Annotated in this window: 56 protein-coding genes and 2 tRNA genes (2 of these 58 only partly in view); 32 read left to right on the plus strand and 26 right to left on the minus strand. The window is 63.9% G+C overall.

The genetic code is table 11. The features are described 5' to 3' along the window. From pstA to phoR, 4 genes are all read right to left on the minus strand, one after another. On the minus strand, positions 1-338 hold the beginning of the coding sequence (pstA, locus tag AAIH46_RS11785; RefSeq protein WP_430306049.1) for a phosphate ABC transporter permease PstA. It extends 979 nt beyond the left edge of the window; only the first 338 of its 1,317 coding nucleotides appear in the window; the start codon lies at positions 336-338; the stop codon falls past the left edge of the window. Continuing rightward, a complete protein-coding gene (gene pstC, locus AAIH46_RS11790) occupies positions 335-1,819 on the minus strand; it encodes a phosphate ABC transporter permease subunit PstC (RefSeq protein WP_430306050.1) in 1,485 nt (494 codons plus the stop codon). The genes pstA and pstC overlap by 4 nt, the downstream gene beginning before the upstream one ends. Before the next feature lie 179 nt (positions 1,820-1,998). Further along, positions 1,999-3,033 (minus strand): substrate-binding domain-containing protein, encoded by a 1,035-nt coding sequence (locus AAIH46_RS11795; protein WP_430306052.1) that lies wholly within the window; start codon positions 3,031-3,033, stop codon positions 1,999-2,001. Positions 3,034-3,226: 193 nt separating this feature from the next. Further along, positions 3,227-4,465, minus strand: coding sequence for a phosphate regulon sensor histidine kinase PhoR (gene phoR, locus AAIH46_RS11800; protein ID WP_430306550.1), 1,239 nt, complete (start codon positions 4,463-4,465; stop codon positions 3,227-3,229). 231 nt (positions 4,466-4,696) lie between these two features. On the opposite strand from phoR, the gene ppk2 reads away from it, so the two are divergent. Beyond that, positions 4,697-5,578, plus strand: a complete 882-nt coding sequence (gene ppk2, locus AAIH46_RS11805; RefSeq protein WP_430306053.1) for a polyphosphate kinase 2 — start codon at positions 4,697-4,699, stop codon at positions 5,576-5,578. Positions 5,579-5,602: 24 nt separating this feature from the next. On the opposite strand, the gene AAIH46_RS11810 is transcribed toward ppk2, so the two are convergent. After that, a complete protein-coding gene (locus tag AAIH46_RS11810; protein ID WP_430306054.1) occupies positions 5,603-6,949 on the minus strand; it encodes a hypothetical protein in 1,347 nt (448 codons plus the stop codon). A 254-nt stretch (positions 6,950-7,203) separates the two neighbouring features. Here AAIH46_RS11810 and AAIH46_RS11815 point away from each other — a divergent pair. Both AAIH46_RS11815 and AAIH46_RS11820 read left to right on the plus strand, forming a co-directional pair. Next, positions 7,204-7,279 (plus strand) — tRNA-Thr (locus AAIH46_RS11815). 244 nt (positions 7,280-7,523) lie between these two features. Further along, positions 7,524-7,709: a hypothetical protein gene (locus tag AAIH46_RS11820; RefSeq protein ID WP_430306055.1), complete on the plus strand. Its 186-nt coding sequence runs from the start codon at positions 7,524-7,526 to the stop codon at positions 7,707-7,709. Between the two features lie 30 nt (positions 7,710-7,739). Here the strand turns inward: AAIH46_RS11820 and AAIH46_RS11825 are convergent, their stop codons facing one another. After that, entirely contained in the window at positions 7,740-8,738 is a 999-nt protein-coding gene (locus AAIH46_RS11825) for an SDR family oxidoreductase (protein ID WP_430306056.1), read from the minus strand. A 184-nt stretch (positions 8,739-8,922) separates the two neighbouring features. Here AAIH46_RS11825 and AAIH46_RS11830 point away from each other — a divergent pair, with 184 nt between their 5' ends. From AAIH46_RS11830 to nadE, 5 genes are all read left to right on the plus strand, one after another. After that, entirely contained in the window at positions 8,923-9,105 is a 183-nt protein-coding gene (locus AAIH46_RS11830; RefSeq protein WP_430306057.1) for a hypothetical protein, read from the plus strand. A gap of 122 nt (positions 9,106-9,227) precedes the next feature. Next, the gene (locus tag AAIH46_RS11835) at positions 9,228-11,450 is read left to right on the plus strand and encodes a heavy metal translocating P-type ATPase (RefSeq protein WP_430306058.1); all 2,223 of its coding nucleotides are present in this window, start codon (positions 9,228-9,230) and stop codon (positions 11,448-11,450) included. 190 nt (positions 11,451-11,640) lie between these two features. Next, positions 11,641-11,895 carry an acyl carrier protein gene (locus tag AAIH46_RS11840; RefSeq protein ID WP_430306059.1) on the plus strand — a complete coding sequence of 85 codons (255 nt, stop codon included), beginning with the start codon at positions 11,641-11,643 and terminating at the stop codon, positions 11,893-11,895. A gap of 20 nt (positions 11,896-11,915) precedes the next feature. Continuing rightward, positions 11,916-13,466, plus strand: coding sequence for a class I adenylate-forming enzyme family protein (locus AAIH46_RS11845; RefSeq protein ID WP_430306060.1), 1,551 nt, complete (start codon positions 11,916-11,918; stop codon positions 13,464-13,466). Continuing rightward, the gene (gene nadE, locus AAIH46_RS11850) at positions 13,466-14,458 is read left to right on the plus strand and encodes an NAD(+) synthase (RefSeq protein ID WP_430306551.1); all 993 of its coding nucleotides are present in this window, start codon (positions 13,466-13,468) and stop codon (positions 14,456-14,458) included. Before AAIH46_RS11845 ends, nadE begins: the two co-directional genes overlap by 1 nt. Before the next feature lie 29 nt (positions 14,459-14,487). Here nadE and AAIH46_RS11855 read toward each other — a convergent pair whose 3' ends face one another. Continuing rightward, a complete protein-coding gene (locus AAIH46_RS11855) occupies positions 14,488-15,624 on the minus strand; it encodes a hypothetical protein (RefSeq protein ID WP_430306061.1) in 1,137 nt (378 codons plus the stop codon). 122 nt (positions 15,625-15,746) lie between these two features. After that, positions 15,747-16,139, minus strand: a complete 393-nt coding sequence (locus AAIH46_RS11860; protein WP_430306062.1) for a PRC-barrel domain-containing protein — start codon at positions 16,137-16,139, stop codon at positions 15,747-15,749. 211 nt (positions 16,140-16,350) lie between these two features. On the opposite strand from AAIH46_RS11860, the gene AAIH46_RS11865 reads away from it, so the two are divergent. The 4 genes from AAIH46_RS11865 (at position 16,351) to AAIH46_RS11880 (ending at position 21,544) form a co-directional block, all read left to right on the plus strand. Further along, positions 16,351-18,054 carry a long-chain fatty acid--CoA ligase gene (locus tag AAIH46_RS11865; RefSeq protein WP_430306063.1) on the plus strand — a complete coding sequence of 568 codons (1,704 nt, stop codon included), beginning with the start codon at positions 16,351-16,353 and terminating at the stop codon, positions 18,052-18,054. 168 nt (positions 18,055-18,222) lie between these two features. Next, positions 18,223-19,419 (plus strand): alpha/beta hydrolase, encoded by a 1,197-nt coding sequence (locus AAIH46_RS11870; RefSeq protein ID WP_430306552.1) that lies wholly within the window; start codon positions 18,223-18,225, stop codon positions 19,417-19,419. A gap of 111 nt (positions 19,420-19,530) precedes the next feature. Then, positions 19,531-21,147 (plus strand): glucose-6-phosphate isomerase, encoded by a 1,617-nt coding sequence (pgi, locus tag AAIH46_RS11875; RefSeq protein WP_430306064.1) that lies wholly within the window; start codon positions 19,531-19,533, stop codon positions 21,145-21,147. Positions 21,148-21,379: 232 nt separating this feature from the next. Beyond that, the gene (locus tag AAIH46_RS11880) at positions 21,380-21,544 is read left to right on the plus strand and encodes a DUF3096 domain-containing protein (protein WP_430306065.1); all 165 of its coding nucleotides are present in this window, start codon (positions 21,380-21,382) and stop codon (positions 21,542-21,544) included. Positions 21,545-21,604: 60 nt separating this feature from the next. On the opposite strand, the gene AAIH46_RS11885 is transcribed toward AAIH46_RS11880, so the two are convergent. The 4 genes from AAIH46_RS11885 to pyrC all read right to left on the minus strand — a co-directional run bounded on the left by AAIH46_RS11885 (position 21,605) and on the right by pyrC (position 25,766). Beyond that, positions 21,605-22,531 carry a carbohydrate kinase family protein gene (locus tag AAIH46_RS11885; RefSeq protein WP_430306066.1) on the minus strand — a complete coding sequence of 309 codons (927 nt, stop codon included), beginning with the start codon at positions 22,529-22,531 and terminating at the stop codon, positions 21,605-21,607. A gap of 68 nt (positions 22,532-22,599) precedes the next feature. Beyond that, positions 22,600-23,298 (minus strand): orotate phosphoribosyltransferase, encoded by a 699-nt coding sequence (locus AAIH46_RS11890; RefSeq protein WP_430306067.1) that lies wholly within the window; start codon positions 23,296-23,298, stop codon positions 22,600-22,602. A gap of 148 nt (positions 23,299-23,446) precedes the next feature. Beyond that, positions 23,447-24,622 carry a diguanylate cyclase gene (locus AAIH46_RS11895; protein ID WP_430306068.1) on the minus strand — a complete coding sequence of 392 codons (1,176 nt, stop codon included), beginning with the start codon at positions 24,620-24,622 and terminating at the stop codon, positions 23,447-23,449. Between the two features lie 106 nt (positions 24,623-24,728). Further along, positions 24,729-25,766, minus strand: a complete 1,038-nt coding sequence (gene pyrC / locus AAIH46_RS11900; RefSeq protein WP_430306069.1) for a dihydroorotase — start codon at positions 25,764-25,766, stop codon at positions 24,729-24,731. Positions 25,767-25,979: 213 nt separating this feature from the next. Here pyrC and AAIH46_RS11905 point away from each other — a divergent pair, with 213 nt between their 5' ends. Beyond that, entirely contained in the window at positions 25,980-26,906 is a 927-nt protein-coding gene (locus AAIH46_RS11905; RefSeq protein ID WP_430306070.1) for a tetratricopeptide repeat protein, read from the plus strand. Between the two features lie 46 nt (positions 26,907-26,952). Here AAIH46_RS11905 and AAIH46_RS11910 read toward each other — a convergent pair whose 3' ends face one another. Next, the gene (locus AAIH46_RS11910) at positions 26,953-27,993 is read right to left on the minus strand and encodes a proline racemase family protein (protein ID WP_430306071.1); all 1,041 of its coding nucleotides are present in this window, start codon (positions 27,991-27,993) and stop codon (positions 26,953-26,955) included. Between the two features lie 169 nt (positions 27,994-28,162). On the opposite strand from AAIH46_RS11910, the gene cysQ reads away from it, so the two are divergent. Beyond that, entirely contained in the window at positions 28,163-28,939 is a 777-nt protein-coding gene (gene cysQ, locus AAIH46_RS11915; protein ID WP_430306072.1) for a 3'(2'),5'-bisphosphate nucleotidase CysQ, read from the plus strand. Between the two features lie 27 nt (positions 28,940-28,966). Here the strand turns inward: cysQ and hemN are convergent, their stop codons facing one another. Then, entirely contained in the window at positions 28,967-30,313 is a 1,347-nt protein-coding gene (gene hemN, locus AAIH46_RS11920; protein WP_430306073.1) for an oxygen-independent coproporphyrinogen III oxidase, read from the minus strand. 274 nt (positions 30,314-30,587) lie between these two features. Between hemN and rutA the strand changes: the two genes are divergently transcribed. The 5 genes from rutA to AAIH46_RS11945 all read left to right on the plus strand — a co-directional run bounded on the left by rutA (position 30,588) and on the right by AAIH46_RS11945 (position 34,397). Then, positions 30,588-31,679: a pyrimidine utilization protein A gene (gene rutA, locus AAIH46_RS11925; protein WP_430306553.1), complete on the plus strand. Its 1,092-nt coding sequence runs from the start codon at positions 30,588-30,590 to the stop codon at positions 31,677-31,679. After that, positions 31,676-32,434 carry a pyrimidine utilization protein B gene (rutB, locus tag AAIH46_RS11930; protein ID WP_430306074.1) on the plus strand — a complete coding sequence of 253 codons (759 nt, stop codon included), beginning with the start codon at positions 31,676-31,678 and terminating at the stop codon, positions 32,432-32,434. Before rutA ends, rutB begins: the two co-directional genes overlap by 4 nt. A 25-nt stretch (positions 32,435-32,459) precedes the next feature. Beyond that, on the plus strand, positions 32,460-32,849 hold the full coding sequence (rutC, locus tag AAIH46_RS11935; protein WP_430306075.1) for a pyrimidine utilization protein C: 390 nt from the start codon (positions 32,460-32,462) through the stop codon (positions 32,847-32,849). Between the two features lie 172 nt (positions 32,850-33,021). After that, complete coding sequence (rutD, locus tag AAIH46_RS11940; RefSeq protein WP_430306076.1) at positions 33,022-33,804, plus strand: pyrimidine utilization protein D; 783 nt, start codon at positions 33,022-33,024, stop codon at positions 33,802-33,804. A gap of 86 nt (positions 33,805-33,890) precedes the next feature. Then, positions 33,891-34,397: a flavin reductase gene (locus tag AAIH46_RS11945; protein ID WP_430306077.1), complete on the plus strand. Its 507-nt coding sequence runs from the start codon at positions 33,891-33,893 to the stop codon at positions 34,395-34,397. A gap of 213 nt (positions 34,398-34,610) precedes the next feature. Here the strand turns inward: AAIH46_RS11945 and AAIH46_RS11950 are convergent. Then, positions 34,611-34,687, minus strand: a tRNA-Arg gene (locus tag AAIH46_RS11950). A gap of 132 nt (positions 34,688-34,819) precedes the next feature. Next, positions 34,820-36,247, minus strand: a complete 1,428-nt coding sequence (locus AAIH46_RS11955) for an ATP-binding protein (RefSeq protein ID WP_430306554.1) — start codon at positions 36,245-36,247, stop codon at positions 34,820-34,822. Positions 36,248-36,741: 494 nt separating this feature from the next. On the opposite strand from AAIH46_RS11955, the gene rpmH reads away from it, so the two are divergent. The 4 genes from rpmH (at position 36,742) to yihA (ending at position 39,909) form a co-directional block, all read left to right on the plus strand. Next, a complete protein-coding gene (rpmH, locus tag AAIH46_RS11960; protein WP_109458303.1) occupies positions 36,742-36,876 on the plus strand; it encodes a 50S ribosomal protein L34 in 135 nt (44 codons plus the stop codon). 30 nt (positions 36,877-36,906) lie between these two features. Continuing rightward, the gene (rnpA, locus tag AAIH46_RS11965) at positions 36,907-37,299 is read left to right on the plus strand and encodes a ribonuclease P protein component (protein WP_430306078.1); all 393 of its coding nucleotides are present in this window, start codon (positions 36,907-36,909) and stop codon (positions 37,297-37,299) included. Then, a complete protein-coding gene (gene yidC, locus AAIH46_RS11970) occupies positions 37,299-39,095 on the plus strand; it encodes a membrane protein insertase YidC (RefSeq protein WP_430306079.1) in 1,797 nt (598 codons plus the stop codon). Before rnpA ends, yidC begins: the two co-directional genes overlap by 1 nt. A 154-nt stretch (positions 39,096-39,249) precedes the next feature. After that, entirely contained in the window at positions 39,250-39,909 is a 660-nt protein-coding gene (gene yihA, locus AAIH46_RS11975) for a ribosome biogenesis GTP-binding protein YihA/YsxC (protein ID WP_430306080.1), read from the plus strand. 105 nt (positions 39,910-40,014) lie between these two features. Here the strand turns inward: yihA and AAIH46_RS11980 are convergent, their stop codons facing one another. From AAIH46_RS11980 to AAIH46_RS11990, 3 genes are all read right to left on the minus strand, one after another. Then, positions 40,015-40,572: a fasciclin domain-containing protein gene (locus AAIH46_RS11980; RefSeq protein WP_430306081.1), complete on the minus strand. Its 558-nt coding sequence runs from the start codon at positions 40,570-40,572 to the stop codon at positions 40,015-40,017. 148 nt (positions 40,573-40,720) lie between these two features. After that, positions 40,721-41,461: an anti-sigma factor gene (locus tag AAIH46_RS11985; RefSeq protein ID WP_430306082.1), complete on the minus strand. Its 741-nt coding sequence runs from the start codon at positions 41,459-41,461 to the stop codon at positions 40,721-40,723. Beyond that, entirely contained in the window at positions 41,458-42,006 is a 549-nt protein-coding gene (locus tag AAIH46_RS11990) for a sigma-70 family RNA polymerase sigma factor (RefSeq protein WP_430306083.1), read from the minus strand. Before AAIH46_RS11990 ends, AAIH46_RS11985 begins: the two co-directional genes overlap by 4 nt. 129 nt (positions 42,007-42,135) lie before the next feature. On the opposite strand from AAIH46_RS11990, the gene argB reads away from it, so the two are divergent. Continuing rightward, positions 42,136-43,023 carry an acetylglutamate kinase gene (gene argB / locus AAIH46_RS11995; RefSeq protein WP_430306084.1) on the plus strand — a complete coding sequence of 296 codons (888 nt, stop codon included), beginning with the start codon at positions 42,136-42,138 and terminating at the stop codon, positions 43,021-43,023. Here the strand turns inward: argB and AAIH46_RS12000 are convergent, their stop codons facing one another. Beyond that, positions 43,024-43,929 (minus strand): EamA family transporter, encoded by a 906-nt coding sequence (locus AAIH46_RS12000; RefSeq protein WP_430306085.1) that lies wholly within the window; start codon positions 43,927-43,929, stop codon positions 43,024-43,026. It lies immediately after the preceding gene. A gap of 115 nt (positions 43,930-44,044) precedes the next feature. Between AAIH46_RS12000 and AAIH46_RS12005 the strand changes: the two genes are divergently transcribed. Together AAIH46_RS12005 and AAIH46_RS12010 are read left to right on the plus strand one after the other, a co-directional pair. After that, entirely contained in the window at positions 44,045-44,755 is a 711-nt protein-coding gene (locus AAIH46_RS12005; RefSeq protein WP_430306086.1) for a pyrimidine 5'-nucleotidase, read from the plus strand. Positions 44,756-44,858: 103 nt separating this feature from the next. Further along, positions 44,859-45,545 (plus strand): hypothetical protein, encoded by a 687-nt coding sequence (locus tag AAIH46_RS12010; protein WP_430306087.1) that lies wholly within the window; start codon positions 44,859-44,861, stop codon positions 45,543-45,545. 39 nt (positions 45,546-45,584) lie between these two features. On the opposite strand, the gene AAIH46_RS12015 is transcribed toward AAIH46_RS12010, so the two are convergent. After that, a complete protein-coding gene (locus tag AAIH46_RS12015) occupies positions 45,585-46,460 on the minus strand; it encodes an LOG family protein (RefSeq protein ID WP_430306088.1) in 876 nt (291 codons plus the stop codon). 144 nt (positions 46,461-46,604) lie between these two features. Here AAIH46_RS12015 and dapD point away from each other — a divergent pair, with 144 nt between their 5' ends. From dapD to AAIH46_RS12035, 4 genes are read left to right on the plus strand one after another with little or no spacing between them, the layout of a single operon-like run. Continuing rightward, positions 46,605-47,474: a 2,3,4,5-tetrahydropyridine-2,6-dicarboxylate N-succinyltransferase gene (dapD, locus tag AAIH46_RS12020; RefSeq protein ID WP_430306089.1), complete on the plus strand. Its 870-nt coding sequence runs from the start codon at positions 46,605-46,607 to the stop codon at positions 47,472-47,474. Positions 47,475-47,500: 26 nt separating this feature from the next. Further along, positions 47,501-48,694, plus strand: a complete 1,194-nt coding sequence (gene dapE, locus AAIH46_RS12025) for a succinyl-diaminopimelate desuccinylase (RefSeq protein WP_430306090.1) — start codon at positions 47,501-47,503, stop codon at positions 48,692-48,694. Continuing rightward, positions 48,681-49,298 carry a hypothetical protein gene (locus AAIH46_RS12030; RefSeq protein WP_430306091.1) on the plus strand — a complete coding sequence of 206 codons (618 nt, stop codon included), beginning with the start codon at positions 48,681-48,683 and terminating at the stop codon, positions 49,296-49,298. Before dapE ends, AAIH46_RS12030 begins: the two co-directional genes overlap by 14 nt. A gap of 29 nt (positions 49,299-49,327) precedes the next feature. Continuing rightward, the gene (locus AAIH46_RS12035; protein ID WP_430306092.1) at positions 49,328-49,924 is read left to right on the plus strand and encodes a hypothetical protein; all 597 of its coding nucleotides are present in this window, start codon (positions 49,328-49,330) and stop codon (positions 49,922-49,924) included. Here the strand turns inward: AAIH46_RS12035 and truA are convergent. The 5 genes from truA to def all read right to left on the minus strand — a co-directional run bounded on the left by truA (position 49,871) and on the right by def (position 52,902). After that, positions 49,871-50,680 (minus strand): tRNA pseudouridine(38-40) synthase TruA, encoded by an 810-nt coding sequence (gene truA, locus AAIH46_RS12040; RefSeq protein ID WP_430306093.1) that lies wholly within the window; start codon positions 50,678-50,680, stop codon positions 49,871-49,873. The genes AAIH46_RS12035 and truA overlap by 54 nt on opposite strands. Next, complete coding sequence (fmt, locus tag AAIH46_RS12045; RefSeq protein WP_430306095.1) at positions 50,680-51,615, minus strand: methionyl-tRNA formyltransferase; 936 nt, start codon at positions 51,613-51,615, stop codon at positions 50,680-50,682. The genes truA and fmt overlap by 1 nt, the downstream gene beginning before the upstream one ends. Before the next feature lie 19 nt (positions 51,616-51,634). Beyond that, positions 51,635-52,054: a type II toxin-antitoxin system VapC family toxin gene (locus tag AAIH46_RS12050; RefSeq protein WP_430306096.1), complete on the minus strand. Its 420-nt coding sequence runs from the start codon at positions 52,052-52,054 to the stop codon at positions 51,635-51,637. After that, the gene (locus tag AAIH46_RS12055) at positions 52,051-52,320 is read right to left on the minus strand and encodes a FitA-like ribbon-helix-helix domain-containing protein (protein ID WP_430306097.1); all 270 of its coding nucleotides are present in this window, start codon (positions 52,318-52,320) and stop codon (positions 52,051-52,053) included. The genes AAIH46_RS12050 and AAIH46_RS12055 overlap by 4 nt, the downstream gene beginning before the upstream one ends. Positions 52,321-52,386: 66 nt before the next feature. Continuing rightward, positions 52,387-52,902, minus strand: coding sequence for a peptide deformylase (def, locus tag AAIH46_RS12060; protein WP_430306098.1), 516 nt, complete (start codon positions 52,900-52,902; stop codon positions 52,387-52,389). Between the two features lie 124 nt (positions 52,903-53,026). Between def and AAIH46_RS12065 the strand changes: the two genes are divergently transcribed. Both AAIH46_RS12065 and AAIH46_RS12070 read left to right on the plus strand, forming a co-directional pair. Continuing rightward, entirely contained in the window at positions 53,027-54,217 is a 1,191-nt protein-coding gene (locus tag AAIH46_RS12065; RefSeq protein WP_430306099.1) for a DNA recombination protein RmuC, read from the plus strand. 47 nt (positions 54,218-54,264) lie between these two features. Further along, on the plus strand, positions 54,265-54,983 hold the 5' portion of the coding sequence (locus AAIH46_RS12070) for a ribokinase (RefSeq protein ID WP_430306100.1). 181 nt of this gene lie beyond the right edge of the window; the window shows 719 of its 900 coding nt (coding positions 1-719); it begins with the start codon at positions 54,265-54,267; its stop codon lies off the right edge, out of view.

Here is a 54,983-nt window from a genome sequence, read left to right on the forward strand (position 1 = left end):
CCCTCGCTGACGCCAAGCGCCTTGGCCACGGCGTTGCGCGCGACGATCGGATAGTTCGCCGTCATCAGCTTCTGCGGATCGGTGGCGCGCTGGTTGTCCTTGTCGATGATCTGCTCGGAGAACTCGACCGGCACGGTGATCATCGTCTGCTGGAAGGCGGTGTAGCCCTTGGAGACGACCGACCACAGAAGCAGCATCAGGAACAGGATGCCGAAAGACAGTGCGGCGATGCCATAGGCGCGGAAGCGGCGTTCGGCGGCGTAGCGGCGCTTGATGCCAATATCGCGGCGAGCAGGCTTGGCTAAGACGCCGGCGGGGGTGGAAACCACGTCGGTCATTCGTACTGCTCCCGGTATTTGCGCACGATGAAGAGCGCGTAGATGTTGAGGCAAAGCGTGATGGCAAACAGCGTGATGCCGAGTGCGAAGGCGACCAGCGTCTGCGGCGAGGTGAATTCAAGGTCGCCCGTCAACTGGCTGACGATCTTGACCGTCACCGTTGTCATCGGCTCGAACGGGTTGAGCTGCATGCGGGCGGCAACGCCGGCTGCCAGCACAACGATCATGGTTTCACCGATGGCGCGCGAGGCGGTCATCAGGAGCGCGCCGACGACGCCCGGCAGTGCTGCGGGCATGACGACCTTCTTGATCGTCTCCGACTTGGTGGCGCCGAGCCCGAGCGAACCGTCGCGAAGGGCGCGTGGCACGGCGGTGATGATGTCGTCCGACAGCGACGAGACGTAGGGGATCAGCATGATGCCCATGACGAAGCCGGCGGTGAGAACGCTCTGTGCCTGAATGAAGTTGGTATAATCGCCGGTCGCCAGACCGTTCAACTGCGAGGAGAGGTCGCGCAGGAACGGACCGACCGAGGTCAGCGCGAAGAAGCCGTAGACGATGGTCGGGATGCCGGCCAGGACTTCGAGCAGCGGCTTGGCGACAGCGCGAACCTTCGGCGACGCATATTCCGACATGTAGATCGCCGAGAACAGGCCGACAGGCACGGCGACGAGCATCGCCACAAGGCCGATGTAGAGCGTGCCGGCAAGCAGCGGGATCAGGCCGAACTGACCTTCCGAGGCAGTGGCGCCGGCGGCTGCGAAGCGCGGATCCCAGACGGTGCCGAAGAAGAATTCCCAAGCAGGGATGCGGCCGAAGAAGTGGCCGGCTTCCGTCAACATCGACATCACGATACCGATCGTCGTGACGATGGCGATCGACGAGGCGAAGATGAGCGCGGACAGAATGACGTTTTCGACGCGGTTGCGGGCCCTGAAGCGTGGCGCAATGCGGGTGTAGGAGAAAGCCGCACCACCCAGCGCCACGAGCAGCACCACCGCCGTCATGACGCGACTGCTGATCTTGCTCATGGCGTTGAGGTCGCCGGCGGACGCGACCATGTAGGGCTCGGGATCGCCGGCGAGTGCGACACCCTTCGTGCCGAGCATCGCCCGCAATTCGACCGGATTGGCGCCGACGCGATCGATTTCCTCTAGCGTCAGTACATCCATGCCGCGGGCGAGCGAACTGACCATGCCGAAGCTCAGGCCCTGCTGCGCCTCGGACTGCGCCTTCACCTCTTCGGGAAAGCCTTCACGGACAGTCGAGTTGATGTAGATGGGGCTGACGATCAGCCAGACGGCCAGGACGACCAGCGCCGGCAGTGCGGCACAGACGGCGACGAAGCTGCCGTAGTAGCCTGGGCGTGAGTGGAGCCTTGAGGACACGCCATCGGCGATCGCCAGGGCGCGCCGTGTGCCGGCGACATAACAGACGACCGCAATGATCGCCAAGACCAATAAAATCAACGATGTGTTCATTACAATCCCCCGGCCTACCGCTCTGGCGGCACGCGTTACCGCACAATTGCCTTCACCGGAACCGAATTATTCGCACGTACGAACCGCGATTTTCGATCCGCTGAGGCCGGTCCCTGTCGGGTCCCCTCAAAGGCCAAAGAAGACGGTCGGCGCCGCACGAGGCGGCGCCGGGTCGTTCGTTACATGGTCTTGCCGGAAGCGAAGTCCTTGCGGACCTGTTCGCGCTGGTCGTCCGGAGCAGCAACCAGGCCGTATTCGGCAAGCGGCGAGTCCGGGCCGACCATTTCGTCGGAGATGAAGAACTCGACGTATTCCTTGAGGCCCGGGATGACGCCCAGGTGCGCCTTCTTGACGTAGAAGAACAGCGGACGGGAAACCGGGTACTTGCCGCTGGCAATGGTTTCGGTCGACGGAACGACTTCCGCGACGGTCGCAACCTTCAGCTTGTCCTTGTTGTTTTCATAGAAGGCCAGGCCGAAAACGCCGAGGCCGGTCTTGTTGGCGGCGATGCGCGCCAGCGTTTCGGTGTAGTCGCCGTCGATGTCGACAGCCACGCCGTCCTTGCGGACTGCAACGCACTTGGCGGCAGCCTGCTTGGCATCGGTGATGGCGGCCTTGATCACGTCCGTGGCTCCGGCTTCCTTGCAGCCTTCAGCCATGATCTTCTCTTCGAAGACTTCGCGGGTGCCGTGCTTGGAACCCGGGATGTAGGCGGCGATCGGGCCCTTCGGCAGGGTTGCGTTGACTTCCGACCAGTTCTTGTACGGGTTGGCGACGAGCTTGCCGTCGACGACAACTTCAGCGGCCAGAGCCTTGTAGAGATCCTTCGGCTCGATCTTCATATCGCCGTTCGACGAGTCCGAGGCAAAGACGATGCCGTCGTAACCGATGCGAACTTCCTGCACGTCGTTGACGCCGGCAGCCTTGCAGGCTTCGGTTTCGCTCTTGTTGATCTTGCGCGAGGCATTGGCAACGTCGATCGTGCCTTCGCCGACGCCCGAGCAGAATGCCTTCAGACCGCCGCCGGTGCCGCCGGATTCAACAACCGGAGCCTTGAAGTTCGGGAAGGTCTCGGCGAAGGTTTCGGCAACGATCTTTGCGTAGGGCAGAACCGTGGACGAGCCGGCAACCTGGATCTGGTCGCGCGCAGCGGCAGCGCCGGCGAATGCGACAGATGCCACCAGGGCAGCTGCGGAAAGTTTCAGGATGTTCATAGTGATCTCCCGTCAGGGCTTGTGTGAATTCGGCCGTCCAGCCAGCTCTCGCTCTCGCCGGCGCTCGGCCTGCTTGTCATAGCGGCCGGAGCCCCACCCTTTTATGTCAGATCCACGAAACATTTGTGACAGTTCAAGCCACTGAAATCATGGCGGAAAACGGCATTCATACATAGAACGCTGTTTCTGCATGTCAGAAGCGGACGGTGAAGTCGGTCCCCTTGCCCAGTTCCGACCTGACGACCAGCCGCGCGCGGTGGCGTGTCAGGATGTGCTTGACGATCGCCAGCCCGAGACCGGTGCCCTTCTTTGAGCGGCTGTCGGCGACGCTGACGCGGTAGAAGCGTTCCGTCAGCCGCGGCACATGCTCGGGTGAAATCCCCGGGCCACGGTCGACGACGCTGAATTCCACCGCCTCGCCCGGCTGCTGGCGCAGGAAGACGTCGACGATCTTTCCCTCCTGGCCGTATTTGCAGGCGTTCTCGATCAGGTTCTCGATCACCTGGATGAGTTCGTCGCGATCGCCCGTCACCTCCACCTTGCCCTCCGGCAGATGCATGCGGATCTCGACACCGAGATCATGGGCGAGCGGCATGAGCGCATCGCGCACATGACTGACCAACGGCACCAGGTCGACGACCTGGTTCGGGGCGATGTGGGATTTGAGCTCGAGACGCGACAGGGACAGCAGGTCATCGACGAGGCGGCTCATGCGGGTTGCCTGGTCTAGCATGATGCCGAGGAACCGCTCCTGCACGCCGAGATCGCCGCGCGCCGGACCCTGCAGCGTCTCGATGAAACCGCGCAATGACGCAAGCGGCGTGCGCAGCTCATGGCTGGCATTGGCGACGAAATCGGAACGCATGCGATCAAGGCTGCGCAGCTCGGAGATATCCTTGAACGACAGCGCGAAATAGCGAGTGGCCTCACCGTCCTTGCCGGACGTCGAGCCGGCCGGCGGCACGATCGGCTCGATCCGCACCAGATACACGCGCTCCGACGGAATGCGCTCGGAAAACTCCATCTGGTTGGGCTTGCCGGTGACGATGGTCTCCCGCACCATGTCGAGGATGCCCGGCGACCGCAGCCGTGCCGAGAGGTGCAGGCCGGGTGCAAGTTCGGCAAAGCTTGCGGCAGCGGCGGGGTTCTGCAGCACCACGTCGGCCTCTTCGCCAAGGACCATGACAGGCAGGTCGAGCGCGGCATAGGCCCTCGCCAGGCCATCGAGAGGATCGATTTCCGCGGGTGCCGGCGCAACGACGGGCCGGATGGCGGGCGGCTCCGCCGTCATCACCGGCCCGAGCAGAAGCGCCAGCATCATCAGCAGCCAGGCCGCAGCGGCAAAGGCCGGATTGAGGCCGCCGGCAGCCGCCAGGATCGCCAGCAGACTTGCGGCGGCGACGACCAGCCAATTGTCCCTCAGGCGCCCGATCCGACTGCTGCCTACGTCCATCCAGCCCATCTCCATCCCCCGCATCATGCCTATCGCGACCACCGGCTTGACCGGCGGTGATAGCGGCTGCGTATGACAGATATACATCGGTGACTTCGCGTCGCAGTGAAATTTCAGCCTGTCCTTGGATTTCGCCATCAAAGACAGGACATTGTCACGGCGCGCCTTACATGATCACTTCCCGACACGGCCGCAGGCGGAGCAGGACATATGACGGAACTGATCGATACCCCGATCGTCGAACTGGATATCGGCGGCAAGACCCGCCGCTTCGACATCGACGACCCGAAACTTCCGGATTGGGTGGAGGACGAGGCGCTGGCATCCGGCGGCTATCCCTACGACAAGAAGCTCAAGCGGGAGCACTACAAGAAGGAACTCGAGGCGCTGCAGATCGAGCTCGTCAAGGCGCAGCTGTCGATCAATGCCAGCGGCAAGCGGGTGATGGCGGTATTCGAGGGCCGTGACGCCGCCGGCAAGGGTGGCACGATCTTCACCATCCGCTCGTTCCTCAACCCGCGCTCGGCGCATGTGGTGGCGCTGACCAAGCCTACCGAGACGGAAGCCGGCCAATGGTATTTTCAGCGTTACGTCTCGCACTTCCCGACCAAGGGCGAGATCGTGCTGTTCGACCGGTCCTGGTACAACCGCGCGGGCGTCGAGCCGATCATGGGGTTTGCCACGCCGGAGCAGCATCAGCATTTCCTGAAAGTCGCGCCGACGTTCGAGGACCTGCTGGTGGAGGACGGCATCCACTTCTTCAAATTCTGGCTGAACATCGGGAGGGAGATGCAGCTGAAGCGTTTCCACGATCGTCGCCATGATCCGCTGAAGATCTGGAAGCTGTCGCCGATGGACGTGGCGGCGCTTACCAAGTGGAAGGACTACAGCGAGAAGCGCGACCTGATGCTGGAAAAGACCCACAGCGAGAAGGCGCCGTGGACCGTGGTGCGCGCCAACGACAAGCGCCGCGCCCGGCTGAACATCATCCGCCACATCCTCACCTCGATCGACTACGAGGGGAAGGACAAGGACGCCATCGGCGAGATCGACGACAAGATCCTCGGCTTTGGCCCCGACGCATTCAAGTAGCCGGCGGGTGCAGGCCTACCGGGCCTACTGGCCCGGCAGGACGCGCACGGAATAAATCAGGATCGGCTGGCTGCTGCCCAGAATGTCGCTGTTGACGAAGATGCGGCCGGGCTGGGTCGGCGCCAGCGTCCGATCGAAGGTGACCCGGAACAGCGTATCTGAACGCTCCTGCGTCGCCATCACCCGATGCCGGCTGCAGTCGCCCAGCGACGCGAAATCGCAGCGGACGGCAAGCTGTACCGCATTATCGCCGACCGCCTGCAGCGTGATGGCGATGGTCGAGGTCTTGCCGGCCATCTGCTGCAGGATCTCGACCGGCACGGGGATCGCCACGTCGCCGCTGGATCCGGTGGCCCGCGAGGTCAGCTGCAGCGCCGAACCGTCGGCGACCGGGACCGTCTCGACGCTGGCTTCGGCACCCGCCACGGCATTGGCGGCACCGCCGGGGCGATAGACGTTCAGCCATTCGGAGGAGAAACCCTGCCGCGGATCGAGCACCGTGCTTGGCGCGCCGGGGAAATCCTCCTCCTGTACCTGGGCAGGCGGATTGGGAACGCTAGTGTCGCGCTCGGCAGGGCTCAGGAACAACCCGCTGGTATAGGCCCACCAGCCGCCCATCGCCAGGAAGGCGAAAAAGGTCAGGTAGATGAACAGCCGCGAGATCAGCCCGCGGCGGCGTCGGCGGCGGTGTTCTCCGGGAATCCCCGGTGCCGTATCGGCGACCACCTGCTTCGGCTGCGGCACGGGCTTGCGACGGCGAAACAGCGAGCGCTTTTCGGGCTTCGCCCGGGCGGCCGGGACAACCGGCGCCAGCCGGTCGGTCGAAGGCTCCGCCCGCATCGCACCAAGCTCGCCCAGTCCATCGCCCGGCTGCGGCACCATTCCAGGCGCACGATCAGCGGGAGTGTCCACAGCCCCGCCGAGATAGCCCGCGGAAGCCGCAGAGACGGATCCGGCACCGGCACTCTCGCGGCTCTGGCCGCCCAGCGCCGGCCCTGATGTTGCAGTTGCCCCGCGCTGCGCGGGGGCGTTGGCCGATGATACAGCGGGAGGCTGCGGCGCGACGGCTTGCGGCGGCTCGATCGGCGCACGGACTGCCTGCGGGTCAGGCGCTGGCGTGACGGGGGGCGTGGCCACAGGCGCCGCCGAAGCGATGGCGGCCTGGCGGCGCTCCTCGAACTCGATCTCGCGGATGTTTTCCTCAAGCCTTCGACGCTGCGCCTCGATCACCTCGGGATCGGTGATCTCCTGCTTGCGCAATCCCGCCTCGAGGGCCTGGCGCGCCGATTGGTAGATACGCGCGCGGACGTTCGCGTCACCGCGGTCGGAGCGCGCAAGCGCGTTCCTGATTGCCGTTTCCAAACCGCTCACGAAGCATCCTTCTTCACTGTCGCTGCGTCCACAGCCATTGCCTTGGGTAACCTCTGTCTCGATCAACTGCAAGCATCGGCCGATGCCGTCTTTCCAGCGAGAAGCGGCGCGATGATGGCGGCTCGATCCAAGCTTTGCCGCCAGAGCGGCAGCACGCATGTGAAAGAGATTGCATCAAGGCGAAAACCGCACTTGAAATCCTGTCTCATACGCTGTATCTGCCGCCTCACATCGCAAGCCACAGTGCTTCGCGGGCCGCTTTAGCTCAGTTGGTAGAGCACGTCATTCGTAATGACGGGGTCAGGTGTTCGAGTCACCTAAGCGGCACCATTTCCCTTCCTCCTCATCACTCTGATCCGAAGAGCGGCCACCGTCGCAGAACACGCGCGCCCCTTGGCGGCAGCCAGTCGATTCCCCATTTTCCGTGCGACAGCCTGGCGGGGGACGATGATGACGGGAGAACACGGCGACTTCGGCGCAGGCTTCGAGCCGTCGCTCGACCGTATCCCGGCCGGCTATAGCGAGGGCGACTTCGACGGCCGCCGGTGGAAAGCCACGGTGAAGCGGTCCGCCGATGGCCGGCGCCTGGCTGTTTGCCGAGGAGATGGCCGGTCGCGACATCGTCAGCTTCAATTTCTACAGGCTCTCGCCGCAGAAGACGGCTCTGAAGCCGTGCGAAATGTCGACGTCGAAGGTCATGGCGTTCGTGCTCGGCTATCAGCCGGACGAGGCGTTCCTGCCAGTACGGGCGGACGACTGAAGCCAACCGCCCGCCAAGAGTGTTGTCGGATCAGGGCTGGCCGCTGCCGCCGGCTGCGCCGTAGACCTGGCCCGTCGCGTAGCTGGCGTCCGATGCTGCCAGCTGAACATAGATAGACGCGAGTTCCGCCGGCTGCCCGGGTCGACCCATCGGCGTGTCGCTGCCGAAGCTCGTCAGCTTCTCCTGCGTCGCGCCGCCGCTCACCTGCAGCGGCGTCCAGATCGGGCCCGGCGCCACGCCGTTGACGCGGATGCCCTTTGGCGCCAGCTGCTTGGCCATCGACTTGGTGAAGCTCATCATGCCGGCCTTGGTCATCGCGTAGTCGACGAGGTTGGCGGACGGGTCATAAGCCTGTTCCGACGTCGTCTGGATGATCGCCGAGCCCGGCTGCAGGTGCGGCAGCGCCGCCTTGGTCAGCCAGAACATGCCGTAGAGATTGGTCTTCATCGTTGCGTCGAAATCCTCCGTCGAGATCTCGTCGAGCGACTGGCGCTGCTGCTGGCGGCTGGCATTGTTGACGAGAATGTCGAGGCCACCCAGCTTTTCCACGGCTTCCGAGACAATGCGCCTGCAGGTTTCCTCGCTGCGAATATCGCCCGGAATGGCGACCGCCTTGCGGCCGGCCTTCTGGATCAGGTCGACGACTTCGCGGGCGTCCGGCTCCTCGTCCGGCAGGTAATTGATGGCCACGTCGGCGCCTTCGCGGGCATAGGCAATGGCGGCTGCGCGGCCCATGCCCGAATCGCCGCCGGTGATCAGCGCCTTGCGGCCCATCAGCCGGCCGGATCCTTCGTAGCTGGTCTCGCCGTGATCGGGCCGCGGGTCCATCTTTGAGGCAAGGCCCGGGAACGGCTGGGTCTGCGACGGGAACGGCGGCTTCGGGTACTTGGTCAGTGGGTTGTCCATCTTGGTCGCGGTCCCTTGCGTCTGTGCGGTTGCGGTGGCCGTCGTCGTGCCGGCAGCGAGGAGAATGCCGGTACCGCCCATCACAGCGCGGCGGGTGATTCCGTTGTCGTTCGGCTTGTCCATTGGATACCTTGCAGGTGGTTCGATTGAACGGGGTGGGTTGAAACCGGCCTAACCGGAGGCGGTGCCGATCGTTCCAGGCGCGCGCCGTACTCCCACCTACGGCAAACCGGAACCGCCTTCGTGAGCAGGCGTTGCAGTCATGCAGGTGCGCATGAGCGACCCGCTGCAGTGAAGGAGATGTCCGATGCACACCAACGACAACAATTCGAAGCCGGAACAGCGCCGGCCGGACGACGTGAATCCTGTCGCCGGCGACAACGGATGGTCCGACGCGGAATCTATGGCGCCACCTCTGGTTCAGCCGGCCGGCGAAAAGGACGAAAGCGAACGGCCGATCGTCGATCCGGTCACCGGCGCGCCTCTCTGATCAGCCTCTTCCGGCGCCCTCAACCCGGGATCGACCGGCGCCACAAATTCTTTCGTCGCGGCCCTTGAACCTCAAGTGGCTAGAGGTCCTAGGATCGTCTGCAGATGATCCGAGGTGAGACGATGAGCGACGAACTGGCCACGAAAACCCGCTACCGCGTCGGCGGCATGGACTGCGCGTCCTGCGCGATGAAGATCGAGACCGCACTGACCCGGCTTCCCGGCGTCAGCCAGGCCGACGTGTCGGTGACTGCCGGAACGCTGTCGGTCCATCATGAACCGTCGCTCAGTCTTCTGTCCGTCGAGCGGCAGGTCAAGGCGCTCGGCTTCACGATCCAGCCGCTAAGCACCACGGGCAAGTCTGCAGAGGTGCCGGAGGAACAGGCCGGAGCAGGCGCGCATCACCATGATCATGATCATGGGCACGATCATGGGCATGACTACGGACACGGGCACGACCATGGCGCGATCATTGACGGCCCCTGGTGGAAGACGACCAAGGCGCAGTTGACCATCGCCTGCGCCGCAGCGCTTGCCCTCGCCTACCTGGTTGGCCGGATGATTCCGGAGGTCGAACGCCTCGCCTATCTTGCGGCCCTTGCCATCGGCCTCGTGCCGGTCGCCCGCCGTGCCATTTCCGCCGCCTTCGCCGGCACCCCGTTCTCGATCGAGATGCTGATGAGCATCGCCGCCGTCGGCGCGGTGTTCATCGGCGCGGTGGAGGAAGCGGCAACCGTAGTGCTGCTCTTCCTCGTCGGCGAGATGCTCGAGGGCGTCGCCGCAGGCCGGGCAAGGCAGAGCATCCGCGGCCTGACCGACCTGGTACCGAAGACGGCGCTGGTGGAGGAGAATGGCACGACCGTCGAGCGGCCGGCGACAACGCTGGCCGTCGGAACGGTGATCGTCGTTCGTCCCGGCGACCGGATCGCCGCCGATGGCACGATCGTCGACGGCGAGAGCGCCATCGACGAGGCACCGGTCACTGGTGAAAGCCTGCCGAAGCGCAAGGTTCCGGGCGACAGCGTGTTCGCCGGCACGATCAACACGGATGCCGTGCTGCGGATCCGCGTGACGGCGGCAGCGCAGGACAACACCATCGCCCGCGTCGTCAAGCTCGTCGAGGAGGCGCAGGAGAGCAAGGCGCCGACCGAACGCTTCATCGACCGCTTTTCGCGCTCGTACACGCCCTTCGTGCTGGTGGTCGGCCTGCTGGTGGCGACACTTCCGCCGCTGCTGTTCAGCGAGCCCTGGCTTGAATGGATCTACAAGGGGCTGGCAGTGCTTCTCATCGGCTGCCCCTGCGCGCTGGTCATATCGACTCCGGCCGCGATCGCCGCCGGCCTGTCGGCCGGAGCCCGCCGCGGGCTGCTGATCAAAGGCGGCGCCATTCTCGAAAGCCTGCGCCGGGTGACGACGGTTGCCGTCGACAAGACGGGCACGCTGACGCTCGGCCGGCCGGTGGTCACCGATATCGTCGCCCTCGCCCGCAACGAGCGTCAGATCCTGTCGCTGGCGGCGGCGCTGGAAAGCGGCTCCTCGCATCCGCTGGCGCTGGCAATCTTAGACCGGGCGAAGGCCGACAAGGCACCCGTTCCGCCGGCCTTCGAGGCAAAGGCACTCGCCGGCAAGGGCGTCTCCGGCAATGTCGGCGGTGAAACAGTATTGCTTCTGTCGCCGCGTGCAGCCGCCGGGGTCGACGGACTGTCACTGGAGATCGAGGCGCGCATCGCGGCGTTGAACGACGAGGGAAAGACTGTCTCGGTGCTGCTGGCCGGCGGGAAGCTTGCCGGGCTGATCGCCATGCGCGACGAGCCGCGTCCGGATTCCGCGATTGCCCTCAAGAGACTTGCCGAGCGCGGCATCGCGACCGTGATGCTGACCGGCGACAACCAGCGCACCGCAGCCGCCATCGCCGGCCGGCTGGGCATTGAGGCGCGCGCCGACCTGCTGCCGCAGGACAAGCAGACGATCGTCCGTGAATTGCAGGCACAGGGTGCCTTGGTCGCCAAGGTCGGCGACGGCATCAACGACGCGCCGGCGCTGGCGGCGGCCGATATCGGCATCGCCATGGGTGGCGGCACGGACGTGGCGCTGGAAACGGCGGATGCGGCAAGCCTGCACGGGCGGATGGCGGACATCCCCGACATGATCGACCTGTCGAAGAGCGTCATGGGCAACATCCGCCAGAACATCACCATCGCGCTCGGCCTGAAGGTGGTGCTGCTGGTGACGACGATCCTCGGCGTGACGGGCTTGTGGCCGGCGATCCTCGCCGATACCGGTGCGACGGTGCTGGTGACGGCGAACGCCATGCGGTTGCTGCGCTGGCAGGCCGGCACCGCCTGAAGCGGGTGCCGGTCGGGGCATGGGCTCAACCGGCAACGCCGACCGCTCCGGGACGCACCATTCCAGAGCGGTTGCCACGGATGCGGCGGACTTCCTTAGCGAAAGATTCAGGGATGTCCGCCACACTCGCGTCGATTGCAGTCGCCAGCCGCAGATCGTGGGGACAGACGGCCGACAGAGGGATCAGACCATGCCGACCACCTATCACGGCGCCATCCGTGAGTTCATCACTGAGAACTTTCTCTACCGCGCCGACATGAGCGTGGAAGACGGCCAGTCGCTGCTCGACAGCGGCGTGATGGATTCGACCGGCGTTCTGGAGCTCATCTCCTTCCTGGAAACGACCTACGGCATCTCGGTCGCGGACAACGAAATCATCCCCGACAATCTCGACAGCATCGACCGGGTCTCGGCCTATCTCGGCTCCAAGCTCAAGGCGGCCTGAAGCCGGAACGGGAGGTGGCGATGCGCATCGAGCCCTATCTCGCAAGGCAGACGGAACGGCACCCGGAGAAGACGGCGCTTGTCGTCGGTGCCGCCCGCATCAGCTATGGGGAACTCGACCGTATTTCCGGCTCCCTTGCCGCCGGCCTCATGCTGCACGGCGTCAAGCCCGGTGACCGCGTGCTCTTGCTGCTCGACAACGGTTGGGAAGCCGCCGCGTCATTCCTCGCGGTCTGGCGCATCGGTGCGGTTGCCTGTCCGCTTCATCCGTCGCTGAAGGCGGAAAAGCTCGGCCACATCATCGGCCATACCGGGGCCGCCGCGATCATCGCGCCTCTGCGCGCCGCTCACCTCATCGAGACGGCGAAGATCGCCGCCGGTTCGTCGCTGCTGTCGATCCTCGTGCATGGCAATACGCCGCCCACGGACGGTGCGCTGTCATTCGAGGCATTGGTCGCCGGCAACTGGCAGGCGCCCCACGCGCATCCTGGAAGCGACGAGGATCTTGCGCTGATCATTCACACCTCGGGGTCGATGGGCAGAGCGAAGGGCGTGATGCTCACCCATGCCAACCTCGATGCCGCCTGCTCGGCCATCGTCGGCTATCTCGGCAATACCGAGGATGACGTTGTCCTGAGCGTGCTGCCGCTGTCTTTCGGCTACGGCATCACCCAGATGGTGACGATGCTGATGGTCGGCGGTACGCTGGTGCTGGAGCGCAGCTTCGCCTTCCCGCGGGCCATCCTCAACCGTCTTGCGGAGGTCGGGGCGACCGGCCTGCCGGTGGTTCCGGCCATGGCGACGATGATCGCCGGCATGCAGGATCTCGCGCCCGGCTTCCTGCCGCGACTGCGCTACCTGACCAATGCTGCGGCGGCCATGCCACCCTCGACGACGGCGGCGCTGCGCCGGCTCCTGCCGGCGACCGACATCCACCTGATGTACGGGCAGACCGAATGCATCCGCACCGCCTGTCTGGCGCCCGCGGAGGTCGACCGCCGACCGCTCTCGGTCGGCCAGGCGATCCCTGGCACACGGGTAGAGATCGTCGGCGATGACGGCCTTGCCGTCGCGCCGGGCGAGGTCGGCGAGCTGATCGTCGAAGGGCCGCACGTGATGGTCGGCTACTGGAACGACCCCGCGGCCACCGCCCTGGCGCTCGACGTACGGGACGGACGGCGCCGGCTGCGCACCGGCGACCTGTTCCGCAGCGATGCCGAGGGGTTCCTCTATTTCGTCGCCCGACGCGACGACATCATCAAGACACGCGGTGAGAAGGTCAGCCCGCAGGAGGTGGAGCATGTACTCTACAGCCTGCCGGGCGTTCTGGAAGCTGCCGTCGAAGGCGTTGCCGATCCCGTGTTCGGACAGGTGGTGAAAGCGCATGTGGTGATGGCGCCGGACGTTCTCCTGACCGAGAGGGACGTGGTGCGCCACTGCGCCCAATACCTTGAAGACTTCATGATACCGAAGCTCGTGGAATTCCACGAAGCGCTGCCGAAGACGACGACCGGCAAGATCCGGCTGTCTCTCACACACCCATCCCTGGATGACAAAGGAAACGTGGCATGATGCAGACGCTGAACGCCGTGCAACAGCCGCGGCCATTTTCCCCTGATGCCCTGAAGCTGGACGCCGAGGCCGAGATCGAGCGGATCTGCGCCTTTATCCGCGAGGCGGTGCTGAAGGACCTGCGCAAGCGCGGTGCGACGCTCGGGCTGTCGGGCGGCATCGATTCGAGCGTCACGGCAGCGCTTTGCGCGCGGGCCCTGGGTGACCGGAAAGTGGTCGGCATCTTCATGCCGGAACACGACTCCGATCCAGAAAGCCTGCGTCTCGGGCAGGCGCTTGCCGCAGCGATCGGCGTCGAGACGGTGCTCGAAGACATTGGTCCGAGCCTTGCCGCCGCCGGCTGCTACACGCGGCGCGACGGGTTCATCCGCCAGGTGGTCCCGGAGTTCGGCGAAGGCTGGGGCTGCAAGGTCGTGCTGGAGGATGCACTTGCCGGTCGCGGCTACAACATCTCGTGGCTAGTGGTTGCCAACCCGGCCGGCGAACAGAGCCGGCACCGCATGCCGCTCGACGTCTATCTCGGCATGATTGCCGCCGCCAACATGAAACAGCGGACCCGCAAGCAGATCGAGTACTACCATGCCGACCGGCTGAACTTTGCTGTCGCCGGCACGCCGAACCGGCTGGAATACGACCAGGGCTTCTTCGTCAAGAACGGTGACGGCGCAGCCGATTTCAAGCCAATCGCGCATCTCTACAAGAGCCAGGTCTATCAGCTTGCCGAGGCGCTGGGCGTGCCGGAGGACATCCGTCGCCGGCCGCCGACCACGGATACCTGGTCGCTGCCGCAGGGGCAGGACGAGTACTACTTCTCGCTGCCCTTCGCGTTGATGGACCTGTGCCTCTACGGTCTGGAAAACGGCATCGCCAGCGAGGCGGTGGCCGAGGCCGCCGGTCTGACGGCAGATCAGGTGGATGCGGTCTGGCGCAACATCGCATCGAAACGCAAGGTGGCAGAGTATCTGCACGCCCAGCCGCTGACGATGATCTGAGACGTCTGCTTGTCGGCGGAGGCTGGATATCAGTCGCGCAGACTGTCGCCGATCAGCGGCATCCAGCTTTCGCCAGCCAGCCCGCTGACGAGCGCGTCGCCGGAGCGGATCGCCGTGAGCAGCGTCTGGTCCCTGGCATGAGCGAGGAAAAATGTTCGCGACAGGAACAACGTCCGGCGGCTCATCAGGGCGTTGGTGAGCCAGGGCTGTGCCGCACCTCGCATGCCGCAGCAACCGACCTTGTAGGCATCGGTCAGCAGGTCGTCGACGAGGTCGCCGGCCTGTGCCGGAGCCGTAAGCGACTGCAGAAGCCAGCCGAAATCGTCGGGCCGGTGGAAGTAGGCGTAGGCTGCGAGCGGCCGGCCATCGCGGCCGAGCGCCACCCGGTAGCGCGGCTCGCCAAAGTTGCGCTTGACGGACGCCAGGCTCGAAAACCAGTCGAGCGACATCGGATCCCAATCAGGACGCATGGAATAAAGCGGTGCCAGCGCCAGCACCGCCGCGTCGAAATCGGGCCTCGACACCGTTGCGAAGGTCGCCCGCCTGGGCGACGGATCGAGAACCGGTCGGAACGGATCGCCGCCGAAGTGCCTGGCTGACGCGTCGCCGAGCCGCGCCAGCGGCATCAGCGCTTTTACGATGGGCAGCCGACGCTTGACCAGTGCCGTGCCACCGCTCACCGGACGCAGCAGGCGCAGCCAGTTGAGACTGTACTGCGTGTCGAACGGTATGCCGAGCTTCTGCCACATGCGCATCGCAGTCGCATTGGCGGTCTCGGTCAGTGAAAGGTCCTGCGGACCAGAGAGGAAGCTGCGGATGAGCCGTGCACCAGCAAGTGGATGCCGGGCCGGGTCCTCGACGGTCAGCGATCCGGCAAAGGCTGCCCGAAGGCGGCGCCCCTCATGCACAAGCGGCGCCATCGTGACGCCGATAAAGCCGCGCACGGCGCCGGTTTCGTCGGCAAAGACCTGCGAACGGATCTCGGGATCATACCAGGGATTGTCGAAATAGATCTGCCGCAGCACAGCTGTCAGGTGCGGGTTGGGTTCGTCGGAAGGTCTTGCACCCTTCCGGAAGGCGCGAAGGAACAGCCGCGCGACGTCCGGGATGTCCGCCGGCTCGAAGGCGCGCACCGTCGCCCCCGCGCCGCGGACCGTTTCCGTCATCGTCGTCTCGCCAAGAGCAGCCATGGTCGGCGAGAGTGCCAGCCGTCCCTGAAGATAGCCTTAATTCAACGCAGAGAGGCCCCCGAAGGGGCCTCGCCGGAAGTCTTAGGGATCGAGCCGGATTACATCCAATAGGGCGGAACGCCGTAATAGTCGTAGATCGTCCGGTCGTTGTTGCGATGCCAGCTGTCGTCTTCCAGATCGGCATAGCGCGGGGCGCCGGTGATCTGGTCCTTGGTCAGGTCGATACGATAGCCGTCAAGCTGTTCGTCGTAGGTCAGCTTCGACCAAGGCAGCGGATAGTAGTCGTCGCCGATGCCAAGGAAACCGCCAAAGCTCAGTACGGCGTAGGCGACCTTGCCGCCACGCTTTTCGAGCATGACGCGGGCGACCGAGCCGATGCGCTTGCCGTCTGCACCATAGACGCTGGTGCCTTCGACCTTGTCGCTGGCGATCAGCGAATAGTTGTCCTTGACGTAAGGATCCTGGCCGGCTCTCGGTTCTTGATGCAACATGACGCACCTCCTTTGGTTGGTACTGGCTGAAAAACGCGGCGGTCCGCGTATTGGTTCCAGAAACCTGCCGGTGGGCAGCCGCGCAGCCCGATTGACGCTTACGTCAAAGTTATTTAGCCTTGCCAAAATTCCGTTGTATGCTGACGGAGATCGACGGCTGTGCCTGGGAGTGGAGGCCTGGACACTGCCGATGAACGGAGGAGCTGCCGCCATGAACCAAGTCCCCCATACGCCTCTCAACCCGACGGCAGGCAAAGTCTGGCTCGCTTCGTATCCGCCGATCGTGCCGGCCGAGCTGCCGCCGCTGGCGCATCGTTCGCTCGGCCACCTGTTCGACGAGAGCTGCCAGCGTTTCGCCAACCGCACGGCGTTCTCCAGCATGGGCAAGGCGATGACCTTCCGGCAGCTTGATGAGGAAAGCCGGCGGATCGGGGCCTGGCTGCAGGCCCAGGGCCTGTCGAAGGGCGACCGGGTCGCGGTGATGATGCCGAACATCCTGCAGAACCCGGTGGTGGTCTACGGCATTCTTCGGGCAGGCTTCGTCGTCGTCAACGTCAACCCGCTCTACACGCCGCGCGAGCTGGAGCACCAGTTGAATGATTCCGGGGCGAAGACGATCTTCGTGCTGGAGAACTTTGCCCATACCGTGGCTCAGGTGCTGCCGCGCACATCGCTGAAGCACGTCGTCGTCACGGCGATGGGAGACATGCTCGGGCTCAAGGGGCATGTGGTGAACCTGGTGGTGCGGCGGGTGAAGAAGCTGGTTCCGGCCTGGTCGATCCCGTCTGCCGTAAGCTTCAAGTCGGTGCTTGCCGCCGGCGCGCGCAGCGAGTTCAAGCCGGCCGACTGCGGCCTCGACGATGTCGCCTTCCTGCAATACACCGGCGGCACGACCGGTATCTCCAAGGGCGCCATGCTGACGCACCGCAATCTGCTGTCCAACAAGGACCAGATGGCCTACTGGCTGGAGAGCGCCTTCCTCAGGCGCGAACGTCCGGAGGTGCTGACCTTCCTCTGCGCATTGCCGCTCTACCACATCTTCGCGCTGACCGTGAATTCGCTGATGGGCATGGCGATCGGTGCGCACAACGTGCTGATTGCCAATCCGCGCGACCTGCCGGCGCTGGTCAAGGAGATGGACCAGCACAAGATCCACATCTTCCCGGGTCTCAACACGCTGTTCAATGCGCTGATGAACACCGAGGAGTTCAAGAAGATCAACCATTCGTCGCTGCTGATGGTGTTTGGCGGCGGCATGGCCGTACAGCGTCCGGTGGCCGAGCGGTGGTACAAGATGACCGGCTGCCCGATCACCGAGGGATACGGCCTGTCGGAAACCGCGCCTGTGGCGACGGTCAACCGCATCGACATCCCGGAATTCACCGGCACCATCGGCTTGCCGGTTTCTTCCACCGACGTCACCATCCGCGATGAGGACGACAACGTGCTGGTGTTCGGTGAAGTGGGCGAAATCTGCATCCGCGGACCGCAGGTGATGGCCGGCTACTGGAACCGTGCGGACGAAACCGCCAAGGCGATGACGCTGGATGGCTATTTCCGCTCCGGCGACATGGGCTTCATGGACGAGCGCGGCTACATCAAGATCGTCGACCGCAAGAAGGACATGATCCTCGTCTCCGGCTTCAACGTCTATCCGAACGAGGTCGAGGAAGTCGCCGCGTCGCATCCGGGCGTGCTGGAATGCGCCGCAGTCGGCATTCCCGACGAGCATTCCGGAGAGGCGGTCAAGCTGTTCGTGGTCAAGAAGGACCCGGCGCTGACGGAAGCCGACCTGCGCGCTCACTGCGCCGAGAACCTCACCAACTACAAGCGGCCGAGATACATCGAATTCCGCACCGAGTTGCCGAAATCCAACGTCGGCAAGATCCTGCGGCGCGAACTGCGGCCGAAGTGACGTTTCCGACATGTCATCATGAATGTGCCGCGCCAAGGATGGACGACCATCTGCGGGATCGCTAAAGCTTAGCCTGAAGCCGGGATGTTGCCGGCGTTCCATGGCCATGCGGAGCCCGTTTTGATCAGAGTTGAGCCTTTCCCGCGTCGTCCGGTTGCCGTGCTCGCCATGCTTGCCGTGCTGTCCGGCTGTGCCAGCCGGGCTGAAGGCGTGCTGATCCCGACGACGATCGAGGCCAAGGGCACGTCGAAGGTGGATGTGCTGGTGGCAACGACGCGCAAGTCGTCGAGCGTGCCGGGCGTGCTGTTTTCCGGCGAGCGCGGCAAGGAACCGGAGATGACGGAGATCGCCGTCTCCATTCCTCCGGAGAGCAAACGCAAGGTCGGCCAGGTTCAGTGGCCGTCGCGGCTGCCGGCTGATCCGTCAAAGGATTTTGCAACCGTTGCCATCAGCCAGCTGGACGCGAACGAAAGCCGGCAGTGGCTGAGGGCGCATCTGCCGAAGAGCCGGCGGGTGCTCGTCTTCGTTCACGGCTTCAACAATCGCTACGAGGATGCCGTCTACCGGTTCGCGCAGATCGTCCACGATTCGCGCGCCGATGTCGCGCCGGTGCTGTTCACATGGCCGTCGCGCGGCAGCATCTTCGCCTACAATTACGACAAGGAAAGCACGAACTATTCGCGCGACGCGCTGGAAACGATGCTGCGGCGGATCGCCGACGACAAGGGCGTCGGCGAAGTCACGGTGATGGCGCATTCGATGGGATCGTGGCTGACGGTGGAAGCCTTGCGGCAGATGGCGATCCGCGACGGGCGCGTTTCGCCAAAGATCCAGAACGTCATTCTCGCCTCGCCCGACCTCGACGTCGACGTGTTTGGCCGGCAGTTGGAGGAGCTTGGCGCAAAACGGCCGAAGTTCACGCTGTTCGTGTCGCGCGACGACCGGGCGCTGCAGCTGTCGAAGCGCATCTCCGGCAATGTCGACAGGCTCGGGCAGATCGATCCGGCGCAGGAGCCCTACCGATCCGAACTCGAACGTGCGGGCATCACGGTTCTCGACCTGACCGCGCTACAGGGCGGCGACCCTCTCAATCACGGCAAGTTCGCCGAAAGCCCCGAAGTCGTGAAGCTGCTCGGCAACCGGCTGATCGCCGGCCAGACGGTGACGGATTCGCCCATCGGCCTCGGCGAAAGCATCGGCGCGCTGGCGGTCGGCACGGCGCAGACGGTGGGCAGCGCCGCAAGCGTCGCCGTGTCGGCGCCGATCGCGGTGTTCGATCCCAATACCCGGCGCAGCTACAACGACCAGGTCGACCGCTTTGGGCAAAGCCTCGGCGGGACGATCCAGACCGCCGTCGGCCAGTAAACGGTTAGCGTAACAGGTCCGGACGCGGGCTTTAAAAGCCGTCGACGCGCTTGATTTGGCACTGAAAGCGAATAGGTTCCCCTCAGCGAAGAATGAGCGTGAGGAGCCACCATGCAGGCGATCGTCGACAAGCTGAAGACCACCGCAGCCGAGACCCGGGCGACCGATATCCGGGCTGCCTTTTCCGCCGATGCCGCACGCTTCGACCGCTTCAGCGCGCGCGTCGACGACCTGCTGATGGACTATTCCAAATGCGCGGTGAACGACGACATCCTCGCGTTGCTGGAGACGCTGTTTGCCGAGTGCGGCGTCGCTGAGAAGCGCGAGGAGATGTTCTCCGGCAAGGCGATCAACTTCACCGAAAACCGGGCTGTGCTGCACACGGCGCTGCGCAACCGCTCCAACACGCCGGTGATGGTCGACGGCCGCGACGTCATGCCTGACGTCAACGCCGTACTGTCGGCCATGGGCGCCTTCGCCGACGGTATCCGCTCGGGTACGCTGAAGGGCGCCACCGGCAAGGCGATTACCGACGTCGTGAACATCGGCATCGGCGGTTCGGACCTCGGACCGGTGATGGCGACGCTCGCCCTTGCACCCTATCATGACGGCCCGCGGGCGCATTTCGTCTCCAATATCGATGGCGCCCACATCGCCGACACGCTGAAGCTGTTGAACGCCGAAACGACGCTGTTCATCGTCGCCTCGAAGACCTTCACCACCATCGAAACGATGACCAATGCGGCGACGGCGCGTGCCTTCATCGCCGATGCGTTGGGCGAGGCTGCCGTCGGCCACCACTTCGCCGCCGTCTCGACGGCGCTCGACAAGGTCGCCGCCTTCGGCATCGCCAGCGAACGCGTGTTCGGCTTCTGGGACTGGGTCGGCGGGCGCTACTCCATCTGGTCGGCGATCGGCCTGCCGCTGATGATCGCCATCGGGCCGGACAACTTCGGCAAGTTTCTCGACGGCGCGCATGCCATGGACCGGCATTTCCGCGAGGCACCAGTGCGCGAAAACCTGCCGGCGCTGCTCGGCCTGATCGGCTACTATCACCGCAACGTGCTGGATTATCCGTCGCGTGCAATCCTGCCCTACGACCAGCGGCTGTCGCGCTTCCCGGCCTATCTGCAGCAGCTGGACATGGAATCGAACGGCAAGGGCGTCACCATCGACGGTTCGCCGGTCGAAGGAAACTCCGGTCCGGTGGTCTGGGGCGAGCCCGGCACCAATGGCCAGCACGCCTTCTACCAGCTGATCCACCAGGGCACGAGCATCATCCCGGCGGAATTCATGATCGCCAGGCAGGGGTTCGAGCCGGAACTGCGCCACCAGCACGAGCTGCTGATCGCCAATTGCCTGGCCCAGTCGGCGGCGTTGATGAAAGGCCGGACCCTCGATGAGGCCAAGGGACAGTTGCTGAAGGGCGGCATGGACGAGGCCAAGGCGGATCACATCGCGCCGCATCGCGTGTTCACCGGCAACCGTCCGTCGATCACCTTCGTCTACGACAAGCTGACGCCGTTCGCGCTTGGCCGACTGATCGCGCTCTACGAGCACAGGGTGTTCGTCGAGGGCGTGCTGTTCCGCATCAATTCCTTTGACCAGTGGGGCGTGGAGCTCGGCAAGGAACTGGCGACCGGCCTGCTGCCCGTCGTGCAGGGCAAGGCCGGCACCGAAGGCCAGGACGGCTCGACCCAGGGCCTGGTGAAGGCGCTGATCGGCTGAGAGATATCTGGATAAGCCACATAGGTTGAGCACAGCGCCGCTAACGGCGCTGTCGTGGACTCATTGCCGATCACAGCCTCGGAAAATTCGGCAGGCAGGACGTTAGCGCGAAGCAGCATGTCGGAACGCATCGTGATCGGCTATCGAGCAACCAAGAAGCTAGGCACCGCGTTTGATGCCCCGGCCACTTTTGCCATCACCGTCCAGCGCCCAGCCTGACCAGGAGCCCGCAATGCCATCGATCGTCTTCATCCAACCGCTTATCGCGCTTATCGCGGGGATCGTCATCCTTATCATGCCGCGAATTCTGAACTATGTCGTCGCGCTCTATCTGATCTTCATCGGCATCACCGGCCTCTGGCCCAATGTGATGGATAATATTCCGCTCCCCAATTAAGCGTCGCGTCCTGCGGTGTCCTTGTCATCGACAAGGACACCCGGCCGGCCAACGGCCTCGTCAGAGCCCGATCTCGTGCGCGAACGGCGGATTGGCGCCGGCGCGCGATACGGTCACGGCGGCTGCCTTGGCGCCCAGCGCAAGCGCGTCCCTGACAGCCTGCTCGGAAAGTGCTGCGACCTTGTCCTTGGTCAGCAGGCCCTGGCGCTTCAGCGAGGCGAGGATGCCGGCATCGAAGGTATCGCCGGCGCCGACCGTATCGACCACCTCGACGCGCTCGCTCGGTACGACCACCTTGAAGCTGCCGGTATAACCCACCGCGCCCTCGGCACCGCGGGTGATGACGACAAGCTTTGCCCCCTGCCCCAGCCAGTAGTTCGCCAGCGTCTCGTGATCGCCCTCCATGCCGAACCATTCCAGGTCCTCATCGGAGAACTTGATGATGTCGGACATGGCCGCCATCCGGGCGACCCGAGCATGATGCTTTTCGCGATCCTGGATAAAGCCGGGGCGGATATTGGGATCGAACGAGATCACCCGGTTCTTGTATTCCCTCGCCATCAGCGTCTCGTAGGTTTCGCCGCAGGGTTCCGGAATGAGGCTGATCGCGCCGAAATGCATCGCCTCGATCTCGCTGCCGAGTTCCGGCAGATCGTCGCGCGACAGCATGCGCCCGGCCGTTCCCTCGTCATAGAAGGCGTAGGTTGCATGGCCGTCGACGAGCTTGACGAAAGCGATCGTGGTCGGCCGCGACGAGGTGGCGCAGAACCGGTCGTCGACATGGCTCTGCTTCAGCGTGTCGCGCAGGATATCGCCCATCATATCGTCGGAGAGGCCGGTGAAGAAGCCTGTCGGCTGGCCGAGCCGTCCGAGCGCAATCGCGGTGTTGAAGATGGCGCCGCCTGCATAGGGGGCAAAACCGTTTTCGCCACGGGTGGTTTCCCGCGGCAGCATGTCGATGAGCGCCTCACCGCAGCACAAGATCATTGGCATCCTCCACAATCCGAGACCAGCTTCTTAAATCGATTAGAACAGCCGCACGAGAAACGCCAGCGTCACGCGGTCGGCAGTTCGCCGACGCCACCGTTCTTCGCCGACCAGGCGAGCGGCGCGTCGAGGAAGCTTTCAACTTCCGACAGGGTGCGCGCGTCGAACAGCGATTGTTCCCGGGCAACTGCCAGGACCTCGCGCCAGGTTGCGATGTGGTGCAGCTTCACGCCGCCATTGGTGAACCGGGTGTGGGCTTCCGGGAAGATGCCGTAGAAGAACAGCGCCATGCCGTGATCGACCCGGCCGCCGGCTGCCCGGATGGCGTCGATGAAGGTGAACATGCTGCCGCCGGCGGTCGTCAGGTCCTCGATCACCAGCACCCTCGCGCCGTCCGGCAGATTGCCCTCGATCTGGGCGTTGCGGCCGTGGCCCTTCGGCTTCTTGCGCACATAGATCATCGGCAGGCCGAGACGATCTGCAAGCAGGGCGGCGAAGGGAATGCCCGCGGTTTCACCGCCGGCGATGCAGTCGAAGGCCTCGAAGCCGGCATCGCGGGTAATCGCCGAGGCGGCGAAGTCCATGACTGCCGAGCGGACGCGCGGATAGGACAGCAGCTTGCGGCAGTCGATATAGACCGGGCTCACCATGCCGGACGCCAGCTTGTAGGGCTGTTCGGCGTTGAAGTGGACGGCGCCGATCTCCCAGAGCATCTTGGCCATCAGCTCCGCCATCAGGGGCCGGTCCGGGTAAATCATTTGGATCATGTCGCTGCCTCCATCGTATCTGCCTCACGGCGCAATAGCAGCATCGGCGGACGGAGGCCAGAAGCGGAAGCGGAAGGCAGGCCTCAAGCAGCAGGTTTTCTCGGCAGCGCAGGCGGCGGTGGCCTCCACCGCTGCGCCTGGTCCCGCCTCAGCGGATGGTGCGGGCTTTCGGGGCGTTTGCCGCAACCGCGTCCGGCGCCAGCTCGACACGGTTTCGGCCGTTGCGCTTGGCTACGTAAAGTGCGCCATCGGCCGCACTCAGCATGCTCTCGAAATCCTGACGGCCCTGGGAGGCGTAGGCGATCCCGACGCTGACGGTGGCGCGGATGCTGTTGGTCTCCGACAGCGTCTCGCGCTCGGCAAAATTGCGGCGGATGCGCTCGGCCAGCCATTCGGCATAGCCGGGGGCAGCGGTGCGCAGTACGGCGGCGAATTCCTCGCCTCCGAGACGGGCGGCCGTGGAGATGCCGACGGCATCCTTCAATTCGGCTGCAAGAACCCGGATCACCTCGTCGCCGGCGGCGTGGCCGTACTCATCATTGATCGACTTGAACCGGTCGATGTCGAGCACCATCACCGCCATCTCGCGGGTGAAGGTCTGCTTCTCGTGCAGTTCGAAAAGCGCCCGCCGGTTGAACAGGCCCGTCAGCGAATCGGTCTGCGCCTCGCGACGGTGAAATTCGGTCAGCCGCGCCTGATGGACAAGCAGCGACATGGCGCCGACACCGGTCATGCCGCCGATGCTGACGGCGATGTTGAGGTTTTCCGCCCAGTTGTCCGGCGCATGGCCGAGGACCCAGCTGCCATCGGCAACCAGCACGCCGCCGCACAGGACGAAGGACACGCCGGTCATGGCATAAAGGAGTGCCATCCCGACCAGCGGACCGACGGCCTCGGCGCGCGCATCCCAGTACTGCCAGGCGGTGCAAAACAGCAGGAACGCCGCCCATGCGTTGAGACTGATGAAGCCCAGCCCGTCATAACCGCCGAGCAAGGGAGCCGTGGTGAAGGCAATGGCGATAGTCGACCAGGCGACTGCACGACGCAGCGGCGGCTCGTTACGGCAGAACTGAACCGCGGCGGCAAAGATGGTGGCAAATCCGGTCAGCATCAGGCTGGTGCACACCGCGCCGATCACCGGGCGCGGGTATTCGGTGTAATAGGTATAGGAGAATATGCCGGGAACGATGAAGCCGAGACCGCAGGCCCAGGTAAGCAGGAACCCGTCGCGCCGCCGTGCCAGCCAGGTGCCGGTCAGGGTCACCAGCAGGCAGATCGCGGAGACCCCCAGCGAGATCAGCAGTGTTCGATAATCGAGTATCATGCCCGCCCCCGGACCGAATCCGCATGGCCCTGCCGTGGAATCTAGCTTGCAATCCTGTAGGATCGGTTACCTGTTCCAAAGATAATGGGCCGTTCGACGGACACGATCAGCGCACCGCCCAGGTCAGCGGGAACATCGGATCGAAGACGGTGATCGCTCCCGCATCCGTGTCGATCTTCTCAGGGAAGGTGATCGGTTCGGCACGCTTCTCGAGGACGATGGTCTCCTCGTTCGCCGGAAGGCCGTACCAGGCAGGACCGTTCAGCGAGGTGAAGGCTTCCAGACGTTCCAGCGCGCCCTCCTCCTCGAACACATGCGCAAGGCAGCTCATGGTGTTAATCGAGGTGTAGATGCCAGCGCAGCCGCAGGCGCATTCCTTCAGCGGATCCACATGCGGCGCCGAGTCGGTGCCGAGGAAGAAGCGCTTGTCGCCGGACGTCGCGGCCTTGCGCAGTGCCTGGCGGTGATGCTCGCGCTTGGCGACCGGCAGGCAGTAGTAATGGGGACGGATGCCGCCGACCAGGATCGCATTGCGGTTGATGATCAGGTGGTGGGTGGTGATCGAGCCGGCGAGGTTTCTGTCCGCGCCAAGAATGTAATCGATACCATCCTTGGTCGTCACATGTTCCATGGTGATCTTCAGCTCCGGCAGGCGGCGGCGGATGACGTCGAGCTTCTCGTCGATGAACACGGCCTCGCGGTCGAAGATATCGACCTCCGGCGTCGTGACCTCGCCGTGGACGCAGAGCGGCAGGCCGATCTTCGCCATCCGCTCCAGAACCGGCATCGCCTTGTCGAGATCGCGCACGCCACCGTGCGAGTTGGTGGTGGCGCCGGCCGGATAGAGCTTGACGGCCGTGATCAGGCCGCTGGTCTTCCCCTCCTCCACGTCATCCGGATCCGTGTGCTCGGTCAGATAAAGGGTCATCAGCGGCTCGAAACGATCGCCGGCCGGCACCGCCGCCATGATCCTTTCGCGATAGGACCTCGCATCTGCGGTCGTGACGACCGGCGGAACTAGGTTCGGCATGATGATGGCGCGGGCGAAATGACGGGTCGTGTCGCCGATCACGCCGGAGAGAACAGCACCGTCGCGCAGGTGCAGGTGCCAATCGTCGGGGCGGCGAATGCGAAGCGTGTTCATGTCAAGCTGTTCCGATGGTTGGATCTTTTCCCTCGCATAGCACCACCGAAGGAAATCCGACAACCGCAGTCGCGGCGATTTTTGGCGCGCCGAGGCCTATTCGCAAGCAGGGCCGCCCGGATCATCAAGTCGTGAAGATGAAGGCGCTGAGGAACCGTGTGCGGTTTCCTGCGTTCGTTAAACAAATCTAAAGATAAAACGCTGGAGAGAAGAATGAGACTGCGTTCTTCACAGATCAAGACTTTTGCCTTTGTGTGTGCAGGCACCGTTGTTTCGATGGGTGCCGTGCCCGTGTCCCCGAACGCCCGCGAGCCCGTGCAGATGGTGCTTGCTGCAGAAATGCAGGATCAGTGCGATCGGATGGCGGGCAGCCCCTACGATCAGAACCGTAACCCGGCCTATACCCCGGTGTCCATCGCCGAAATCGGCACGGAAGCCGTAACTGCCTGCCGCATTGCCTTCGAGGCGACCGGCAACCCGCGTTACGCCTTCCAGCTCGGTCGCGCTCTGAACAAGACCGAGAAGGCCAACGAGGCGATGACGGCTTACGAATCCGCCGTCAAAGCCGATTATTCGGCCGCCAAGGTCAACCTCGGCATGCTTCTGGGTCGCCTTGGCGATACGGAAACCGAATTCAAGATGTACAGCGAAGCCGCCAACACCGGCAACACGCTGGCCGCCTACAATCTCGGCGTCGCCTATCGTGACGGTCTCGGCGTCGAGCCGGATCCGAAGCAGTCGCTGCACTGGTTCGAAGCAGCCGCTGCCGCTGGTGACGATACCGCCGCCTTCAACCTCGGCGCCATCTATGACGAAGGCGTGATGGTACCGGAAGACAACCAGATGGCCATCGCCTGGTACGACGTGGCTGCCAAGCGCGGCAACAAGGACGCGATGATCAATCTCGGCATCATGTATGAGGCTGGCGAAGGCATCAAGGCAAACCCCGAAGCCGCCGTCGAACTCTACGCTCAGGCCGCCAATCTCGGCGACAAGTTCGGCGCCGAGAAGCTGAAGGAACTGGCTGACAAGGGCGTAACCCCTGCCCCGGCTCCGGAGGTATCGTCCGCCAGCGGCCTCGATATGCTGGTCCTCGGCCCGGGCGACGTCGAAGCACCTTCGACCTTGCGCGAGATCTAAGCCGCCTGATATTACCGATCGAGGGAACCTGCCGCAGCAGGCTCCCTCAGCCGGAAATGTCGCCGGCGGACGGGCCCCAGACGTCGGTCATGGCGAAACCGCCCGCCAGCGGATCGAACGGATCGAGCGCCACCGTCTGCTGCCCAAAGGTGAAGCCCCGGCCGCTGATGGTCGGGATGACCGCCGGCCGGCCGGCGATCTCCGTCACCGTCGCAAGACCCACCTGAAATTCCGAACCGATGATCGACCGGGACGTGAATACGTCGCCGGTCTTTACGCGTCCGCGCGCATGAAGTGTGGCGAGATTGGCGGAGTTGCCGGTGCCGCAGGGTGAACGGTCGGCGCGGCCGGGCCACATGGTGGTGCAGGTGCGCACGGCGCCATCCGGATCGCGATCGCGGAACATTACATAGGCGACGCCCGACACTGCCGGGATCTCCGGATGGACAACCGGGAACGCCGCATTGACGGCCGCCTTCAGTTCCATGCCAGCCGCCACCAGTGCGGCAGCATTGTGCTTTTCGATCGTCAGGCCGATCTGACCGACATCGACGAGCGCGTAGAAGACACCGCCATAGGCGAGGTCGAGTGTGATCCTGCCCCAGCGCGTGTCGAGCTTCACATCGAGTTCGTGAACGAAGGACGGCACCATGGTGAGTTCGACGCGCTCGCATCGTCCGTCGCGGCAGGTCGCCTTCGCCTTCACCAGCCCGGCTGCTGTTTCCAGCGTAACGATGGTTTCCGGCTCGTGCATTTCGACCATGCCGGATTCGAGCAAGGCCGTCGTGACGCAGATCGAATTCGACCCCGAGCTTGCATGCGCCTGGTCCGGCTGCAGGATGATGAAGGCGGCATCCGCGTCAGGATGGCTTGGCGGCACCAGAAGATTGACCGAACCGATGGGATTTCCGCGCGGCTCGAGGCAGAGGAAACGGCGCAGTTCCTGACCCTTCGGATCGCTGTTCAGCCAAGCAAGCTTGTCGGCAGTCGTTGCGCCCGGAATCTTCGGCACGCCACCGATTGCCACCTTGCCGATCTCGCCCTCGGCATGGACGTCCAGCAACTGCATCGTCCGCTTCCATCTCATGCCACTTGCACCTTTCGTCATTCCGCCGTGATGTGCGGACCTTATTGCGCAGCAGCAACGAAGGGAATCGGCCTTTTTCCTATTCGGAGCAAAATCTCGGCAGGCGAACCTTAAGCGTTTGCATTTTCCCGGCGCCTGCCGCATCAGGAAAGCTTACGAGGAACGAGTGATGCTCGCCATTTTCGAAGAAGCGGCGCTCGCCGCCGGCCGGATCATCCTGGAAATCTACGCGCGCGGCTGTCCTGTTGAGACAAAGGCCGACATGACGCCTGTCACCGAAGCCGACGTGGAGGCGGAGGCAGCGATCCTGCGCATCGTCTCGACGAAGCTGCCGGGCATCCCGGTGATCGCCGAGGAACAGGTTGCAGCCGGCATCGAGACCGACATCTCCGGCGGCCGGTTCCTGCTCATCGATCCGCTGGACGGCACCCGCGAATTCATCAGCCGAAACGGCGAGTTTACCGTCAACATCGCGCTCATCGAAAACGGGGTGCCAGTGGCCGGCATCGTCTACGCGCCGGTCCTGAAGGTGGCCTATTGCGGCGGACCGGACGGGGCTATGAAGCTCATCCTCGACGACGATCAGACAGTGCTGCAGCGTCTGCCGATCACCGTGCGCAGCGCGCTTCAGCCGCCGGTGGCGGTTGCCAGCCGATCCCATCAGGATCAGGATACGGCGGCCTTCCTTCAAAAGCTTGCGCCGGGCGGCTGCCGGCACATCGGTTCGTCGCTGAAATTCGGGCTGCTGGCCGAAGGCGTAGCCGACGCCTATCCCCGCTACAGCCGGACGATGGAGTGGGACACGGCGGCCGGCGATGCCGTGCTGCGGGCCGCCGGCGGCATGACGGAAACGGAAGATGGACAGCCGCTCCTCTATGGAAAGCGGGGCCAGCCGGGCATGGCTGATTTCGCCAATCCGGCGTTCTTTGCCTGGGGCAAGCGGTAAGCTTTGCCTGCGGCAGGCGGCAAGTCTTCAGACCGCGACCGAATGGCGTGCGGCGCCCTCGCCGAAATAGCGGTCGAAGCGTGAGGCGAAGGTGCGCACGAAGGGCTGGCCTTCGGGCAGGATCTCGAACCGGTCGCCGTCAAAGCGGATGAAGCCATCCCGATCCTGTTGGTGGATCCGGGCGGCATCGATCCGCACGCCCTCCGCCGACCGGCCGTATCGCTGCGTCAGCGTCTCGAGGGAAAAGCCGTAGCTGCACATCAGCGCCTCGATTGCATCGCCCACCGCCCGATCGACGTCGGTCAGCGCAAATCCCTTGGCAATCGGCAGACGACCTTCGCGGACGCAGCGAATGTAGGCTCCGGTCGCCTGGATGTTCTGCGCATAGCCACCACCGATCCTGCCGATCGCCGAGGCGCCGAAGCCGATGAGGCTGGCAGCTCGATCGGCTGTGTAGCCCTGGAAGTTGCGGCGCACCGCGCGCTCTTCCAGGGCCTTCGCCAGGCTGTCCCCCGGCCTGGCGAAATGGTCGATGCCGACCGGCAGATAGCCCGCCTGCGTCAATTGCGCACCAATCTGCTGCAGCATGGCATACCGGGCCTCGACGCCGGCAAGCGCCCGCTCGTCGATCAGCGTCTGGTGCTTCTTCATCCACGGCACATGCGCATAGCCGAAGATGGCGAACCTGTCGGGCCGCATCGCCAGCGCCAGATCAAGCGTCCGCCGCAGGCTGTCGGTCGTCTGGTGCGGCAGGCCATAGACGACATCGAGATTGATGCCGCCGACGCCATATTCCCGTAGCAGTTCGACCACCTTCTTCGTCTGCTCGAAACTCTGCGGACGGTTGATCGCCGCCTGCACCGCCGGATCGAAATCCTGGACACCGACGCTTGCCCGCGTCATGCCGAAGTCGCGCCAGGCGGCGAGCTTGCCTTCATCCACGTAGCCGGGATCGATCTCGACGCTGATTTCCGCGGTCGACACGATATCGAAATGGCGATCGAGTGCCTGGCGCAGACGGAAGAGATCCGATGTCGAAAGGATCGTGGGGGAGCCGCCGCCGAAATGGATCGCACCGACGGACTTTCGCCCAGGAAGCTGCGCTGCGGTGAGCGCGATCTCATCCAGCAATGCATCGACATAGGCTGCCACCGGTTCGTAGCGCAGCGTCTGCTTGGTATGACAGCCGCAGTACCAGCAGAGCCGGTCGCAGAAAGGGATGTGGAGATAGAGAGAGAGCGGCTCGGGTCCCGTCTCTTGCGACAGCCATTGCGCGTATTCCCCCGAGCCGACACTGGCATGGAAGTGCGGCGCAGTCGGGTAGCTTGTGTAGCGCGGCACAGGCGCGGCGTAACGGCTGAGTAGGTCGGACATCGGGACTTCCTTTCGGAAAAAGCCCTATGACGCCGAGATCCGAGCGTCCTTGATCGTGATCAATTCCGCCTCCGCTGGCATCCGAGATCTGCCCAAACCCGAGGCACAAGGGCCTTGCGTCCGTATGTCCGCAGCTGAAAAATTGACCATCCGATAAATTTTCTATCGCCGAAACGGCTAACCCCTTGATTCCGCCGGTCCGCGCAGCTTGGCACGCCGATTGCGTTTCAACTGTCACAACAGGGGCAGGTGCCCGTACAGAGGGAGCATGAACATGGACATCGGCGTCTTCATCCCGATCGGCAACAATGGCTGGCTGCTTTCGGAAAACGCACCGCAGTACAAGCCGAGCTTCGCCCTGAACAAGGAAATCACCCTGAAGGCGGAGAGGTACGGCTTCGACTTCGCACTCTCGATGATCAAGCTGCGCGGCTTCGGCGGCAAGACCGAGTTCTGGGACTACAACCTTGAATCCTTCACGCTGATGGCCGGGCTGGCCGCGGTGACCTCGAAGATCAAGCTGTTCGCCACGGCCGCGACGCTGATCATGCCGCCGGCAATCGTTGCGCGCATGGCGACAACGATCGACTCCATCTCCGATGGTCGCTTCGGCATCAACCTGATCACCGGCTGGCAGCGGCCGGAATACAGCCAGATGGGCCTGTGGCCCGGCGACGACTATTTCTCCGACCGCTACGAATATTTGAGCGAATACGCCACGGTGCTGAAGGACCTGCTGACGACTGGCCAGTCTGACCTCAAGGGCAAGCATTTCCAGATGGACGATTGCCGGATGAAGCCGATCCCGGAGGGCGACGTGAAGCTGATCTGCGCCGGCTCGTCGAATGCCGGCATGGATTTCTCCGCCACCTTCGCCGACTACAGCTTCTGCTTCGGCGTCGGCGTCAATACGCCCAAAGCCTTTGCGCCAACCAACGAGCGGCTGATGGCGGCAACTGCCAAGACGGGCCGCAAGGTGCGCTCCTTTGTGCTGACCATGGTGATTGCCGAGGAGACTACCGAAGAGGCGTTTGCCAAGTGGGAGCATTACAAGGCCGGTGCCGACCAGGATGCCATCAAATGGCTTGGCCTGCAGAGCGCCGTCGACACCAAGTCCGGTGCCGACACCAATGTACGGCACATGGCCAACCCGGTATCGGCGGTCAACATCAACATGGGCACGCTGATCGGCTCCTATGCCGAGGTGGCCGCAATGCTGGATGAGATGAGCGAAGTTCCGGGCACCGGCGGCGTGATGCTGACCTTCGACGACTTTCTCGACGGCATCGAGAAGTTCGGCAAACATGTGCAGCCGCAGATGAAGAGCCGCCAGCACATCACGTCGATGCTGGAGGCAGCCGAATGAGCGCGCCTGTGGTCGCCGGCTACCAGGCCCGGCCGGAACTGTCGAAGAGCGTGACGCTGCCGGCGCGTCCCGAGCCGATCAGCCTGAAGCCTTCCGAGACGGCTGTCGTCGTCGTCGACATGCAGAACGCCTATTCCACCGAAGGCGGCTATGTGGATCTGGCCGGCTTCGACATTTCCGGCGCCAAGGGCACCATCGCCAATATCGGCAAGACCCTCGACGCGGCGCGGGCGGCCGGGGTGCTCGTTGTCTACTTCCAGAACGGCTGGGACAAGGACTATGTGGAGGCCGGCGGCCCCGGCTCGCCCAACTGGCACAAGTCGAACGCGCTAAAGACCATGCGGGCGCGGCCGGAGCTTCAGGGACAGCTTCTGGCCAAGGGCACCTGGGATTACGCAATCGTCGACGCGCTGCAGCCGCAGCCGGGCGATATCCTGGTGCCAAAGACCCGTTACTCGGGCTTCTTCAACACCAACATGGACAGCGTGCTGCGCGCCCGCGGCATCCGCAACCTGGTGTTCGTCGGCATCGCCACAAATGTCTGCGTCGAAAGCTCGCTGCGCGATGCCTTCCACCTCGAATATTTCGGCGTGATACTGGAGGATGCCACTCACCATCTGGGCCCTGACTTCATCCAGCAGGCGACGGTCTACAATGTCGAAAAGTTCTTCGGCTGGGTCTCGACCGTCAATGATTTCTGCGGGGTGATCCGTCAAGCTGCCCCTGCCGACAACGCGTCCGATGCCGCCGAATAAGCCATAGCCACAGGAGAGCTCACGCATGCCAAAAACCATCATCGTGCCTGAAGGCACGCAGAAGCCGATTGCTCCCTATTCGCCGGGGGCGCTGGCGGACGGTATTCTCTATGTTTCGGGAACCCTGCCGTTCGACAAGAACAACGACGTTGTGCATGTCGGCGATGCCGGGGCCCAGACGCGTCACGTGCTGGACGTCATCAAGTCGGTGATCGAGACCGCCGGCGGCACGATGGAAGACGTCACCATGAACCATATCTTCGTCACAGACTGGGCAAACTACCAGGCCGTGAACGCGGTCTATGCCGAATATTTCCCGGGCGACAAGCCGGCGCGCTACTGCGTTCAGTGCGGCCTCGTCAAACCGGACGCGCTGGTGGAGATCGCGACGGTCGCGCATATCGGCAAGAGGTAGGGGGGTCTGCCCCTCATCCGCCTGCCGGCACCGTCTCCCCCACGCGGGAGAAGGACTGAACGCGCAACCGCCCGTACCGACTGCTTCCCCGGCACCGGGGTAGACGTCCACTCTCCCCGTCTGCGCGGAGAGAGTGAGGGTGAGGGTCAGGAAAACTGCAACCGGAAACACCATGCATTACGACATCCACGGCCTCACCTCATCTGACGCGCCGACCATCCTGCTCTCGTCGGGCCTCGGCGGCTCGCGTGCCTACTGGACGCCACAGATAAGCGCGCTCGGCGAGGCGTTTCGCCTCATCACCTATGACCATCGCGGCTGCGGCAGGCCCGGTGGCGAGGTGCCGGAGCATGGCGGAATAGCCGCCATGGCCGACGACGTGCTGGAGATCGTCGAGAGGCTGCAACTCGGCCGTTTCCACTTCATCGGCCATGCATTGGGTGGGCTGATCGGCCTCGACATCGCGTTGCGCAGGCCGCAACTCATCGACAGGCTGGTTCTCGTCAATGCCTGGAGCAAGGCCGATCCGCATTCCGGCCGCTGCTTCGACACGCGCCTGGCGCTCCTCGACAATTCCGGCGTCGAGGCCTTCGTCAAGGCACAGCCGCTATTTCTCTATCCGGCCTGGTGGATGAGCGACAATGCCGAGCGCATGGCGCAGGATGATCTTCACGGCGTGTCTCATTTCCAGGGCGCCACCAACGTTAAGCGGCGGATCGCGGCGCTGCGCGCCTTCGATGTCGACGACCGGCTCGCCGAAATCGACGCGCCGACGCTGGTGGTTGCGACACGGGACGACTTGCTCGTGCCCTATACGCGCTCGGTGCGGCTGGCGGAGGGACTTCCCAATGCGGCCCTGTCGCTTTCGGAGAGTGGCGCGCATGCGGTCAACATCGTCCATCCCGAGGCCTTCAACCAGCGGGTGCTCGCCTTCCTGCAGGACGTCGGCGGCTAGCGGCCAGCGAAAATTTCGACCTTTTCCCTGATCCGTTCTCGGTGAATTGTGTAGACTGATCAGAACGATCGATCCGGAGACGATGCATGCCATCCAACACTGCCCCGCTGTCCACCGACGAGGACCACCGCCAGGCGTTCCGCAATGCCATGTCGCGTCTTGGTGCGGCCGTGACCATCGTCACCACAGACGGACCCGGCGGCAGGGCCGGCTTTGCCGCCACCGCCGTCTGCAGCGTCTCCGACAGCCCGCCGACGCTGCTCGTCTGCCTCAACCGTGGTTCGTCTGCGCATCTGCCGGTTACCCGCAACGGCGTCGTCTGCGTCAACGTGCTGGCGGCCGAGCACGAACCGCTCAGCCGGCTGTTCGGCGGCAAGACGCCGGTCGAGGAGCGATTCGCGGGCGCTGCGTGGGAAGAAACGGCCACCGGCTGCTACAGGCTGGAAGGAGCGCTGACCTCGTTTGACTGCCGGATCAGCTCGATTGCCGACGGCAGTACCCATGAGGTGCTGTTTTGCGAAGTCGAGGCGATCCACACACGCGACGGCGGCCAGGGGCTGATCTATTTCGACCGCGGCTATCGGACCGTTTAAGGCGGTCGATTTCATAGAAAGTACGTAAGCCAAGGCGCACTGTAGCCTAACCGTCGGCACAGCTGTGTGTGCACGGCAGCGGCTGGCTTTGGCGTAAAATATCGGGAAAAGCTTGCCGTCGGATCAGACGCATCGTCGCGGCCGCGCTCCGGCGCCGGCCTGCCATCCGCCGTGACAACGGCATCAGATCGTCTGAGATGAAGAAGAAGAGAGTGGCGCACCCGAAGAGATTCGAACTCCTGACCCCCAGATTCGTAGTCTGGTGCTCTATCCAGCTGAGCTACGGGTGCTTGCCTCACCGACTGTCCGTCGGCGTGTGGCGATCCTCTAAAGCCTTGCGCCGATGATTGCAAGCGGTTTTGGCCAAGGCATTGTCATTTTGCTGAAATATGCGCCCAACACGTTGACCCGAAACGATATTTTCAGGCGCGGGCGCGATAGTCCTCCAACGATACCGGCCGATCGGGGATCTCAACCCGAAACTGAGTGCCCGGCCCGGGCTTCTCCACGAGGGCGATGGTACCGCCGTGGGCAAGCACCAATTCACGGGCAATCGCCAGGCCAAGGCCGGTGCCGCCGGAACGCGCCGCACCACGAAACGCGGTGAACAGGTTCTCACGCGCCTTGCGCGGCATGCCGGGCCCGTTGTCGTCGATGGTGATCGCAACGACGCTGCCGACGCGCTGCGCGGCAATCGTCAGCCGCCGCGGCAGGTCGTCCTGCGGATCGGCATTGACAAGCGCCTGCACCGCATTGCGGCAGAGATTGTGGATGACCCGGAACAGCTGCTCAGGATCGGCATCGACCTCGAGCTCCACCGCGATCTGATCGACGAACTCGATGCCCGTATCCGGATCGAGCGCCAGGATCTCGCGCACGTCCTGGCAGAGCTCGGCAAGCGGCAGCCGGCGCCGGCGTGGCGCAGCCTCCGAGGCCTGGCCGTAGGCGAGGACCTCGTTGGTATAGCCAACCGCCCGGTCTATCGTCCGCAGAAGCTTTGGTGCGAAACTGCGCACCATCGGATCCTCGACATCGACAAGCCGGTCCGACATCAGCTGCGCCGACGCCAGGATGTTGCGCATGTCGTGGTTGATCTTGGAAACCGCCAGGCCGAGATCGGCAAGGTTCTTCTGCTGCTTCAGCGTCCGCTGCAGTTCAGTCTGCATGGCTGCCAGGTGGCGGCCGGCAACTTCCAGCTCGCCCTTCGCCCGCCCCGGCGTGAACACCCGCTCCGGATCCTCGGGCCGCTCCGAAAAGGCCTGCATGCCGTGCGCCAACCGGCGGATCGGGCCGATCATCATGCGGTTGATCGAAAAGTAGATAAGCACGGCGGTGACCAGCGAGATCAGCAACGAGATGCCGAACATCAGCTTGGAGAAGCCGATCATCGCCTTGCGCAGCGCGTCGTCGGTCATCACCAGCTCGATGATCATGTCCGTCTCGCCGATCGGGCCAAAAACGCGCATCATCCGCCCGCCGCCGAACACCAGCGTGTCCAGCGCGTGGCCCATGGAGCCGATGAAGGTCTCGTTGGCAAGATCGTACTGCTCGTCCACCTGCGGCGGAACGTCGATCGCCGCCAGCAGGCGCGAGGTTCCCTCCTTGCGCAGGGCCAGCACCTTGGTGCCGGTCGCCAGCAACGTATCATCCTGCACAGCGCGCGGCAGTTCGGCCGGCTGCAGCCCGTCGATCACGACGCCGGCCGCGGCCGCGGTATCCAGCCTGTCGCGCAGCCATGTCATCCGCATCACCGAGATCGACGGCACGAAGATCAGGACTTCGGCAAACATGACGAAGATCACCGTCAGCCACAGGAGACGGCCCGACAGCCCGTGAAAGCGCCGCGGCATCCGGTGGCCGGTCCGCTCGGCGCCCGCCGTTGCTGCGGCCCCTCCTCCGGTTGCCAGAGGGGCGGATGTCGCCGCCTCGTTGCTCATGCGGGTCTCCGTTCGCGTTCGGTGCAAATGTCGGCTATGCAGACGGGCCGACGTGATCGTGCGTTACATGATAACGACCCGGCCCGGCATTTTCCAGTCCCTCGCCGGACGGCCATGCCGCCTCGATACCGGATCGGCCGGCTCTGCTCATGCCCTCTCCTACGCAGCGGTGCTCGCCGCGGATCTGTGCCGCGGCGGAAGCGGCAGGGAACCGGCCGCTTGACGGGGCAAACGGGCGTTGACGAATTGACTTTTACGGCGGGTTGCTCTTATAAGCCGCCCACGTCCGGCTTTCCGAAGGCGCGCGAGCGCGTTCCCACGCCGTCACGTTTCCAGCAACGCTCTTGCCATGATCGGTCTATCGATCGGGCAAATCCAAGAAGGGCCGCACACCGCGGTATTAAAAAATGAAGCGTACCTATCAACCGTCCAAGCTTGTCCGCAAGCGTCGTCACGGTTTCCGCGCCCGCATGGCAACCAATGGCGGCCAGAAGGTTCTGGCTGCTCGCCGCGCACGCGGCCGCAAGCGTCTGTCGGCGTAAGGCCGGCGTGCCCCGAGGACATCGCGGGCGATGACGTCTGAAGACGAACACGACAAGACTGTCGGGCGGCTGAAAAGCCGGCCGCAGTTTCTTGCAGTCCGGGAAGGCGAAAAACGCCGCGGCCCCTACTTCCTCGTGGAAGTGCTCGACCGCAAACAACCCGGCACCGAACCGCGCGTCGGTTTCACCGTGACCAAAAAGCAGGGAAATGCCGTCGAACGGAACCGGATGAAGCGGCGCCTGCGCGAAGCGGTGAGGCAATACGCCCGGTTTGCAATGAAAGATGGTCATGACTATGTCATTGTCGCCCGGCGCGAGATGCTGAACGCACAGTTTGCCGAACTCACGGCGGCGCTTTCCGAACGGCTGGGAAGCAGACCGAAACACAAGCGGTCCGAGGAGACCCGTTCCAGGAAAGCATGATGGAAAAGAACCGCAATTACTTCATCGCGATCGCGCTGTCGGTGCTGATCGTCCTGGCCTGGCAATTCCTCTACATGAATCCGCGGCTGGAGGCGCAGCGCAGCCTTGAAGAGGCACAGCGCGCCCAGGCGGAGCAGGCATTGCAGACGACACCTGCCCCGGCAACGCCCGGCGCACAGCCGTCCGGCACATTGCCCGGCCTCACCCAGCCGCAGGCGGCAGAGACCCGCGACCAGGCGCTCGCCAAGTCGCAGCGCGTCGCCATCGACACGCCGGCCCTCAGTGGCTCCATCAACCTCACCGGCGCCCGTTTCGACGACCTGCACCTGCGCGGCTACCACGAGACGGTGGACGACAGCAGCCCGACCATCACGCTGCTTTCGCCGGCCGATACCCCGGACGGCTACTTCACCGAGATCGGCTATATCGGCAGCCCCGAATCCGGCGCCGTTCCCGGCCCCGGCACGGTCTGGACGCTGGCTGGTGGCGACCGTCTGACACAGCAGACGCCCGTCACGCTGAGCTACACCAACGACAAGGGCATCGTCTTCAACCGCACGATCGCCGTCGACGAACATTACATGCTGACGGTCACCGACAAGATCGACAATCCGGGCACCGCTCCGGTGAGCGTATCGAGCTACGGCCGCGTGACCCGCTACAACAAGCCGGCGCATGCGTCCGTCTACGTCATTCACGAAGGCTTCATCGGCGTGCTTGGCTCGGAAGCCGGCGTCAGCGAGCACAGCTACAGCAGCATCGAGAAGGAAGCCGTCACCAGTCCGAAGGCGACCGGCGGCTGGCTCGGCATCACCGACAAGTACTGGGCAACGACGCTGGTGCCGCCGCAGTCGCTTGGCTACGAGGCGCGCTTCACGCACTTCACCGACGGTCAGCCGCGCTATCAGGCCGACTACAAGAGCGACGCGATCACCATCGCGCCCGGGCAGTCGACCGAGACCAAGAACCTGATCTTCGCCGGTGCCAAGGAAGTTCCGCTCGTCGACAGCTACGAGCAGAGCTACTCGATCCCGCGCTTCGACCTGCTGATCGACTGGGGATGGTTCTATTTCATCACCAAGCCGATGTTCAAACTGATGGACTTCTTCTTCCGCTACTTCGGCAATTTCGGCGTCGCCATTCTGTGCACGACGATTGTCGTGAAGGCGCTGTTCTTCCCGCTGGCCAGCAAGCAGTACGCTTCGATGGCGGCGATGAAGCGCGTGCAGCCGAAGATGGAAGAGCTGAAGGCCAAGCACGGCGACGACCGCATGGCCCTGCAGCAGTCGATGATGCAGCTCTACAAGGAAGAGAAGATCAACCCGATCGCCGGCTGCTGGCCGGTTCTCCTGCAGATCCCGATCTTCTTTTCGCTCTACAAGGTCATCTACGTCACCATCGAAATGCGCCATGCGCCGTTCTTCGGCTGGATCCAGGACCTTTCGGCTCCCGACCCGACGTCGCTGTTCAACCTGTTCGGCCTGTTGCCCTACGACGTGCCGCATGCGCTGATGATCGGCATCTGGCCGATCATCATGGGCATCACGATGTTCCTGCAGATGCGCATGAACCCGACGCCACCGGATCCGACCCAGGCGATGATCTTCACCTGGATGCCGCTGGTGTTCACCTTCATGCTGGCCTCGTTCCCGGCCGGTCTGGTAATCTACTGGGCGTGGAACAACACGCTGTCGATCACCCAGCAGGCGCTGATCATGAAGCGCCACGGGGCCAAGATCGAGCTGTTCGGGAACCTCAAGAACCTGTTCAAGCGAAAACCGGCGGCCAGCAAATAGCCACCGCAAGAACCCCGGCTTCGGCCGGGGTTTTTCGTTGCCGGGCATGGATGATCACGCCTCTCCGCCCTCCAACGCCTTCCGGCTACGCTTGACATCGAACGTCAAAACCCGGAAGCCGTTTCCGACTGGTTCAAATTTGCGACAAGGCATCATGGCAGCAGAACAGACAAACGAGGAAAGGCCACTCTTTGGTCGCCCCTGGATCTTCATCCGCGGCGTGCCGTCAATGGAGTTCCTGCCGCCGGAAGGCCCGCTGGAAGTGGCGTTCGCCGGCCGCTCGAATGTCGGCAAGTCGTCGCTGATCAACGCGCTCGTCGGCCACAAGGGGCTTGCCCGGACGTCCAATACACCCGGCCGCACCCAAGAGCTCAACTACTTCGTGCCCGAGGGCTATTCCGGACAGGCTGACGACCTGCCGCCGATGGCACTCGTCGACATGCCGGGCTACGGCTATGCGCAGGCGCCGAAGGAGAACGTCGACGCGTGGACGCGACTGGTGTTCGACTATCTGCGCGGTCGCTCGACCCTGAAGCGCGTCTATGTGCTGATCGACAGCCGCCATGGCCTGAAGAAGAACGACGACGAGGTGCTGAACCTTCTCGACAAGGCCGCCGTCTCCTACCAGGTCGTGCTGACCAAGACAGACAAGATCAAGCCGCCGGCCGTGACGCGGCTGACCGCGGAGACGCTCGAAAAGATCCGCAAGCGCCCGGCGGCCTATCCGTTCGTCATCGCCACCTCCTCTGAGAAGGGCGAGGGCCTCGACGAATTGCGCCAGGCGATCGGCGAAACGATCGGAAGGCCGGTCTGACGGCGTAGCCGACCGTAAAAGAACGGTTGGCAACGGCGGGACAGCATTTGCCGCCAGACCGGTGGAGCATGGCCGCTGCGTCGAGCGCGGCGGCCTTCTTCCGAACTACATCTTCGGCAGCATCACCGCATCGATGACGTGGATCACGCCGTTGGACTGCTTGACGTCGGCGATGGTCACGGACGCGACGTCGCCCATCTCGTCGGTCAGGGTGATGGTGCCGCCGGCTTCCTTGGCCTTGAGGACGCAACCGCCGACGGTCGTCACGTCATGCTCGCCGCCGTCATCCTTGATCATCTTGGCGATCATCGTCGACATGGCATCCGCCGCGACCACGTGGCAGGTAAGCACCTTGGTGAGCTGCGCCTTGTTTTCCGGCTTCAGCAGCGTGTCGCCAGTGCCCTGAGGCAGCTTGGCGAAGGCAGCATTGGTCGGTGCGAAAACGGTAAACGGCCCTTTGCCGCTCAGCGTCTCGACCAGCCCCGCAGCCTTGACGGCGGCGACAAGCGTCGTGTGATCCTTCGAGTTGACGGCGTTCTCGACGATGTTCTTGTCGGCATACATCGCGGCGCCGCCGACCTGCGGATTGGCGGCCTGCGTGGCAAGCGCGCTGGCAGACAGAATGGCGATGAGGGCCGTGGTGCGGAGAGTGGTTTTGAACATGGACATATCCTCTTCCTCTTATCGATGAACGGCCGGGCGAGGCCCGGTCCCGTCGTTCCTGATGATCGGGAACAGGAGAGGAGACGGAAGGCCGATGACGAGAGTTTCAGCGGGGCGAAATTTTATTCGGCCTCGTTCTCGCGTCGGATCATGGCCTGCGGAGCGGCCCGGCGGCCAGCACCGGACCGGTGGCGACGCCCGTCGGCGAGCCGCCCAATGGTTCGAGGCTGACGGCAAGCGTCACGCCGTCGCCGAGGACCGGCCGCAGGCGGTCGGGTACGATCACTTCGCCATCGCCGGTCTGCGGCAGGACACCGAGAGAGACAGCCGGATCGCTGCCGCGGATCATCCAAAGCTCCAGCGAGTGCGGGTCTGCCGCGGCATTGGCGACCGGGGTCAGCTTCAGTCGTCCGTCGCCGGCGGTATAGTGTGCGACAAGGCTCAAGGCCGCATCGTTCTCAGCCTGCATCTGCGCCAGCAGTGGCGAACTGCCGCCGCGGGTCACGCCCGGGCGCTCGGCAAACAGCACCGTACCGACGAGCAGGAAGATCGACATCAGCGCAAGGCCGCGCCAAAGCGCGACGGAACCCCAGAGGCCTGCCAAAACCCTCCCGCCGCTCATGGCGCGAGACCTGTCACCCGGCACGCCGAACAGCCGCTTCTCGATCGAAGGCAGGATGTAGTTCGGCGGCGCTACGGTTTCATATTCCTCGTCGAGTTCCGCAAGGTTCTGCTCCCAACGGGCGACGATGGCGGCAAACGGGCGGTCGCTGCGGATCCGCGCCTCGACCTTCGCCCGTGCCTCGTTGGACAGGACGCCAAGAACGTATTCGCCGGCAAGGACTTCGTCCCGGGCACGGTCACCTTCGCTCTGGTCGGGTCTCGTCATCGATCCATGCACTCTCTCAGCTTGAGCAGGCTCCGGCGCAGCCAGGTCCGCATCGTGTTCAGCGGCACTTGATGGCGTTCCGCCAGTTCCTGATAGCTCAGACCTTCGACATACGCGCTTCGAACAGCGCCTGCCCGGTCAGAATCCAACTCTTGCATGCACCTGTCAATGCGTCTTCCCTCGCCGCGCAACAGGCAGGCCTCTTCCGGATCCGGCGCCAGATCCACCACGTCGAGCCCGTCGTCGCCGATCGGGTCGGCTGGCGGGCGACGGGCACGCAGGACGTCGATCGCATGGTTGCGGGCAATCGCGCAAAGCCACGCCATGCCCGTGCCCTGCGACCCGGCGAAGCGCTCGGCCTTGGCCCAAATCTTCACGTAGATTTCCTGCAATGCCTCTTCGGCCTCGCCACGATCCTTGAGGATACGCAGGGCGACGCCGAAAAGTTTCGGCGAACTGCGGGCATAGAGCGCGGCAAAGGCGGCGCGGTCCCTGAGGGCGATGCGCGCAACGAGTTCTGAAAGCTCATCCTGATGCGTCACCATGTCATCCTCCGCCCGTCGATGCCCAGGGGGCAGACGTGACAGTGTTACGGGCAATTGTTGCCGGCGGATTGTTTCCTCATTGAAAAACATGGGGTACAAGTCCGCACCGCAGGTTCCAGAGGTGTATCCATGTCCCTTTCCGAGAGCGAAATGCAGGCGCAATTGCTGACGCAGGCCCTGCCCTTCATGCAGCGTTACGAGAACAAGACGATCGTGGTGAAGTATGGCGGGCATGCCATGGGCGATTCGACACTGGGCAAGGCTTTTGCCGCCGACATCGCGCTTCTGAAACAGTCGGGGGTCAATCCGATCGTCGTGCACGGCGGCGGGCCGCAGATCGGCGCGATGCTCACCAAGATGGGGATCGAATCGAAGTTCGAGGGCGGCCTGCGCGTCACCGACGCCAAGACTGTAGAAATCGTCGAGATGGTGCTTGCGGGATCGATCAACAAGGAAATCGTCGCGCTCATCAACCAGACGGGCGAGTGGGCGATCGGGCTCTGCGGCAAGGACGGCAACATGGTGTTTGCCGAAAAGGCCAAGAAGACCGTCATCGACCCCGACAGCAACATCGAACGCGTGCTCGATCTCGGCTTCGTCGGCGAGGTGGTGGAAGTCGACCGGACGCTGCTCGACCTCTTGGCCAAGTCCGAAATGATCCCGGTCATCGCCCCGGTTGCGCCTGGCCGCGACGGTGCGACCTACAACATCAACGCCGACACCTTTGCCGGTGCGATCGCCGGCGCGCTGCGCGCCGACCGCCTGCTGTTCCTCACCGACGTGCCGGGCGTGCTGGACAAGGACAAGAACCTCATCAAGGAACTGTCGGTTGCCCAGGCGCAGGCGCTGATCAAGGACGGCACGATTTCGGGCGGGATGATCCCCAAGGTCGAGACCTGCATCGAGGCCATCCGCGCCGGCGTCCAGGGCGTCGTGATCCTGAACGGCAAGACCTCGCATGCCGTGCTGCTCGAAATCTTCACCGAAGGCGGTGCGGGAACCCTGCTGGTTCCCTGATCAGGACCAGAACAGCAATGCCAGGATGCCTGTGACGATCAGCAGGCATCCGAGCAGTTCCAGCCGGTTGATCTTCTCCTTGAACAGGAACACCGACGAGATGAAGGTGAACACCAGCTCTATCTGGCCGAGCGCGCGGACATAGGCGACCTGCTGCAGCGTCATCGCGGTAAACCAGCCGGCTGACCCGATGACGCCTGCCAGCCCGACCAGCGCCGAGGAACGCCAGGCCCGTGCCACGCGACCGATCTCCGAGGCGTCGGAGATCAGCATCCACACCAGCATGAACACCGTCTGGAAGGCTGTGACGCAGGCAAGCGTGAAGCCGGCCTGCATCACGACGTTCGGGCCGTCGAGCGAGAGTGACGCTGTGCGATAGGCAACCGCGGAAATGCCGAAAACGGCGCCCGACGCGATGCCGATCAGCGCCGTCCGGCTGACCAGCGCGCGGAACAGGCCGGCAAATGTCAGCGGCGAACGGGCAACCGAAATCACCATCACGCCGAGAACGCCGACAATGATCGCCGCGATCGCGCCGGCGGTGAGCGTTTCGCCGAGAATGATCAGCCCGAACAGCGCCGCCTGCACCGGCTCGGTCTTCGAATAGGCGGTGCCGACGGTAAAATTGCGCAGCGAGAACAGGTAGACCAGCATGATCGTCGCATAGATCTGCGCCAGTCCGCCGACGACCGCCCAGACCGCAAAGGTGAGCCCCGGCACCGGCAGGCGGTATCCGCCGATCAGGTGAAGGGCGATGACGTAGCAGACCGCCACCGGAAACCCAAAGCCGAAGCGGACGAAGCTGGCCCCGCGCGTGCCGAGACGACCCTGCAGATGCTTCTGCAGCGCCGACCGCAGGTTCTGCAGAAAGGCGGCAGCAATGGTGATCGGGATCCACAGTTCCATCCTGCCGCGCTAGCATGCCGGTTGACCGCCGCCAAGCCGCCGCCCGCCTCCTGCGGTTCCGATCGACACGAAGCGGGCGCTTTCCTTCCGTGCCGACACAGGGCATAAAACCCGGATGCCACAGCTGAACAACATGCCCGACGCCAAAGATTTTGCCGATATTCGTGACTGGGTCTTCGATCTAGACAACACGCTCTATCCGCATCACATCAACCTGTTCTCGCAGATCGACCGCAACATGACCGCCTTCGTGGCCGAGTTGCTGCAGATGGAGCCGGCGGAAGCGCGCCTGCTGCAGAAGCGCTACTACCATGAACACGGCACCACGCTGCGCGGGCTGATGGTTCACCACGAGGTGGATCCAAACGCCTTTCTCGAACAGGCACATGCGATCGATTACTCGACGCTCCTGCCGCATCCGGAACTGGGCGATGCGATCAAGGCCCTGCCTGGCCGCAAGTTCATCTTCACCAACGGCACCGTGGCGCATGCACAGGCCGCCGCCCGGGCGCTCGGCATCCTCGACCACTTCGACGACATCTTCGACATCGTGGCTGCGGAATATGTGCCGAAGCCGGCCGGTGCGACCTACGACAAGTTTGCCAGCCTCAACCGCGTCGATACCCGCAATGCCGTGATGTTCGAGGACCTGCCCCGCAATCTGGAGGTGCCGCGGGCGCTTGGGATGAAGACGGTGCTGCTGGTGCCGCGCAACCTCGGCGACTTCGTGATTGAGCGTTGGGAACAGGCGGAAGACGCCGATCCCAACGTCGATTACATGACCGACGATTTGACGTCGTTTCTGCGATCCGCCATCGGCAGCTGAGGCAACCTTACCAAAATTTCATCGAGATTACCGATGTTTAAGTGGTGAAGGCGGCCGTGCATCCCTACCTTTTGTGGAGAACAACAGGAAAAGGAAGCACCCCATGACAATCAAGAAATTCGCTCTGGCAGCCCTCGGCGCGACATTCCTCGTCGGTGCCGCCGCACCCGCCAGTTTTGCCGCTCCAGGTGGACGTCCCGATCATGGCCCAGGCCGTGGCCCGGAGCGCGCCATGATGCAGGACATGATGTTCATCCGGCTTCTGAAGAATGCCGACACGAACAAGGATGCCAAGATTTCCAAGGATGAAGTCACGGCGTGGTCCGACCAGATGTTCCTGGCCGCCGACTCAGACAAGGACGGATCGCTGACCCCCGGCGAACTGCGCAAGTACCGCGAGGCGCGCATGGAAGAGTGGCGCGAAAAGCGTCGTGCCGACCGCGCTGACGCTGCCGACAATGACGACGAACCGGAAATGGCCGAAGGTGACGCTCCGCCGGCACCTGCGGGTGACGATGGTCCCGACGCCAAGCCCGGCCGCCACGCGGCCAATGGCGAACGTGGTCCCGGCCGCCATCATCGCGACGGTCCCCGCCACGGGATGCGCGAAGGCATGGGCCCGCGCGGCATGATGGGTGGCTATGCGATGATGCGGATGGTCGATACCGACGAAAACGGCCAGATCAGCAAGGCTGAAGCCACCGCCGCGGTCGACAAGCTGTTTGTCCGCATGGACCGCGACAAGGATGGCTCCATCACCGTCGACGACCTGCCGAACCGCCCGATCTGATCGTCAGATCATACTTGACGGAAGCCCGCTCCTGACGCCTCAGGGGCGGGCTTTTTCAATCTCATAGAAGTCGGCGACCACCTGCCATGCCTCTTCCGCCGTCTCGACGAAGCTGATCAGCTCCATGTCTTCCGGGGCAATCGTGCCGAAATCCGCCAGGGCTTCAAAATTGACGATGCTGCGCCAGAATTTTTCGGCAAACAGGATCAGCGGGATCCGCTCCATGCGACGTGTCTGGATGAGGGTCAGCGCCTCGAACAGTTCGTCGAGCGTGCCGAAGCCACCGGGGAAGACCGCGATCGCCCGTGCGCGCATCAGGAAATGCATCTTGCGGATGGCGAAATAGTGGAAGTTGAAGCTCAGTTCCGGCGTAACATACGGGTTCGGCGCCTGCTCATGCGGCAGCAGGATGTTAAGACCGATGGTCGGCGCACCGGCTTCCGCCGCGCCGCGATTGCCCGCTTCCATGACGCCCGGTCCGCCGCCGGTGACCACAACGAAATCATGGTGATCGAGCGTCGCGGAATGCTTGGCGCAGAGACCTGCAAACTTGCGCGCCTCCTCGTAGTAGACGGATGCCTCCTGCAGGTTCTTGCGCTGCACGTCGTTGCGTGCCGCCCAGGGCTCCGTGCCGGGTTCCGGAATGCGGGCGCCGCCGAACAGCACCACGGTGGACTTGATGCCCATCTCGGCGAGGATCATCTCCGTCTTCAAGAGCTCCAGCTGCAGCCGGACCGGACGCAATTCGTCACGGCAGAGGAAATCTTCGTCGGTATAGGCCAGCCGGTAGGAGGGCGAGACCGACTGCGGCGTCTTCGGAATGGCGCGGGCCCGCAGCTTGTCAACGGAGCTATCCTTCAGCGGGTCGAAGACCCCGTCCTTGCGTCTCAGCTTGTCGTTGTGGGCTGACGCCATGATCGTTTCCTTCAGGGCTCGAATCACTTGCGCGCCAAACCGCATTGACGCTTGAGTGGCGGTCGCTTAGAGCAAAAGATACCATTTTGCCAGCCGGCAGAGGGCTTCCCCTCATCACGATCCCACGACCTCCAAGGAATTCCCATGACCAGCCCCGAAGCCAAGGATTTCTCCGCCCTCGAAGTAACAATCGAAAAGGCCTTCGACGAGCGTGACAGCGTCAACACGGCGACCAGGGGCGAAGTTCGCGACGGCGTGGAAGAGGCACTGAACCTGCTCGACAGCGGCACGCTGCGGGTTGCCTCGCGCGGCGCGGACGGCAACTGGACGGTTCATCAGTGGCTGAAGAAGGCGGTGCTCCTGTCGTTCCGGCTGAACGACATGGAGGTCGTCAAGGGCGGTCCCGGCGCCTCCACGTGGTGGGACAAGGTGCCGTCGAAGTTTGAAGGCTGGGGAGAGACGGAATTCCGCTCCGCCGGCTTCCGCGCCGTCCCGAACGCCGTCGTGCGCCGCTCGGCCTACGTCGCCAAGAACGTCGTGCTGATGCCGTCGTTCGTCAACCTCGGTGCCTATGTCGATGAAGGCACGATGGTCGATACGTGGGCGACCGTCGGCTCGTGCGCGCAGATCGGCAAGCATGTGCACCTGTCCGGCGGCGTCGGCATCGGCGGCGTTCTCGAACCGATGCAGGCCGGACCGACGATCATCGAGGACAACTGCTTCATCGGCGCTCGCTCGGAAGTCGTCGAAGGCTGCATCATTCGCGAAGGCTCTGTGCTCGGCATGGGCGTCTATATCGGCAAATCGACGAAGATCGTCGATCGCGCCACGGGCGAAGTGACCTATGGCGAAGTCCCGCCCTATTCCGTCGTTGTCGCGGGTTCCATGCCGTCGGCCAATGCCGTGATGGGCAACGGCCAGCCGGCGCCGCATCTCTACTGCGCCGTCATCGTAAAGCGGGTCGACGAAAAAACCCGTTCGAAGACCGGCATCAACGAACTGCTGCGCGACTGACCCTTTCCTGACCCCTCGAGGCTTCGATGTCTGCCACCGATCCCGTCGTCAATCTGCAGACGCTCATCCGCTGCCCCTCGGTCACCCCGGCCGAAGGCGGGGCGCTGTCGGCTCTTGAGACCATGCTGTCGCCGCTCGGCTTCTCGGTCGACCGCGTCGTCGCGACGGAGGCCGGCACGCCCGATGTCGAAAACCTTTATGCCCGGCTCGGGAGCACCGGCCCGCACCTGATGTTCGCCGGCCACACGGACGTGGTGCCGGTGGGCGACGAAGCCAGCTGGTCGCATCCGCCGTTCGCCGCGGAGATCGCCGACGGAATGCTGTTCGGCCGCGGCGCGGTCGACATGAAGGGCGGCATCGCCTGCTTCATCGCAGCCGTCGCCCGCCACGTCGAAAAGCATGGCCCGCCTGCCGGATCCGTATCGCTGCTGATCACTGGTGACGAGGAAGGCCCGGCGATCAACGGCACCGTGAAGCTCCTGGAGTGGGCGAAAGACAAGGGCGAACGCTGGGATGCGGCGGTTGTCGGCGAGCCGACCAATCCGCAGACGCTCGGCGACATGATCAAGATCGGCCGCCGCGGGTCGATCTCCGGCTTCGTCACGGTGCGCGGCATCCAGGGCCATGCAGCCTATCCGCACCTAGCCGACAATCCGTTGCGCGCCGCTTCGATGATGGCACTGGCGCTGATGGACCCGCCGCTCGACGCGGGGACCGAGAATTTCCAGCCGACCAATCTGGAAGTCACCACGATCGACACCGGCAATACGGCGACGAATGTCATCCCAGCCAAGGCGAGCTTCGCCTTCAATGTCCGCTTCAACGACAGCTGGACGGCGGAAAGCCTGCAGGCCGAGCTGATCCGCCGGCTGGACACGGCTGCCGCCGATCAGCGACTGCGGCCCGGCCGCGAGGCGATCGGCTACGAGATCACCTGGTCGGAACGCCCGAGCCACGTGTTCCTGACGCGCGACGATGCGCTCGTGTCTTCGCTGTCGGCGGCTGTCGAAACGGTGACCGGTCGGCAGCCGGGGCTTTCCACCACCGGCGGCACCTCCGACGCGCGGTTCATCAAGGACTACTGCCCGGTCGTCGAGTTCGGCCTGGTGGGGCAGACGATGCACATGGTGGACGAACGCGTCTCCGTCGCGGATCTCGAGACGCTCACCCGGATCTACGCGCTGTTTCTCGAGCGATGGTTTGCGAATGCCGTCGCTTAGCGATCTGGTGCAGCACCAGCTTGCCGGTCTCTGGCTGCTGGTGAGGGGCGACGCGCGCGGGCTTTCCAACTTCGACATATCCGACGAGGGCGTGGTGCGGTCCTTCCTCGCCTTCGTGATTTGCCTGCCGGCAATCATCGTCCATGCGGTCCTGCGCCGCATCGAATTCCTGCAGGTGTCGCCAGACCTTGGCCGCTCGACGATTACCTTCCTGTTCCAGGCGATGGCATTGCAGACGGCGGGCTGGGTGTTGTCGCTCGGCTGCCTGATGCTGTTCGGCCTGCTGCTCGGCCTGCGGCCGCTGCTGAGGCCGCTGGTGGTGCTGATGAACTGGGCGGCGGTGCCGGCACTCTATCTTGCCTATGGTATTGTCTATCCGATCGCGATGTTGCCGGACGATTCGATCGTCTTCAGCCTGCTCAAAGCCGCTCTGCTGGTGGGCGCATCCGTCGGCGCGATCGTCATCGCCTGGCTCGCCCTGCGGACGGTCGTTGGCGGATCTCTCGTGCGACGCAGCGCTCTGATGGTTCTCGTGGCGCTGCCGGCGACCTACATTGTGTCGATGCTTGAAACGTCGATGGGACTGCGCCTGCCCCATGGTTGAACCTGACATCCTGCTCCGAGGTCGCTGCCTTGCCCCCCATTTCTGAAGTCAGACTGTACATCTCCGGCCTGTGGCTGCTGGTGAGGGGCAATCCTGCAGGCTTCCGCTGTCTCGACATCAGCGATCGCGGCATGATGCGTTCCTTTTGGGCGATCGTCTGGTCGCTGCCAGCGATTGCTTCCTCGTGGATCTGGTGGCGGCTTGCCTACCTGCAGGGGCTGCCGGAGGGGCAATCGCTGGGCGGTATCTTTTTCCTGCGCATGGGCATGCTGGAAGCTGCCAACTGGCTGCTGCCGCTGGTGTTGGCCGGCGTGCTGGCGCTGGTGATGGGGTTCGGCAGACATTTCCCGGCCATCGTCCTCATCACCAACTGGCTGTCGGTACCGTTCGCCTATATTTACGGCGTGCTGAGCCTGATGCTGATCGCCCTGCCGGGGCTGACGGCGATCATCGCGCTGTTGTGGCTGGCAGCGATCCTGTCGCTGATCATCGCCCTGACGCGGATCTTCAAGATGCTGCTCGGCGACCAGACATTGATGGTGGCAACGCTGACGATGGTGCTGATCGTGCCGTCACTCCTGGTGTCCGACGTCCTCGAGAAGTTCCTCGGCGTCTACCCCAACTGAGGCGTCATCGGCGGGATAGTCCACCTGCATGAAGTAGAGGCCGTCCGGCGGCGCCACCGGACCGCAGGCGGCACGGTCCCTCGCCTCGAGCGCCAGGCGAACGTCCAGTGGTGTCATCTTCCCCTCGCCGGCCATTTTCAGGGTGCCCGCGAATGAGCGGATCTGGTTGTGCAGGAAACTCTGCGCCGATGCGCGGATCTCGATCAGCTCGCCGCTGCGCGTCACATCCAGCCGATCAAGCGTCCGCATCGGGCTTTTCGCCTGGCAGTGCGCGGAGCGGAACGTCGTGAAATCGTGGTGGCCAACGAGCATCTGAGCGGCGGCATGCATGGCTTCGTGGTCGAGGTCCTTCGACACCCACCATGCCCGCTTCGCTTCGATGGCAAGCGGCGCAGGGCGTGAAATGATGCGGTAGAGGTAGTGGCGACGAAGAGCGGAGAAGCGAGCATCGAAGCTGTCCGGGGCGGATTCCGCCTCGACGATCGAGACCTTTTCGCCGGCCATCCTCAGGTGGGCATTCAGCGCGTTGCGCAGCTTGTAGGGCACCCAGAACCGGGACAGGTCGGCATGTACCACCTGGCCGAGTGCGTGGACGCCGGAATCGGTACGCCCGGCGCCGCGAACGACGACGGCTTCCTGCGTCAGCTTCAGGATCGCCGCTTCGATCGCCGCCTGTACCGAATGCCCGTTGTCCTGGCGCTGCCAGCCGACGTAGGGGGTGCCGTCATATTCGACGGTCAGCTTGAAGCGCGGCATCAGCCGATCCTCGATCCACGGGCAAGCGGCGTGCCGCGCAGGAAGTCGGTGGCCTCGAGCGGCTTGCCGCCGGCCTTCTGCAGGCGCGTCAGGCGAACCGCCCCATTGGCGCAGGCGACCGTCAGTTGGTCGTCGAGCACCGTGCCCGGCTCGCCGTTGCCGTCGGCCAGCCCGCTGCGCAGCACCTTGATGCGCTCCGGCCGGCCATTGATCTCCGCTTCGAACCAAGCACCCGGGAAAGGCGACAGGCCGCGGATGTGGTTGTGGACCTTGGCAGCGGGCCGGGAGAAATCGATGCGCGTCTCGCTTTTGTCGATCTTGGCCGCATAGAGCACGCCCTCCTCCGGCTGCGGTGTGAGCGGCAGGTCACCCGCCTCCAGCCGGTTCATCGCCTCCGCCATCGTCCGCGCGCCGATCAGCATCAGCCGGTCGTGCAGCTCGCCTGCCGTCATCTCCGGCTCAATCTTGACTTCGCTCGTCAGGGCGATGGGGCCGGTATCCAAGCCTTTTTCCATCTGCATCACCATCATGCCGGTCTTTTCATCGCCAGCCATGATGGCGCGCTGGATAGGTGCCGCGCCTCGCCAGCGCGGCAGCAGAGAAGCGTGACCGTTGTAGCAGCCGAGACGTGTCGCCTCGAGTACCTCGACGGGCAGCAGCAGACCATAGGCGACGACGACCGCCACATCGGCGTTGATTGCCTTGAAGAAAGTGCGCTCCTCCGGATCCTTGAAATTGACCGGCGTGTGCACCGTAAGCCCGAGCAGTTCCGCCGCCTGATGAACGGGGGATTTCTGCAGGTCAAGCCCGCGCCGGCCACCCGGGCGCGGCGGCTGGGTGTAGACCGCGGCGATTTCGTGGCCGGCGTCGACCAGCGACCGCAGGGTCGGCACGGAAAAATCCGGCGTGCCCATGAAGATGATGCGTAGAGCCATTGGATCCGGGTCCTGTTCGTCAGGCGCCTTCAAACGGGTTCACGAGCCGAAGATCAAGCCCCCAGAAGTCTTTTGTGTTGCGCGTTGCAAGTGTCGCGCCATGGGTGAAGCAGATCGCTGCGATCATGGCGTCCTTTGTTTCGATCTGGCGACCTGCAAGATGACGGCGGGCTGCGATGATTCCGTAAAGGTGAGCAGCACCCGTTGAGAATGGCAGGATACGCTCGCTGAATTCCTCCTCTAGAACGGCGTATGTCTCTATCAGCTTAGCCTTACGCACTCCCTCAGGCAGAAGGGCAAACCCGAAGTGCGTCTCCGCAACGGTGATGATCGTTAAATAGACAGTCGATACGGGCAAGCCATCGAGCCATCGCAGCAAGTGATCGCTGTAGGTGCGGCCCTTCAATTCCGAATAGACGTTGGTATCGAGAACGATCATTCATCGAAACGCGGGGGCTTGCGGTCGTTGGAGTGGCGCAGAGCCTCGATTGCCGCAAGTTCTTCGTCCGTCCAGCTCGCATCGCTTGCGACGAGGGGCCGCAGACGCTGCCCTGCGGACTCCAGTTTCCTATCAGCGATCCCCTGCAGCTCGCGATGAAGAATTTCCGTCACCTCGTCCGAGACGCTGCGGCCCGACCGCTCGGCACGTTCCGCAAGGCTTTGACGGATGGCATCGGGGATATTGCGGATCAGCAGGTCACCCATCGGCAGTCCTCCTTGATATCGGCAGATATCATAGGCGGCGATGGGGACGGCTTCAAGCCGCGCTGATCAGACGGCCTTCGCCTTGGCCGCCTTGGTGAAGCGCTTGATCACCATGTCGCGCTTCAGGCGCGAGATGTGGTCGATGAACAGCACGCCGTTCAGGTGGTCGATCTCATGCTGTAGGCAGGTCGCCAGAAGGCCGTCGGCTTCCAGCACATGGTCCTTGCCGTCGCGGCCGACATGCTTGACGGTGACGGCCGCCGGTCGCTCAACCTCCGCGTAATACTCGGGAATCGAGAGACAGCCTTCATCGTAGACCGAACCCTCGTCCGACACCTTGAGGATCTCCGGATTGATGATCACCAGCGGCGTCTTCTCCTCGCCCTCGCGCGAGATATCGATGACCAGCATCCGGCGCGGCACGCCGATCTGGATCGCAGCTAGACCGATGCCCGGCGCCTCGTACATGGTTTCGAGCATGTCGTCGGCGAGCTTCAGGGTGTCTGCGTCAACGCGCTCGATGGGCTGCGAAACCTGACGCAGAACGGGATCGGGAAGGATGATGAGAGGCTTGATGGTCATGGATTTTCCCATAACCCATCTTCGTCAGAAATGAAAAGGTCGTCGCTCAGAGAATCGACCGACTATTGGGATTTGTTCCTGTTTTGATCTTTCCCCGACGCCCGGACTCGGCTAGCGTCCGCGGATGCAGAACCCGTCACTCGCATTATTCGACCGAATTGCTTTTGCCTTGCAAGGTACGGGCGGCCTGATCCTGCTTGCCGGCCTTGCCATAGGCCTCATCATTGCCTTCGCCGCCAGACGGTCTTCGAGGCGCGAGCGGGCGGAAGCGGATGCGCGGCTGGCGGAGCTGCTCAGGGCGCAGATCGAGATGCAGGGGCGGGTCTCGGCCATGGCAGATGCCATGAGCTCTCGCCAGGCGGAACTCAACCGGGCCGTCAACCAGCGGCTGGACGGCATGACCCACCGGCTCGGTTCGACGATCACCGAGCAGACCAAGTCCACCCACGACAACCTGCGCAAGTTGCAGGAACGGCTGGCGGTGATCGATGCGGCGCAGAGCAACATCCAGACGCTGGCAAAGGATGTCGTCGGCCTCCAGGCGATCCTCTCCAACAAACAGACCCGCGGAGCGTTCGGCCAGGGGCGTATGGAGACGATCGTCGCCGACGGCCTGCCGATGGGCGCCTACACGTTCCAGGCGACGCTGTCGAACGGCCTCAGGCCCGACTGCACGATCAGCATGCCGAACGGCGCTCCGCCGCTGGTCATCGATGCGAAATTTCCCTTGGAGGCCTGGCATGCGTTTCGCGACGCGACGCAACCGGATGTCCGAAAGGCCGCCGGCCAGCAGTTTCGCCGCGATCTGGAGACCCATATCAAGGACATCTCGGAGAAGTACCTGATCGTCGGCGAGACGCAAGACACCGCCTTTCTGTTCGTACCGTCGGAGTCGATCTTTGCCGAAATCCATGAGCACTTCGAGGGCGTGGTGCAAAAGGCGCAGCGATCGCGCATCGTCATCGTCTCGCCGTCCCTGCTGATGCTGTCGATCCAGGTGCTGCAGGCGCTGTTGAAGGACCAGCGGATGCGCGAGCAGGCGCATCGGATCCAGGGCGAAGTGGCGCTGCTGATGGACGATCTCGTGCGGCTGGACGAACGGACCCGAAAGCTGCAGGCGCATTTCCAGTCGGCACAACGCGATGTCGAGCAGATCGTCACCTCCTCCGACAAGCTGACGCGGCGCGGCGCACGCATCGGGGCGCTGGATCTCGAACCGCCGCCCCTCTCGTCCGCGGCTCAGGAGCCGGAACCGGAGCGCAGCGTCGAGAGCCGGACGGGAATGCTGAAGCTGCGGGTGGTTGACGAGGATTGACCGCGTCGGGCAGTGTCCGGGCAGACCGACACGCCAGGAACAGACCCATGATCACCGTCTTCGGCTCCATCAACATGGACCTCATCGCCACCACGGCACGCCTTCCGCAGCCGGGGGAAACCGTCGCCGGTAGCGCGTTCTCCACTGCGGCCGGCGGCAAGGGCGCCAATCAGGCACTGGCCGCAGCGCGGGCCGGTGCCACCGTTTCCATGATCGGCGCCGTTGGGCGTGACGCCTTCGCAGAACCGGCGCTTGCGCTCCTCGGCCAGGCTGGCGCCAATCTCTCCGCAGTCAGGCGAACGGAGGAGCCGACCGGCACGGCGCTGATCCTGGTCGGCGGCGATGGCGAGAACATGATTGTTGTCGTCCCAGGTGCCAATGGCACCGTCACGACGACGGATGCCGAAGCTACTGTCGCGGCGATGAAGGCCGGAGATATCCTGATGCTGCAGATGGAGGTGCCTGCCCCGGCGGTGCGCGCCGCCATGATCGCCGCCCGGGCGAAGGGCGTTCGGACGATGTTCAATACCGCGCCGCTGACGGAGGATGCGATTGCTCTCAGCGAGCTGGCATCGATCGTCGTTGCCAATGAGACGGAGTTCGACCTGCTGATCGGCCGCCAGTCTCTCGATCCCGATCAGCGGTTGGCGGCGATGCACGACCTGCATGGGCGCACCGGCCAGACGTTGGTGGTGACGCTCGGCGCCGATGGCGTGGTGGCACTTCACGACGGCGCGGTGCTGACGACCAAAGGCCTGGAGATCGA

Source organism: Rhizobium sp. 0TCS1.26 (genome assembly GCF_050455525.1).
Classification (GTDB): domain Bacteria; phylum Pseudomonadota; class Alphaproteobacteria; order Rhizobiales; family Rhizobiaceae; genus Neorhizobium.

Excerpts from the sequence above, each read along its gene's own strand:
- AAIH46_RS11910 (WP_430306071.1), bottom strand. The coding sequence starts at position 27,993 with ATGAGATGGAAGCGGACGATGCAGTTGCTGGACGTCCATGCCGAGGGC.
- rutC (WP_430306075.1), top strand. The coding sequence starts at position 32,460 with ATGCCAAAAACCATCATCGTGCCTGAAGGCACGCAGAAGCCGATTGCT.
- pyrC (WP_430306069.1), bottom strand. The coding sequence starts at position 25,766 with ATGAACACGCTTCGCATTCGCCGCCCCGACGATTGGCACCTGCACCTG.
- hemN (WP_430306073.1), bottom strand. The coding sequence starts at position 30,313 with ATGTCCGACCTACTCAGCCGTTACGCCGCGCCTGTGCCGCGCTACACA.
- AAIH46_RS12030 (WP_430306091.1), top strand. The coding sequence starts at position 48,681 with ATGCCGTCGCTTAGCGATCTGGTGCAGCACCAGCTTGCCGGTCTCTGG.
- AAIH46_RS11845 (WP_430306060.1), top strand. The coding sequence starts at position 11,916 with ATGCGCATCGAGCCCTATCTCGCAAGGCAGACGGAACGGCACCCGGAG.
- AAIH46_RS11945 (WP_430306077.1), top strand. The coding sequence starts at position 33,891 with ATGCCATCCAACACTGCCCCGCTGTCCACCGACGAGGACCACCGCCAG.
- AAIH46_RS12050 (WP_430306096.1), bottom strand. The coding sequence starts at position 52,054 with ATGATCGTTCTCGATACCAACGTCTATTCGGAATTGAAGGGCCGCACC.
- argB (WP_430306084.1), top strand. The coding sequence starts at position 42,136 with ATGTCCCTTTCCGAGAGCGAAATGCAGGCGCAATTGCTGACGCAGGCC.
- dapE (WP_430306090.1), top strand. The coding sequence starts at position 47,501 with ATGTCTGCCACCGATCCCGTCGTCAATCTGCAGACGCTCATCCGCTGC.
- AAIH46_RS11835 (WP_430306058.1), top strand. The coding sequence starts at position 9,228 with ATGAGCGACGAACTGGCCACGAAAACCCGCTACCGCGTCGGCGGCATG.
- AAIH46_RS12055 (WP_430306097.1), bottom strand. The coding sequence starts at position 52,320 with ATGGGTGACCTGCTGATCCGCAATATCCCCGATGCCATCCGTCAAAGC.
- rutA (WP_430306553.1), top strand. The coding sequence starts at position 30,588 with ATGGACATCGGCGTCTTCATCCCGATCGGCAACAATGGCTGGCTGCTT.
- AAIH46_RS11860 (WP_430306062.1), bottom strand. The coding sequence starts at position 16,139 with ATGTTGCATCAAGAACCGAGAGCCGGCCAGGATCCTTACGTCAAGGAC.
- AAIH46_RS12000 (WP_430306085.1), bottom strand. The coding sequence starts at position 43,929 with ATGGAACTGTGGATCCCGATCACCATTGCTGCCGCCTTTCTGCAGAAC.
- rutB (WP_430306074.1), top strand. The coding sequence starts at position 31,676 with ATGAGCGCGCCTGTGGTCGCCGGCTACCAGGCCCGGCCGGAACTGTCG.
- AAIH46_RS11980 (WP_430306081.1), bottom strand. The coding sequence starts at position 40,572 with ATGTTCAAAACCACTCTCCGCACCACGGCCCTCATCGCCATTCTGTCT.
- AAIH46_RS12065 (WP_430306099.1), top strand. The coding sequence starts at position 53,027 with ATGCAGAACCCGTCACTCGCATTATTCGACCGAATTGCTTTTGCCTTG.
- AAIH46_RS12005 (WP_430306086.1), top strand. The coding sequence starts at position 44,045 with ATGCCACAGCTGAACAACATGCCCGACGCCAAAGATTTTGCCGATATT.
- AAIH46_RS11985 (WP_430306082.1), bottom strand. The coding sequence starts at position 41,461 with ATGACGAGACCCGACCAGAGCGAAGGTGACCGTGCCCGGGACGAAGTC.
- cysQ (WP_430306072.1), top strand. The coding sequence starts at position 28,163 with ATGCTCGCCATTTTCGAAGAAGCGGCGCTCGCCGCCGGCCGGATCATC.
- AAIH46_RS11820 (WP_430306055.1), top strand. The coding sequence starts at position 7,524 with ATGGCCGGCGCCTGGCTGTTTGCCGAGGAGATGGCCGGTCGCGACATC.
- pstC (WP_430306050.1), bottom strand. The coding sequence starts at position 1,819 with ATGAACACATCGTTGATTTTATTGGTCTTGGCGATCATTGCGGTCGTC.
- AAIH46_RS11865 (WP_430306063.1), top strand. The coding sequence starts at position 16,351 with ATGAACCAAGTCCCCCATACGCCTCTCAACCCGACGGCAGGCAAAGTC.
- AAIH46_RS11880 (WP_430306065.1), top strand. The coding sequence starts at position 21,380 with ATGCCATCGATCGTCTTCATCCAACCGCTTATCGCGCTTATCGCGGGG.
- yihA (WP_430306080.1), top strand. The coding sequence starts at position 39,250 with ATGGCAGCAGAACAGACAAACGAGGAAAGGCCACTCTTTGGTCGCCCC.
- dapD (WP_430306089.1), top strand. The coding sequence starts at position 46,605 with ATGACCAGCCCCGAAGCCAAGGATTTCTCCGCCCTCGAAGTAACAATC.
- AAIH46_RS11895 (WP_430306068.1), bottom strand. The coding sequence starts at position 24,622 with ATGATACTCGATTATCGAACACTGCTGATCTCGCTGGGGGTCTCCGCG.
- nadE (WP_430306551.1), top strand. The coding sequence starts at position 13,466 with ATGCAGACGCTGAACGCCGTGCAACAGCCGCGGCCATTTTCCCCTGAT.
- pgi (WP_430306064.1), top strand. The coding sequence starts at position 19,531 with ATGCAGGCGATCGTCGACAAGCTGAAGACCACCGCAGCCGAGACCCGG.
- truA (WP_430306093.1), bottom strand. The coding sequence starts at position 50,680 with ATGCCGCGCTTCAAGCTGACCGTCGAATATGACGGCACCCCCTACGTC.
- ppk2 (WP_430306053.1), top strand. The coding sequence starts at position 4,697 with ATGACGGAACTGATCGATACCCCGATCGTCGAACTGGATATCGGCGGC.
- def (WP_430306098.1), bottom strand. The coding sequence starts at position 52,902 with ATGACCATCAAGCCTCTCATCATCCTTCCCGATCCCGTTCTGCGTCAG.
- AAIH46_RS12010 (WP_430306087.1), top strand. The coding sequence starts at position 44,859 with ATGACAATCAAGAAATTCGCTCTGGCAGCCCTCGGCGCGACATTCCTC.
- rutD (WP_430306076.1), top strand. The coding sequence starts at position 33,022 with ATGCATTACGACATCCACGGCCTCACCTCATCTGACGCGCCGACCATC.
- AAIH46_RS11795 (WP_430306052.1), bottom strand. The coding sequence starts at position 3,033 with ATGAACATCCTGAAACTTTCCGCAGCTGCCCTGGTGGCATCTGTCGCA.
- fmt (WP_430306095.1), bottom strand. The coding sequence starts at position 51,615 with ATGGCTCTACGCATCATCTTCATGGGCACGCCGGATTTTTCCGTGCCG.
- AAIH46_RS11870 (WP_430306552.1), top strand. The coding sequence starts at position 18,223 with ATGCTTGCCGTGCTGTCCGGCTGTGCCAGCCGGGCTGAAGGCGTGCTG.
- rpmH (WP_109458303.1), top strand. The coding sequence starts at position 36,742 with ATGAAGCGTACCTATCAACCGTCCAAGCTTGTCCGCAAGCGTCGTCAC.
- AAIH46_RS11890 (WP_430306067.1), bottom strand. The coding sequence starts at position 23,298 with ATGATCCAAATGATTTACCCGGACCGGCCCCTGATGGCGGAGCTGATG.
- AAIH46_RS11885 (WP_430306066.1), bottom strand. The coding sequence starts at position 22,531 with ATGATCTTGTGCTGCGGTGAGGCGCTCATCGACATGCTGCCGCGGGAA.
- AAIH46_RS11825 (WP_430306056.1), bottom strand. The coding sequence starts at position 8,738 with ATGGACAAGCCGAACGACAACGGAATCACCCGCCGCGCTGTGATGGGC.
- AAIH46_RS11830 (WP_430306057.1), top strand. The coding sequence starts at position 8,923 with ATGCACACCAACGACAACAATTCGAAGCCGGAACAGCGCCGGCCGGAC.
- rnpA (WP_430306078.1), top strand. The coding sequence starts at position 36,907 with ATGACGTCTGAAGACGAACACGACAAGACTGTCGGGCGGCTGAAAAGC.
- AAIH46_RS11955 (WP_430306554.1), bottom strand. The coding sequence starts at position 36,247 with ATGCCGCGGCGCTTTCACGGGCTGTCGGGCCGTCTCCTGTGGCTGACG.
- AAIH46_RS12015 (WP_430306088.1), bottom strand. The coding sequence starts at position 46,460 with ATGGCGTCAGCCCACAACGACAAGCTGAGACGCAAGGACGGGGTCTTC.
- yidC (WP_430306079.1), top strand. The coding sequence starts at position 37,299 with ATGGAAAAGAACCGCAATTACTTCATCGCGATCGCGCTGTCGGTGCTG.
- AAIH46_RS11855 (WP_430306061.1), bottom strand. The coding sequence starts at position 15,624 with ATGACGGAAACGGTCCGCGGCGCGGGGGCGACGGTGCGCGCCTTCGAG.
- AAIH46_RS11990 (WP_430306083.1), bottom strand. The coding sequence starts at position 42,006 with ATGGTGACGCATCAGGATGAGCTTTCAGAACTCGTTGCGCGCATCGCC.
- AAIH46_RS11905 (WP_430306070.1), top strand. The coding sequence starts at position 25,980 with ATGAGACTGCGTTCTTCACAGATCAAGACTTTTGCCTTTGTGTGTGCA.
- AAIH46_RS11840 (WP_430306059.1), top strand. The coding sequence starts at position 11,641 with ATGCCGACCACCTATCACGGCGCCATCCGTGAGTTCATCACTGAGAAC.